The sequence below is a fragment of the Bradyrhizobium diversitatis genome (assembly GCF_016031635.1).
GTDB lineage: Bacteria > Pseudomonadota > Alphaproteobacteria > Rhizobiales > Xanthobacteraceae > Bradyrhizobium > Bradyrhizobium diversitatis.
Genome location: NZ_JACEGD010000015.1, coordinates 115343 through 173013 on the forward strand (window position 1 = coordinate 115343; position 57671 = coordinate 173013).

Here is a 57671-nt window from a genome sequence, read left to right on the forward strand (position 1 = left end):
GCGCAAGACGCTGGCCGTGATCGCCGCGCGCGGCGGCTCCAAGGGCATCCCGCACAAGAACCTGCTCGATCTCTGCGGCAAGCCGCTGATCGCCTGGACGGTCGAGCAGGCGCGCGCCGCACGCGGCGTCGACGTGGTGGCGGTCTCGTCGGACAGTGACGCGATCCTCGCCGCGGCCGAGGCCGCCGGCGCCGTCGGGGTGCGGCGTCCGGACGACATTTCGGGCGACCTCGCCTCCTCCGAATCCGCCTGGCTGCATGCCCTCGATGCGACCGAGGCGAGCATGGGCCGGTTCGAGCGCGTGGTCGCGCTTCAGGCCACATCGCCCATCCGCGAGCCCGGCGACATCGAGAACGCGCTTGCGACCTTCGATCGCGATCATCTCGATAGCCTGCTTTCGGTCTGCGAGGTCGAGGACTACTTCAACTGGCGAATCGGCGCGAGCGGACCGGAGCCGATCAATTACGACTATCGCAACCGCCGCATGCGGCAGCAGATCGAGAAGCGCTACCTCGAGAACGGCTCGTTCTACGTCCTGATCCCATCCCTCCTGCGCGAGCAGAACAATCGTCTCGGCGGCAAGATCGGCTTCCACGTGATGGAGCGTCACAAGATGTTCCAGATCGATCGTCCCGAGGACGTCAAGCTTTGCGCCGCCATCATGCGCAGTTACGGCTATGCCTGAGCTCAGCGCCTTCTCTCTCGCAGGCAAGATCGCGGTGGTCACCGGCGCCTCACGCGGTATTGGCGCAGCGATTGCCAGCGGCCTGCAGGGTGCGGGTGCCACGGTGTTCGGCCTCAGCCGGTCCGGGACCGCGCCGCAGGGCGTCACTGCCATTGCCTGCGACCTCTCCGACGACGAAGCGATCGACAACGCGTTCCGCGCCATTGCGGCAAAAGCCGAGCGCATCGACGCGCTCGTGAATGCCGCCGGCATCAGTCTTCCGGCCCAGAGCGCCGAAAGCGAGCTCGCGCGCTTCCGCGCCACGGTCGCAACCGATCTTACCGGCGTCTACGCCACCATCCTCGCCGCCTATCCGCTCCTGAAGAACGCCGGCTCGGCCGCAATCGTCAACGTCACCAGCATCAACTCGATCCGGGGCTTTCCCGGAAATCCCGGCTACGTGGCGGCGAAGGCGGGCCTTGCCGGGCTGACGCGGGCACTCGCCGCCGACTACGCGTCCGACGGCATCCGCGTCAACGCGCTTGCGCCGGGTTATGTCGCGACCGAGATGACAGCGAAGAGCTTTGCCGATCCGGTCATGCACGAGGCGAGACGCCGCCACACCATGCTCGGCCGCTGGGGACAGCCCGCCGACATGATCGGTGCCGCCATCTTCCTGGCCTCCGAAGCCTCCGCCTACGTGACCGGCCAGGAAATCTTCGTCGATGGGGGCTGGACCACCAAGGGTCTTGCCATCAGCTCGGATAGCACATCGTGACCGCAACATTGCAACGCATCGGCTTCATGCAGGGACGCCTGTCGGCACTGGTCGACGGCAAGATCCAGGCGTTCCCGTGGAATGAATGGCGCGAGGAATTTCCCCGTGCCAAGGCGCTCGGCCTGACGCGAATGGAATGGACCATCGATCAGGAGCGGCTGCGCGAGAACCCGCTCATGACTGAGCCGGGACAACAGGAGATTCTGACACTGTCGCACGAGAACGGCGTGCGCATCCCGAGCCTGACCGGTGATTGCTTCATGCAGGCACCGTTCTGGAAGGTCGACGCCGTGGTACGCGACGCGCTCGTCGCCGACCTCGACCTCCTGATCGCCGCCTGCAGCCGGATCGGCATCGAATTCGTCGTGATCCCGCTGGTCGACAACGGCAAGATCGAGCGCCAGAGCGAGAGCGATACGTTGAAGCGCGTTCTGCTCGCGCGTTCGGAGACACTTGCAAGGCGCAATGTCAGGATCGTCTTCGAGTCCGATCTGCCCCCGCGCAAGCTCGCCCGGTTCATGGAGGCATTTCCGGCGGAGGTCTTCGGCATCAACTACGACAGCGGCAATAGCGCTTCGCTCGGCTACGACAGCGCCGAGGAGATCGGCGCTTACGCGCCACGCATTCTCAATGTGCATGTGAAGGACCGTGTCAGGGGCGGCACCACCGTGCCGCTCGGCACCGGCAATGCCGACCTTCCCAAGACCATCCGCCTGATCGAGCGTTCCGGCTACAAGGGTCAGTACATCCTGCAAACCGCGCGCGCCGCCGACGGCGATCACGCCGGAGCGCTCGCCAGGTATCGCGACATGACGATCGGCTGGATCGAGGACGCAGCGCGATGAAGCTCGAGCTGAACGATCGCGTCGCTCTCGTCACCGGCGCCAGCCGCGGGATCGGACTTGCGATCGCGGTGACGCTCGCTGCGGAAGGAGCCAAGGTCGCGCTCGCCGCGCGGGGGGCCGATGCGCTTGATGCGGCCCGAGCTGCGATCGGCGGCAGCACATCGGCGCACGCGGCCGACGTCACCGACCCGGCCGCTGCCGCGACGCTGGTACACGAGGTTGAGCGGCGCTGGGGGCGCCTCGACATCCTCGTCTGCAACGTCGGCAGCGGCGCCTCCGTACCGCCGGGAAAGGAAACCGCGGCGGAGTGGTCGCGGATAATGGACCTCAATCTCTTCGCCACGACCAATATGATCGAGGCCGCCCGGCCGTTGATGGCGCGCGGCAGCGGCGACCGGGCCATCGTCTGCATCTCTTCGATCGCAGGCATGGCGGCGCTTGGGGCGCCCGTCACCTACTACGCCGCAAAGGCGGCGCTGAATGCGACCGTGCGTGGCCTGGCCCGGCCGCTGGCGCTCGAAGGCATCCGCATCAATGCGGTGGCACCGGGCAACATCCTGGCCGCAGACGGCACCTGGGCACGCAAGCTCGCCGAGGACAGCGCTGCGGTGGACGAGATGCTCGTCCGCGACGTGGCGCTGCGCCGGCTGGGTAAGCCGGAAGAGATCGCCGACCTCGTCGCCTTTCTCGCCTCGCCCCGCGCTTCGTTCATCACCGGCAGCGTGATGGTCGCCGACGGCGGCCAGTTGCGTAGCTGAACAGGAGCCTTCCCGATGGCAAGCCCGTCCTCACGCTATGACCTGACCAGCCGCACCGCTCTCGTGACCGGCGCAGGCGGCCTGCTCGGGCGGCAGCATGTCGCCGCGCTTTCGGAAGCGGGCGCGCGCGTCGTCGTCACCGACGTCGGGCTTGCGCAGGCCGAAGCAGCCATTGCCGCGCTCAAGCAGAACGCGCCGTCCGCCGACCTGATCGCGCTTGCGATCGACGTCACCTCCTTTGACTCGGTACGGGCTGCAAACGAGCAACTTTCCGGCCGCGGCGTCTCCGTCGACATCCTCGTCAACAACGCGGCGATCGACCCCAAGGTGACCTCCGCACCCGGCGTGACGCATTCTTCCCGCTTCGAGGCGTTTCCGGTGCCGCAATGGCAGACCGAGATCGCCGTGGGCCTGACCGGTGCGATGCTGTGCGCGCAGGTGTTCGGCGGCGCGATGGCGGCGCGTGGCCGCGGCGTGATCCTGAACATCGCCTCCGATCTCGGCGTGATCGCGCCGGACCAGCGAATCTACCGCCAGCCACAGGTGACACGCGAGGAGGAGCAGCCGGTGAAACCGGTGACTTACTCGGTGATCAAGCACGGCCTGATCGGGCTGACGAAATATCTGGCGACCTATTGGGCCGGCCACGGCGTCCGCGTCAACGCGATCTCGCCCGGCGGCGTCTTCAACAACCAGGATCCCGCCTTCGTCGAGCGACTGACGCGCCTGATTCCCATGGCTCGCATGGCCGATGTCGACGAGTACCGCGCTGCGGTGCAGTTCCTCTGCTCCGATGCCTCGAGCTACATGACCGGGCAGAACCTGGTGATCGACGGCGGGAGAAGCGTGTGGTAGCGGCGGCACCCTCGCTCGTAACGGAGGCGAGACAACACTGCCCTGTGCTCCGATGATCGATTTCCCTAATGCTGCAAAATACCGGCGAGGTTCATATGCGCTGGCCGCGAATGCTCGATGCCCAGCAGTGTTCGCCGGTTATCGTTCGTGCGCTGTAGATGCAGACTGGCGAGCGTGACGCCTACGCAGGTCGTGACGGTGGATCCGCGGCCGCCGAACGGCTTTAGGAAGTCGAACACCCGATTGCCGAACATGTCGACGACCGACATCTCGCGCGCCCCGAGCGGCGGAATCTCGCCGAAATCGGCCTCGATCTGCTCGCCATCCTCGCGGATCAGCTTCGATGTCGGCCGCGCCGCATGAGCATATTCGGGATCGGAGGAGTGATTGATCAGCATCAGGCTGCTGACGATGTCGCTGGTCGCAATGATCTTCGGATTGATCCCGGTGAACCCGACATGCGCCTTGAGCCTGCCTTCGTTCAGGGGCCGGGCAAAGGCTCCGGTGCGATAGATCGCGACGTTATCCTGATCGACATAGGTCATCGAATAGCTGGCAGGCGAGGATCGGAAGCCGTCCATACGCCCGCGCGACATCACGGCGATGACCAGATAATCCTCCTGTGGCAACTTGAGCGAGGCGAAAAGACGCGACAGCTCGATCTCGACGGAGGAGCCCGGCGCATAATTGTCCGGAAACTCGTAGGTTGCCCGGTACTCGCCGTCGCGGGACAGGATGTGCAGCTTGAACCTGAGCTTCTTGCTAAAGCCCGAGGCAACCAGGCTGGCGAGTTCGGGAACGAGATCCTTGACTGTTTCGCGGAAATTCTTGCGCAGGCTGCCGGCGACGAGGCTGCGGAGATACCTGATGTCGACGGGGCGATACCAGGCGGGGATCGAAAAACCCATGCGCGACTCGACACCCGCAAAGGTCGGGAACATGAATCTGGGCTCGTAGGGCTTCCAGGGACTCGACGAGAAACGTGTCACGGAGGCGCCCCTAAAAATGATGCAAGCTGAATTTGCCGTTGGCAAACTCATAATAGCTGAACGGGCTGGCGATGTTGGTGCCCTTGAACTCCAGAGCGAAACCTTCGGCCGCGCCGATCAACCTTTCAGCCTCGGGGAAAAGATCGAGCGTGCTGATGCGGACGGCCCCCATCGGAGCGATCTCCGGCAGCGCGCGCTGGCCCAATGCGGTGCCATCCAGGGCCATGAGCCGGGCGGTCCCAACCGAGACGCCCTCGGGCGCCATGCAGGAGTTCACGAGCACCACGCCGGACTCCTTCAGGAATCGCGTGAGATAGGATTGCATCCAGGCTGAGGTCGGGAACGGCGCCGCCGCCACGGGTTCCCGCTCGTGTGACAATGTCACCGCACCGTGCTGCGAGAAATATTGTGCATAGTAGCCGGTGGTCACCTTCCGTCCGGGGCGAAGCTTGGTCTCGTGTTTCGGGACCAGCGCCATCGCCACCGTTCCCGAAACCTGCGGACACAGCTCCGAAGTCTGCAACTGCAGCTGTCCGTTGACGCCGAGCTCCCTGTGGAAATACCCGGCCTGCGTGCCCGCTCCGTCGAACAGCCAGACATGCGCATCCACTTCCGGATGATCATTCATAAAGACCGAGAAGTAGTTGAATGCGCAGACTTGCGTCGTGACGGTCTCGTCGTTGCGCAGGTAGAGCACGGCGGGCGGATAACCTCTCGCGACGGCCTCTCCGATCTGCAGTTCACCGGACATTCGATAAGACTCGGCGGGAGAGCAATGGACCGGCATAGGCCGAACCGGCCGGCGGCTTTCGACAAACCATACGCGATCTTCCGGCCCGCATGCTGAAACGTCGACGTAATTTGAGCGTCTGTTTACGCTCAGCCGACCGTGGAATTAACCGGGAATGGCGCCACGCCGAGCTGTTCCGAAGACACGGCTCGCCACGAGCACGTCAGCAGCTTGGAGGGCAACCTGTCTCTGCGGCCGCGACGTAGCCGGAAGAGGCACTTCGACCTCGGTCGGACTCGCTCCCAAGCCCACCCCGCAACCTTGCGTTGCGCCTGCGGCTCCCATATAAGCAAAGCTGGCCATGCGATTTGGCACCCGCCTGAACAGCCGGATCAGGGCCCATCCTGGACGTCCACCATGCTTCGCCGACCGTTCGTCAGTACCACGCCAACCACGACGTCCATTCAACTGAGGAATCACTGAGGTGCGCTGGCAGACAAAGGCGCGAGCGTTCTCGGTGCTGTCGAACATCCCCTTTGGCGAAGACATCCACTACGCCCTGCAGCGCTACGTCACACGACGGCTGCCGCGGCCCGAGAAGCAGGTTAAATCCGTCTACACGCTCGCGCAGCGGCTGCTGGGCGTTCACCAAGCTTACAGTCTAAGGCCGCTACGGGATTCGACCTGCTTCGAGTTTGGCACCGGGCGCGATCTGATCATTCCGCTCGCCTTCAGCGCGCATGGAGCGCAGCGCTTCATCACGGTCGACATCGCGCGCTTGGCCAAGCTGGAGCTGATCCGCTCCAATGCCGCCATCATTTCCAGACTCAGCGGCAACAGCCACCCCGATATCAATTCCCTTGACGACCTCGAACGTTCCTGGAGGATCGAGTATCGTGCGCCAGCCGATGCCCGGACGACAGGCCTGCCGGCCGGTTCGATCGACTGCGCGGTCTCCGTCGAAACGCTCGAACACATTCCCAAGGATGACATCGCGGCGATCTTGAAGGAGCTGCGACGCATCATGCGTCCTGATGGACTGGTCCTCATGCAGATCGACTATGGCGACCACTTCAAAGGCTTCGATCCGTCCATCAGCTCGTTCAACTTTCTGACCTATTCCGAGGAGGATTGGGCGCCCTTCCAGTCGCGCTTCCAGTACGTCAATCGTTTGCGCCACAGCGAATATCTGAAACTATTTAGAGAGGCCGGGTTCGAGCTACTCAGCGATCAGCCCGACCGCCGGCCGCCGGAGCGGCATATTCTGGAACGATTGGCACCATGCTTCAGAGGCTTCTCCGAAGAGGATCTGTTCACGCTTGGCTCCCTGATCATCGGCCGTCCGGCCGATCCATCGAACCGAAACTGAAGATCGCCGTTTGCTCGTTGCTTGGCAGAATTGCGGGCTGTGTCAGGGCAGTTGCGGACGTCGCACCACAAAGCGGCGAAACAATCGAGGCCTGTCGGCCAGCACCCACGGAAGAATGGGCGCCCGCTCCTCGATAATGATTGCCGCAAACAGCGCAGCAATCTTCACCCAATATGTCGGCGTCGCGACAAAGTTCAGCATGCCGCCGATGTACATCACGTAGATGCCGTACAGCACGTAGAAAGATAGAGCCGCCGTCAGATATCGTTCGACGATGATTGACCGGATCATAACAGCTGAGAGGAGCGCAGTGAGCCAACCGGCCCCCAGCAGGAAGATCCAGCCGAAATAGGGACCAAGCAGTTCGAAGAAAATTTCGGGGAACCCGCCCGCGAACTGAAAACCGCCTGTGATGTGTTCCGTCGTCCGCGGCTCACCAATGGTTTCGGACATCAGAAGCTGCGGGGTCGTATTCCGTCCCGCAACGATGGGGCGGTCGAACAGGAAATCGAAGACGTGGCGCGCGTCCCAATCTCCGTTGACCAGAACGCGTTGATAGGACGCCCATCCTATCTCCGAGGGCTGCACCAGAACGCGCTCGACAAAAGCATCCAGCGCCGCCTGACCTTCGAACCCTCGGACTCTGGTCAGATTCCAATAGAGTGCGAATGCAATCATCGTGGCCGTCAGCACAATGACGCCGGTGCCGGCCAGCACGATGCGGCGGTCGCTAATCCGGGGCAGCAAGTTGAACAAACTTGCGCTCCCGAGATCTCGCGCCTGAACGATCAGCACCGCGGAAAACGGTATGACAAAGAACGCACAATATCGGTAGAACGGCGAGAAGCGCCCGCCTGCGAGAAACATGTAGAAGGTGAGGACGGCCAGCAAACCCACGAAGCGGTAATCGTATCGCTGGCGTCGCAATCGCTCGGCCACAAACATGGTCCCCCACCAGAAGCAGAGCATGTCCCCTCGCTCGACCACCAGGCGATGGAGGAAGCTGGCCTGTTCGTTGAAGGTCCAACGCTCGATCTTGGCAAACAACGGAATGACACCTCCCTGAATCAGGGCACCGAAAAGCAAGATCAAGAAGAGGACGGACGCGTAGAACGTGACGTCCGAAAGGGTCAGTTGAGATTGGGACGCAGGCAGTCCGGGAGTTGGAGCCTCCCGTGCCCATTCATCGAGCGCCCTCGAATTGAAGACCCAGAGGAAGGGAAGAAGCGTCAGAAAATAAGCAATCGACTGGAACACCGTCATGACGCCGGGTCCAATGAACATCTGAAGCTGGGACGAGAATACGGGCCCCGTGAGGTCGACATAGAGCGACGAGATCGTCCGCCATGCGAAGGTAAACAAAAGGAAGGCAAGACAAATGAGGACCGCCGACCTGAATAGCCCCAGCCAGACGAAGAAGAGGAGTATGGAGGCTCCAGCCAGAAGGGTCATTGCCGAAGTCCTAGCCCAGACGCGCCGGCCGCCTCAGAAAGAAGGTCAAAAGACCGATGAAAAGCAGAATGCCCAAGCCCGCCAGGATGGCTCTTTGCACGAGATTGACTTCCCTCGGCCCTTCCGTCGCGGGAGACAAGCCATCCTGCGGCCCCGTCATCCTCACGGTGCGTTCGATATAAGCCAGGAGAGCAATGCGCGTATCAATGTTGAGCATCCTGTCGACCGAAGCCCCTGGACTCTCCACGAAGGCAGCCCCGATGGAACCCCCGTCCGGCCGAACCGGCGCGAAGTCCATACTGTTCTTCCTCAATGCATCGTTGAGCAGCGCTCTCGCATCTTGCAGGCGCGCGCGCACCGAATGCAACAACTCCATCCTCGGCTCGAATAATCTCTGGTGTGCGGCCTGGATCGCAAGAACAGCCTGTTGAAGCAGGGTCGCCGCCTCCTCCTTCGAGGCGGCGCTCGCCTCCAGGCGGATCGACGAATCGCCAATAACGATCCCGCGCAGTGAGGCTCCACCGAACGCCCCACGCGAGTCGGGAAGCGCCTTGCGAGCATCGGCCAGAACAGTGCTCTGAAATTGGACCGCTCCGATTCGCATCACCAGATCACGGGCACTCTCCATGGGTTCAACTCCTGCCCCAGCCAGCCCGAGAATACTTTGAAGGGCGGGCACGGTACCAATCGCGATCGTCGAGGTCGCGGTCCAGGATTCCACCTTCCGGCCGACGGCAAGAGAGCCAAGAGCAGCCAACAAGATCGCCCCGATCATGAGCGAAAGGACCCAATGCTTCCGCGCTGCTCGGACAGCAACACGGAACCATCTCGCGAGCTGCAGAAACGCTGGAGCTCGCGGTGTACGCTCGGCCATCGGCATGTGACTCTTGTCCCCCGGCAACCCCCACAATACGGATGGGGAACCCGGTCACTATCATACTGAGCTATCTCTGGTTGATCAATCGGCCCATGGCCAGGAGGCTCTCGATGATCGACCCTCGTATGATCGCCCGCCTGCGCTTCGCCCGGCCGGTTCGTTCGACAAGAGAATCCTCGCCTACTCCCTTGCTCGTTGCCTCCGGGCGCCGCCAAGCGTAAACAGAGCCCGCAACAGTTCCTGTCGCAGCGGGCAGCTTGCCATTGACGGGCGTTGGTGCGGGGTCTTTGTCACTCAGTGTCGCGTTCGCCAAGCGTTTATCGAGGATCGACCGACGTTGGGAGACGATCCGGCCACCACAGCTCGATCCAACGAGAGCCAGAACCTTGAGACAGACATTAGCTGCTCGCCTTCGACTAAGGTGCCGATGGGAAGAGCCGTCATGCTGAGACAGGCTGTCGTCCTCGTCGGGGGACTCGGCACCCGCCTCGGCGAACGCACCAAAACCGTGCCGAAGCCGATGCTCGATGTTGGCGGCCGGCCGTTTCTCGACACGCTGCTCGACGAACTCGTACGCTACGGCGTGTTCGATGAAATACTTCTGCTTGCGGGCCACAAGGCGGAGATCGTCGAGAGGCACTACGCCGCGGCCGCCAGGGGATCGACGCGAATCATCGTGTCGCGCGAGCCCGAGCCGCTCGGCACCGGCGGTGCGCTCGTGCATGCGCGCGACCTTCTGCATGACCGGTTCCTGTTGCTCAACGGCGATTCCCTGTTCGATTTCAACCTGCTCGACCTGATCATGCGCGCCCAAGGGGGGCGCGTTCACATGGCACTGCGCGACGGCGTCGTCGGGGACCGCTATGGACGCGTCGTCCTCGACGGTGACGTAGTGCGTGACTTCATCGCCCCGGGTGTGGGTGCTACTGGACCGGTCAATGCCGGCATCTACGTCATCGACAAGTCCGTTCTTGCCGACATCACAATGCTTCCCGCCTCGCTCGAGCAGGACGTATTTCCTGGCCTGACCAAGTTCAGCGCACTGCGCGGCACGGCCTATCGCGGTTACTTCATCGACATCGGCATTCCCGACGACTTTGCACGCGCGGACCGCGAATTGCGGGACAAGCTGCGACGGCCGGCGGTGTTTTTCGATCGCGACGGCGTGCTCAACCATGATTCGGGATACACTTTCGAGACGCACAGGCTCGAATGGATCGAGGGCGCACGCGAGGCCGTGAAGGCCGTCAACGACGCCGGCTATTTTGCCTTCGTCATCACCAATCAGTCCGGAGTCGCACGCGGCTACTACGAGGAGCATCACGTGGTCGCGCTGCACCGCTGGATGGCGGACCAGATGGCGCTGATTGGCGCGCATGTCGATGCATTCGAATATTGCCCCGATCACCCCGAAGGAACCGTCGCGCGCTATTGCCGCCCGAGCGACCGGCGCAAGCCGGCGCCGGGCATGATCATCGATCTCGCACAGCGCTTTCCGGTCGACATGACGCGCAGCTTGGTGATCGGCGACAAGCCGAGCGACATCGAAGCCGCTCGTGCGGCCGGCCTCGCGGGCCACTTGTTCGAGGGCGGCAACCTGGAGACCTTCGTGAGACAGCGCCTCATCCCGGCTGGCCAGGCCTAGGCGCGCGTCACGAAAACCGCTGCATCCCCGGGCATTTGGCAGCTTTCTGGCGCTGCTCTGTTGCGCGCGACCGCCAGTGTGCTATAGCGCCATCTTGTTGCGAACACAGGCTTAATCGCCTTCTGGGGTCCGGCATGGCAGATCTAAGGGACGCCCGCGTCCTCGTTACCGGCAGCGACGGCTTCATCGGTTCGCATGTCGTCGAGGAGCTGGTGAAGGCCGGGGCACGCGTCAAGGCGATCGTCTACTACAACTCCTTCAATTCCTGGGGCTGGTTGGACACGGTTCCCGCTGACATCATGAAGTCCGTGGAGGTGGTCGCCGGCGATATCCGCGATCCGCACTTCATGATCGCAACCGCCAGCGGCTGCACCGACGTGCTGCACCTGGCGGCGCTGATCGCGATTCCCTTCTCCTACGTCGCGCCCGACTCCTATGTCGACACCAATGTGAAGGGCACAGTGAACGTGCTCCAGGCAGCGCGCATGGCGGGCGTGCGTCGATTCGTGCAGACCTCGACCAGCGAGGTCTACGGCACGGCGCAGATCGTCCCGATCAAGGAGAACCATCCGCTGGTTGGCCAGTCACCCTACTCGGCCTCGAAGATCGCATCCGACCAGATGGCGCTGTCGTTCCATGCCTCGTTCGACATGCCGGTTGTCGTGATCCGCCCGTTCAACACCTTCGGCCCCCGGCAGTCGGCGCGCGCGGTGATCCCGACCATCATCAGCCAGATCGCGACTGGCAAGCGCAAGATCCGTCTCGGCGCCGTCAGTCCGACGCGGGACTTCTCCTTCGTCACCGATACCGCGCGCGGCCTCATCGCAGGACTTACCGCGCCGGCCGAGCAATGCGTCGGCCAGACCATCAATCTCGGCAGCGGCTTCGAGATCTCGGTCGGCGCCACCGTCGAGATGATCGCCGACGTCATGGCGACCACGATCGAAATCGAGACCGACGAGACGCGCCTCCGTCCGGCCAACAGCGAGGTCGAGCGGCTCTGGGCCGACAATTCCAAGGCACGCCAGCAGCTCGGTTGGAGCCCTGAATTCGGCGGTGTCGAGGGCATGCGTCGCGGCATGGTCAAGACCGTCAACTGGTTCACTAATCCCGCAAACCTCAACCGCTACAAGGCTGACGTCTACAATGTCTGAGGTGATGGTGGACAGTGTCGTGGCCAGCTCAGACTTCAAGCTGGAGACGATCGTCGACGCCGTGCGGCGCGCGGTGGGAACGCCGAACGGCGTGCTCGGCCTGCACGAACCGGTGTTCGCCGGAAACGAGATCGCCTACCTCGAAGAGTGCATCAAGAGCACCTTCGTTTCCTCGGTCGGTCCCTTTGTCGATCGGTTCGAGCGTATGCTGGAGCAGGTCACCGGCGCCAAACGCGCGGTCGCCGTCGTTAATGGTACGGCCGCGTTGCATGCCTGCTTCAGGCTTGCCGGCGTCGAGCCCGGCGACGAGGTCATCTCGCCAGCGCTGACCTTCATCGCGACGACGAACGCCATCGCTTATTGCGGCGCAACACCGCATTTCGTCGACAGCTCGCTCGAAACGCTCGGCATGGACGCGCGCGCACTCGCGGTGCGGCTCGATGCGATCGCGCAGAGGACCGCGACGGGCACCATCAACCGCGAGACCGGACGCCGCATCGCGGCGATCTCGCCGATGCACACGTTCGGGCACCCCGTCGCACTCGACGAGATCGCGGCGATAGCCCACGAGTGGGGCATCGCGCTGGTGGAGGATGCCGCGGAATCGCTCGGCTCGACCTACAAGGGTCACGCCGTCGGATCGCAGGCGCGGCTCGCGGCGCTGAGCTTCAACGGCAACAAGATCGTCACCACCGGCGGCGGCGGCGCCATCCTCACCAATGACGAGGAACTGGGACGACGCGCGAAGCATCTCACCACGACCGCGAAGCTGCCGCACAAATGGGCCTTCGTGCACGACGAGATCGGCTTCAACTATCGCCTGCCCAACCTGAACGCCGCGCTCGGCTGCGCGCAGCTCGAGCAGCTCGATGGCTTCCTGGCGAGCAAGCGCCAGCTGGCAGCCGCCTATGAGCGTGTCTTTGCCGGCGTGCCCGGCGTGCGGTTCTCGCGCGAGCCCGCGGGCACGACCAGCAATTACTGGCTGAACGCGGTCCTGCTCGACGAGGCGCATGCCGAGCGGCGCGACGACGTGCTCACGGCACTGAACGAGGCCGGCTTCGGCGCGCGCCCGGCCTGGACGTTGATGCACAGGCTGCCGATGTTCGCGCAAAGCCCCCGCGGCGATCTTTCCACCGCGGAATCCATAGAACGCCGGCTGATCAACCTGCCCAGCAGCGCCAGCATCAGGCCCCGCGATGAGTAGTCGCGCACGAAAAATTTGCTTCGTCACCGGAAGCCGGGCCGATTTCGGCCTGCTGGTCTGGCCGATGCGCGCAATCCGTCAGACGCCAGGCCTCACGCTTCAGCTCATCGCCACCGGCATGCATCTCGCGCCGGAATTCGGCTACACCTTCAACGCCATCCGCGAGGAGGGGTTTGAGGTCGACGAGCGCATCGAGACGCTGCTGAGCACCGACAGCGGCGCCGGCGTCGCCAAATCGGTCGGACTCGGCGTGATCGGCTTTGCCGACGCCTTCACGCGTTTGCAGCCAGATCTCGTGGTCGTGCTCGGCGACCGCTTTGAGATGTTCGCGGCCGCGCAGGCCGCGATGTTCATGCGACTGCCGATGGCGCATCTGTTCGGCGGAGACGTCACCGAAGGCGCGGTCGACGAATCCACGCGCCACGCGATCAGCAAGATGGCGCATCTGCATTTCACCAGCAATCATGGCTCGACGCGGCGATTGATGCAGCTTGGCGAGCACCCGTCCCGCATCCATACCATCGGCTCGGTCGGCATCGACGCCATCAAGCATCTCGATCTGATGAACCGCGACGACATAGGCGACGCGATCGGGATGCCGCTCGGCGAACGCAATGCACTCATCACGTTTCACCCCGTCACGGTCGAAGCCGGGCGGTCGGTGGCTGAGTTGGATGAGTTGTTTGCTGCCCTGTCGACACTCGATCCCGTCTTCCGTCTTGTCTTCACGCTTGCCAATGCCGATGCCGAAGGGCGCGCGCTGAACGATCGGACCAAGGCCTTCGCGGCGCGCCGGCCGAACACGATCGCGGTCGCCTCGCTCGGGCAGCTCCGCTACCTCAGCCTGATGAGCCAAGTCGACGTGGTGATCGGCAACTCCTCGAGCGGCGTGCTCGAAGCACCCTCCTTCGGCGTTCCCACGGTGGATATCGGCGACCGTCAGAAGGGGCGTGAGCGCGCAGCCTCGGTGTTTCATGCAGCGCCCGAACGTGGCGCAATTGCCGCCGCGATCTCGGCAGGACTCCAGCGTGGCCGCGAAGCCACCGTCAACCCCTACGGCGACGGTGAATCCAGCCGGCGATTTGCCGACATTGTCGCCGCCATCCCCGATTTCAGGCGGCTTCTGGCCAAGGGCTTTTACGAACTTCCCGCAAGCGGAGCGCGGCCATGACGACGCACACGCTGATCATCGCGGAAGCCGGGGTCAATCACGACGGCAGCCTGGAAAAGGCGCTGGCCCTGGTCGATGCGGCAGCCGATGCCGGAGCCGACATCGTCAAGTTCCAGACCTTCAATGCAAAGGCGTTGGCGGGCGGCGCGGCGAAGAAGGCCGACTATCAGCAGCGCACCACCGATGCCGGCGAGAGCCAGCTAGCCATGCTCGAACGTCTTGAGCTGCCGCAGGCTGCGCATGAGATCCTGATCGCGCGCGCCAAGGAGCGCGGGATCGAGTTTCTGTCGACGCCGTTCGATAATGCTTCGCTCGACTTCCTTTTGTCTCTGAAATTGTCGCGCCTCAAGATTGGTTCGGGCGACCTCACCAATGCGCCGCTGCTCCATGCAGCGGCGAGAGGCGGCGCCATGCTGATCCTGTCGACCGGCATGGCAACGCTCGGCGAGGTTGAGGAAGCGCTGGGTGTATTGGCCCATGGCTATGCGCATCGCGGGGATCCTGCAGGCGTCGCCTCGTTCCGCGCAGCATGGCGCGATCGGGCGGCACGCGCCGCGGTGGCGCGGCACGTCAGCCTGCTTCATTGTACGACCGAATATCCCTGCCCCATCGCCGATGTGAACCTCGCCGCGATGGCGACGATCCGATCGGCGTTCCAGCTTCCGGTGGGTTATTCCGATCACACCGATGGGTTCGAGATTTCGGTAGCCGCGGTCGCGCTCGGCGCGACCATCGTCGAAAAACACCTGACGCTGGATCGCAATGCGCCCGGCCCCGACCACGCAGCCTCACTCGAGCCGGACGATTTCAAGCGCATGGTCGGCGCTATCCGCAATGTCGAGACCGCGCTCGGCGACGGCGTGAAGACGCCGAAGGAATCCGAAATCAGGAACGTCCCGGTGGCGCGCAAGAGCATCGTGGCGGCGCGCGCGCTGAGGGCCGGCGAGATCATCGGACCGGCCGACATCACGGCCAAGCGGCCGGGCACCGGACGGCCACCGATCGATTATTGGTCATTGATCGGAACGGCGGCGCCGCAGGCGCTTGACCCGGACGACCCGGTTTAACGACGGGGCTTGGCAGGGACCCCGCGCAGCACGGACCCGGGCGGCCATGAAGCCGTAACGACGGAACCCATCGCCACCAGCGTATCATTGCCAATGGAAATGTGATCGCGGACCCGACTGCCGAGCCCCACAAAGGAGTTGTCGCCGATCTCTGCACCGCCGCCGACTACGGTTCCGGGAGACAGATGCGTGCAGTGCCCAACTCGCACATCGTGCTCGACGACCGCGCCCGAATTGATGATGCAGTGATGGCCGATCATGCTGCGTGCATTGACGATGGCACCCGGCATGATGACGCTGCCCGCGCCGATCGTTGCCGAAGGCGAGACGAACGCGTGCGGATGGATCACCGACGCCCAGCGCTTGAGCTGCAGCCGGCCGATCAATTGCCGGCGCGCGGGCCCCGCCTGCATCGTTCCGATCCCGACCACGAAGGCGGCATCCGGATAGTTGGGCGCAACGTCATCGGTTCCGAGGTAGCGCGCATTGCCCAGCGTACCCGGCTGGCGATCGAGGAAACCGACGACGTTGAACTGGCCCGACAAGAGAGCGGCCTCATAGACCATGAAGGCATGCTCGCCGCCACCGATGATGATGAGATCGTCCATCGCATTTCCCCTGCACAGACCAATCTTAGCGACGGGGCTGCGGTACTTCAAACCGACGGGGCCTGGCCGGAAAACACGGGTATTAACAAGGTCAACGCCCGGGCCCCTGGCGGGGTTGACGCCGCCTCTCGCAGCCGCGATATAGCAGGCTCAGCCGTGGGCCGCCCCCAATATCTGGCGTATACGAGGCAAATTGCCATGAAATCCTGGCGCAAAGCCGTCGTCGGTACCCAGGCGACTGTGGGCGAGGCCATCGCCGCGATCGAGAGCGGAAGCATCCAGGTTGCGCTGGTGCTCGACGACCACAATCGCCTGCTGGGCGTGGTCACCGACGGCGACGTGAGGCGCGGGCTGCTGCGCGGCATTCCTCTCACCGGACTTGCGACCGACATCATGAACCGGACGCCGGTGTCTGCCCCTGCGACCTTGCCGCGCGAGGATCGCCTGCAGCTGATGCGGCAGAGGTCGATCAAGCAGCTCCCGCTTGTCGACGAGGGCGGCCATCTGGTCGTGGTCGAGACGCTCGATGAGCTGCTCGAACCTCGTCACTATCCTAATCCTGTGCTGATCATGGCCGGCGGCCTCGGCGAGCGCCTGGGTGCGCTGACGCGCGACGTGCCGAAGCCGATGCTCAATGTCGGCGGCCGACCACTGCTGGAGACGATCGTCCGCAACGTGGTGCAGCAGGGGTTTGCCAACATCTTCATTTCGGTCAACTACAAGGCTCAGACGATCAAAGACTACTTTGCCGATGGCGCCGCCTTCGGTGCCAAGATCCAGTACGTGCACGAGACCGAACGCCTCGGTACCGCCGGCGCGCTCGGGCTCTTTTCGACACCGCCGGATCTGCCGATGATCGTCACCAACGGCGACATCCTCACCACGATCAACTATGGAGCGCTTCTCGACTTCCACAACGGAACGCCGGCGGAAGCGACGATGGCCGTTCGCGAGCACAAGGTGCACGTCCCCTATGGCGTGGTTTCCACGTCGGAGGGCTTTCTCCAGACCATTCGCGAGAAGCCGACCGAGAGCTGGTTCGTCAGTGCCGGCATTTACGTGATTGGAAGCTCGGTCTTCCGCCATGTCGCCCCCGGCGTCAGCATCGATATGCCGACCGTGCTGGAGCGGGTGATCGCCGATAAGGGACGCGTCGCCGTCTATCCCATTCGTGAATACTGGCTCGACATCGGCCGCCTGGAGGATTTCGAGCAGGCGCATGCAGAGTTTCACGAGGTCTTCCCGTGACCTCAACAACCGCCGTCGTGGTTGGCCTCGGCTCGATTGGCGCAAGGCATGCGCGGGTCCTGCGCGAGCTCGGACTTCGGGTCACGACTGTCAGCCGGCGCGAAGGCGGCGACTACGGGTCGATCGCGCAGGCCGTCGCGGCGGCGCATCCGGACTACGTCGTGATCGCTACCGAGACTGCGCGTCATGCGGACAATCTGCAAGAGCTCGCGCAGACCGGGTTCCTTGGCAGGGTCCTCGTCGAAAAGCCGCTATTCGCAACACCGGCTCCGGCCCCGAAATATCCCTTCGCCCGTGTCAGCGTTGGATACAATCTGCGCTTTCACCCCGTGATGACGGCGCTGGCGGAAAGACTGAGCGGGCACGACGTGATCACGGTCGACGCCTATGTCGGCCAGGACATCAGGGACTGGCGGCCGGGCCGCGATCACCGTGCGACCGCATCCGCCACGGCCGATGCCGGAGGCGGCGTGCTGCGGGATCTCAGCCACGAACTGGACTATCTTTTGTGGCTGTTCGGGCCATGGCATCGCGTCGCAGCGCTCGGCGGCTCCTCCGGCGCTCGCGACATCGACGTCGACGACCATCTCGACCTGCTGCTCGACATGCAGCTGGCGCCATCGGTGCACGTCCACATGGACTATCTCGATCGCCAGGGCATCCGCCGCATTCGCGTCAATGTCGACGACGATACCATCGAGGCCGATCTCGTCGGCAGCCGTCTCACGGTCAACGGCAAGGCAACGGAGATTCCCAGCGAACGCGACCAGAGCTATCGCGACATGCATGTCGCGGCGATGCGCGGCGCGAGCCCGGTCTGCTCGCTGCCCGAGGCCCTCGGCGTCGTGCACCTGATCGACGCCAGCGAGCGCGCGCTGCGCACCAAGTCCTGGATATCGCCATGAGTCTCGTCTGCACCATCTGCGCGCGAGGCGGCTCGAAAGGGGTGGTCGGCAAGAACGCGCGCGATCTCCTGGGCAGGCCGGTGCTCGCGTGGAGCATCGCGCAGGCGCGAGAGACCGGCCTGTTCGATGCGATCGCCTTCAGCAGCGATTCGGACGCCCTGCTCGGGGCGGCGCTGAAGGCTGGCGCCGACATCGCGGTCAGGCGCCCCGACGAGATGGCGACCGATACCGCGCCAAAGCTGCCGGCGATCCGCCATTGTCTCGAGCAGGCCATCGCGCAAATGGGCACGACGCCCGAGATCTTCGTCGATCTCGACGTAACCTCGCCGCTCAGGCTCGCCTCCGACATCACCGGTGCGGTGGCACTGCTGCGCGAGAGCGGCGCGCGCAATGTCATTACCGGGTCGCCGGCGCGACGGTCGCCCTATTTCAACCTTGTCGAGCAGCGTGCCGATGGCAGCGTCGGCCTGTCCAAATCTGCCGATCCTCCGATCACGCGCCGGCAGGATGCGCCGCGCTGCTTCGACATGAACGCGTCGATCTATGTTTGGCGCGTCGCGCCATTCCTGGAGCGGCCTGCGGTATTCTACCCGGACACACGTCTGCTCGAAATGCCGGAAGAGCGTTCGATCGACATCGATTCCGATCTCGATTTTACGTTGGTGGAACTGTTGCTCCGCCAACGACTGGCGGCCTGAGGAGGCACAAGCGATGACCACGAGCTTCAAGGCTCTGTTCGATCTGACCGGCCGCACTGCCGTCGTTACCGGTGGGTGCGGCATTCTCGGTCGTCGCTTTGCCGAGGGCCTTGCCGAGTTCGGCGCCAAGGTTGGGATTGTCGATCTGGATCAGGCCGCAACCGATGCCGCGGCAGCCGAAATCGCCTCCCGCCATGCCGTCCGCGCCAGAGGCTACGGTTGCGACATCACCAGCCCTGAAGCGGTGCGCAACACAGCCGATGCGATCGAGGCCGACCTCGGACCGGTCTCGATCCTGCTCAACAACGCGGCCAGCAAGACCCGCGACGTCGACGCCTTCTTCGCGCCCGTCGAGAAATTCTCGCAGGAGACCTGGCGCGAGATCATGGCTGTCAATCTCGACGGCATGTTCAACGTCGCGCAGGTGTTCGGCGGCCGGATGGCCGAACGCGGCTACGGCGCCATCGTACAGACCGCCTCGATCTACGGACTGATGGCCCCCGATCAGCGCATCTACGAAGGCTCCGAATATCTCGGCCGCGCCATCAACACGCCGGCGGTCTATACCGCCTCGAAGGCCGGTGTCATCGGCCTCACGAAACACTTGGCGACCTACTGGGCGAGCAAGGGCGTTCGCGTCAATACCCTCACCCCCGGCGGGGTGGAGAGCGGGCAAAACGAGACCTTCAAGGCGCGCTATGGTGCCCGTATTCCGCTTGGCCGCATGGCCCGTGCCGACGAGATGGTCGGGACCATGCTGTTCCTGGTCTCCGATGCTGCCTCCTACGTGACTGGGCAGAACATCGCCGTCGACGGCGGACTAAGCGCCTGGTAACAAAACACCAATGATCAAGCGCCTGATCCAGAACACGGTGATTTCGGCGCTTGCCTTCGGCGTGGCCGCCTTGCTGGGCCTCGCGGTCATTCCGCTGATCATCGGAACCTGGGGGGTGACCGAGTTCGGCCTCATCGTCATCTCGCGGCTGCTGCTTCCTAGCGGCATGATGGCGGTGCTGGACCTCGGTCTGTCCGAGGTCGCCACCCAGGTCGTCGCGCGCGCGCGCGAGCACCGCAATTGGACGCGGGCCAGCCGCCAGATCGCCTTTTTGGGAGCGGCCTCCATCGCTCTCGCCTTGATCCTGAGCGCCGCCATCTGGCTCGCGACGCCCCTCTTCGTCATGGTGATGAAGGTTGACGCCGCGCACCTCGAGACGTTCACCCAGATCATGCACTACACGGCCCTCGCGAATCTCATCTTCGTTCCGGCGCTGGTGTGGGAAGGTATTGTCAAAGGCTTCGAGCGGTACAACCTGCTCCGCGTCGCGGAGGTCTCGTCGACGACGGCCTATGTCGGTCTGACATTCGCGGCCTCGTGGGCGGCGGCAGGCTTTGAAGTGGTCGCCTACATCTATCTCGCCACGCTGGTCGCCCGCGCCGTCGTCATTGGAATTGCCGCCTTCGTCGCCCTGCGGCACAAGCACGTGCGATTGCTGCCATGGACCCCGGACATCCGACGGGATGTTCTGCATCGCTGCCTGCTGCTTCTGCAAGGCAAGCTGATGGGCGGCATTTCCGGGCCGCTTCAACCCTTCCTGATCGGAGTGCTGTTCGGGCCCAAAGCCGTCGGCACCTACGACGCGCTGATGCGATTGTCGCGGGTCTCCAAAGTTGTCGTCGGCCTCCTGACATCCGCTTTGCTTCCCGTTGCCAGCCGGCTCGACGAGCGCGGCAGCGCAGCGTCATTCCAGCGTCTCGGCGACCTCGGCCTCGTCATGATGCCGATGTTCGTGGTGCCGCCGCTTGCCGCCACCGCGATTCTCTCGCCTGAGATCATGGACATCTGGATCGGCCCCCTTCTTGCCCCCTACGCGTTCTGGATGGGCCTGAGCTTCCTGGTTCCGATCTGCACGCAATATGTGGCGATCGGCAGCCTGATCTTCCTGACGCGGCCCGAGGTGCAGGCCAAGCTCAACAGGCTGGTCGCCATTCAGCTTCTGATCTGGGCTGTGGTCTCTGCCGCGACATTGCATCTGTTCGCGGAACGCGCCCTGATCCTGGGCCAGGTCATCGGCAGTATCGCCATCCTGCCCTTGCAGCTGGTAGCGTTGCGCGATGCCCTCGAACTCGACCGCAAGAGCTTCGCAAGGGTGATCGGAACCCAGCTCGTAATCCTTGTCCTGGCCAGCGCTTTTCTAGCAACAATTGCAGGTTACATTCGGCTCGACAGCGTGCTAAAGCTCGCGCTCGGTTCCATGGTTTTCTGCCTGATTACCTGGACGCTCCAATACTTCCTCGTGCTTGAAAAACGGCACCGGACTGTATTTCCAGCCGTTGGGCTACTGATGGGACTGACATCCAAAAGCGGTTGAATGAACATCCACGCGACAGACACGAAAGCCGCCACTACGGGTTTCGCTCCGGCATCGCTGTCGGACAAGGCGACGACCTACGCGCTCGATGCGGCAAGGAGCCTCGGCCGTCTCGCGATGCGCCGCGTGAAACGCACGGCCGATGTCGTCGATTCCGAGTACAATCTGTTGCACTGGCAGCGAACGCTGTCGGAAAAGAACTGGACTAAGGCCGCAAGCATCGACGAGTTCCTGGTCCCGAAGAATCCCGCCCGCGGGCTTCGTAAGGTCGACAACGAGATCTGCCGGGTCGCGGCCGACGACTATTATCGCTACCGCGCCAAGGCCCTCGGCGAACTGCTCGCGCGACACGCGGGCGGTGCCACGGAGATCGTCGAGCTCGGCGCGGGCTGCGGCATCAATCTGCTGTCGCTTCACCTCAACCATCCCGACTGGCGGCTGCACGGGTTCGACATCGCCCCGAACGGCATCGCCGCAGGCCGCGAGATCGCAGCGCATTATGGCCTGTCGGACCGGATATCGCTCGACAGGATCGACTTGACCGACGGCAGCGACCCGAACTACGCAGCGATCAGGGATCAGGTCGTTTTCACCTATTTCTGCATCGAGCAGATTCCTTATGACGTGCACAAGGTGGTGGACAACATCATTGCCGCGAAGCCGAAACGCGTCATCAACATCGAGCCGACGACGGAGCTGCTGAACCTCGCAAGTCCGCGAGATATCGTCAGCTTCCTCTACATCCTTTCGGTCGACTACCAGACGCAGCTGTTCTCGACGCTCGATGATTACGAGCGACAGGGTCGCGTCCGCATCTTGGCGCGTGAACGCATGCCGTTCGCGCCGACGATCCACAATGATGGTTTTTTGTATTGCTGGGAGCCCACATGACGACCGTCGACACGACGGCTGATCGGCCTGCCCCGAAGAAGGCGAAGATCAGCCAGTTCCGCCGCCTGCTGTGGCACGTCAACCGCACCGACCTCGGATGGGCGATCAAGGCGGCTCTGACCTGCCTGCAATTGCCGGCCCGCGCCAAGCGTGTCGCGCTGCTCAGGCAGCTGCCGACGAAGCCCGAATGGACCGAGGCCAGCCGCAAGCTCGGCGAGGACGGTTATGTCGACGTGACCGCGCTGGTCGACCGCAGCCTCGCGGAAGCCGTCGCCTCGTTTGCCGACGGCAAGGTGCAGCGCCTCAACGAGCTCGTCGGCCGGCAGAAGGAAGGACACAAATCGTTCTGGGTCAGCCTGCTGGACGAGGATCTCGTCAACGGCGCCTTTGCGACCGACCATCCCTTCGTGCGCAACGCACTGCAGCCGGCCGCGCTGCGCATCATCGGCGACTTCATGCACGACCTGCCGCAATTGTCGGATGTGGTGCTGACACTGTCCCAGCCGACCCCGAACCGGGCGCTGAGCTATTCCCAGCTCTGGCATCTCGATCACGACGACAAGCGCGTCTGCAAGCTCTTCATCTACCTGACCGATGTGAGCGACACGGCCGACGGTCCGTTCACCTTCATTCCGGCCAGACCGTCGAAGGCCTTCCGCAACACGCTGAAGAGCCACATGAGCGACGCGCAGGTGTTCGCCAAGACCGGCCCCAACGCGGTCAAGGAGATGATCGCGCCCCGCCTGTCGTGCTTCATCGTCAACACAGCTCGCTGCCTGCACATGGGAAGCCGGATCCAGTCCGATCACAGCCGCCTGCTGTACACGGCGACCTACATCCAGCAGCCGCGCATCTATCCCGAACCGCCGGCGCGCTTCCGCGCTGTTGGCGCCCTGACGGATCTCGAGCGCACCGTGATGCGGCTCTGATACGGACCTGCCGGGAGCTCACATCTTGCGTATAGGCCTGGTGGTCGATCACCCCAAGCGTGACTTGCCGGGTGCGGTCATGCTCGGTTATCAGCTTGCGCGGCGCGGCGTCTCCGTCGTGCTGGTGCCGATGTACGAGCAGGCCGTCGACGTTCCTCGGCTCGGGCTCGACGCGCTGGTCGTCAACTACGCGCGTCCCGTCAACCTCGATCTCATGCGCAGCTTTGCGAGGGACGGGCTCGCGCTCTACGTGCTCGACACCGAAGGCGGCGTGCTCGCGGAAAAGGGCGGCAACTCGCCGCCGGCAATGGCCGCGCACGTCAAGGGCAGCGGCTACGCCGACATCCTGGCGGGTTATTTCTTCTGGGGCAGTCGGCTGCACGAGGCCTTCCTCGCGGCCGGAACCATGAAGCCGGAGCAGCTTCACCTCACCGGATGCCCGCGCTTCGACTTTGCTGCGCCGCGCTGGCGCGCGCTGCTCGATGGCGAACCGCGCGACTACCTGCTCGTCAACGCCAACTTCCCGCTGGTCAATTCACGCTTCACCGGCAAGCCGGGCGGCGAGCGCGAAGCGATGGTGCGGGCCGGTTGGGATGGCGGCTATGTCGATCGCTTCATCGCGGACCTGAAGCAGGTCTTCGCCAACTACCTCGCCGAGATCGACCGCCTTGCCGCAGCGCGGCCCGACCGCACCATTCTGGTGCGTCCGCATCCCTTCGAGAGCGAGGAGGTCTATCGCAACGCACTGGCGCGCCACGCCAACGTCCTGATCGACGGCACCGGCAGCGTACTCGACCGCATCCGCAATGCGGCCGCCGTCGTTCATCTCAACTGCGGCACGGCCGTCGAATCGGTCCTGCTCGGAAAGCTTCCGCTCCAACTCGAATATCTGAACACACCGACCACCGCCGGCCATGCGGCGCTGCCCGCGCGCGTGAGCCGACCGGTCGCCTCGTTCGAAGAGCTGCTTGGCGCGATCGACCATATCGAGCGCGAGACCGAGACCTTCGATTTCGCCCGCGTTCATGCCGCCGATATCGAGGCCTTCTTCCATCTCAACGACGGGCAAGCCGCCGAACGCGTCGCTGACGTCCTGACGCGCGCTGCGGGTGCGCGCCGGCCTTACGTGTCGTTGCTGGCGACCGTGAAGGGCACGCGCGACAAGCCGAGTGTCGGCCAGATCGTCAAGGGCGCTGCCAGCGCCGCGCTCGGATCGGCCGTGACGGAACGGCTGCGCAGCCGGTTCAACCCGGCCCGGCGCGACAAGCGCATCGAGCCGGTCGTCGTCAGGACCCTACTGCAGCGTATCGCAGCTCATGACCGCGCGAGCCCGGCGCAATTCGCCACAAGACGCGCACACTGCGCGACGACAGGCTTGCCGCTCGCGAGCATTGCCATCGACCCCACCCGATAGACTCATGGCCACACCCTCAAAGACCATTCTCATCACCACGCTTGCCGAATACCAGACCCGGTTCTGGATTCCGGTCGCGCAGCGGCTGCGTGCGGCAGGCAACGATGTCGAGCTGCTCGCCTTCGACGATCGCAGCGCCGAAATGTCGGCGGCCGAAGGCGTGCCGGTCACCAACATGTACCGCGACGGCCTCAGGACGGGTCCCTCCCCCGACGACCGCGACGCGTTCGACGCCCGCGTTGCCGCCTACGGGCTCGACGGGACCAATTTCCTGTTCAGCCATGAGCGGTTCACGTTCGGCATCCGCGACACCGCAGCGCTGCGCCGGCGGTTCATGATCTATGCCAACGCGATGGAGGCGCTGCTCGACCGCCTCGAGGCTGAGGGCAAACGCGTCGAGCTGGTTCAGGAGCTCGGCGGCTTCCTCTCCGTCATCGCGAGCTTCTACGCCGCCAGGCGTCGCAACATCCGCAACTGGTTCATCGAGCCCTCGTTCTTTCGTGGCCGGATGTATTTCACGCCCGACAGTCTCGCCGCACCCGACGTGATGCCGACACCGGCGGACGCCGTGTCGCCAGAGGTGCGCGCCTATCTCGACGACACGCTGACGCAGCGGGCGATCGTCATCCCCAAGAAGGACCAGCATCATTATTCGGCGGCCTTCAAGAAGGTCGTGAACCTGCGCAACGCCCGCCGCCTCACCGAAAAGCTGTGGGACCAGTTCGCGCTCGGAAAGCATCAAGAGTTCGGACACAATCTGCGTCACGCCCGCGTGCACGCGGCGATGGCGCTCAATGCGACGCGGCTGCGCAAGCTCTACAAGCCGATCCCCGGGGCGCCCTTCGTCTACTATCCATTCCACGTTCCCGCCGACATGGCACTGACGCTGCGCTCACCCGACTACCTCGACCAGGTCGCAACGGTCGACTTCCTGCTGCGGACGATCCCGGACTCGCATGTGCTGGTGGTGAAGGAACACCCCGCCCAGATCGGCGCGATCTCGGCCGATCGCCTGTTCGAGCTGGCGCGCCGCTTCGACAATTTCGTGCTGCTGCCGCCGCAGACCAACAATTACACAGTGCTCAACCGCGCCGATGCGGTCATCTCCGTCAACAGCAAGTCGGGCGCCGAGGCCTTGCTGCTCGGCAAGCCGGTCGTGGTGATGGGCGATGCGTTCTACCGCTCCTGCCCGCTGGTCTACGCGGTCGACCGGCTGGCTGACGTGCCCGCAAGGCTGCGCCAGGCGCTCTCCGCCGGGCCATTCGATCCAGCCAAGGGCGCTCCCTATTTCGAATCGGCCTGGCGCAGCTCTTATCCGGGCGAACTCTATATCGGCGATCCCAGGCTGCTCGACACGTTTGCGGCCTCGTTGTGCGCCGCGATCGCTGAGCCCGCTGCCCGCGCGAATTGAACGGACCCCGTCATGCCGCTCGTCTCGATCATCACCCCATCCTGGAACGTCGAAGGCCTGATCGAGGAGACCATCCGCTCGGTGCAGAGCCAGAGCTTTTCCGATTGGGAGCTGCTGATCGCCGACGACTGCTCGACCGATAGGACACCGCAGATCATCGCGGACATCGGCGAGCGCGATCCTCGCGTCAAGCTGATCCGGCAGGCGAAGAACGGCGGGCCGGCGCTGGCCCGCCAGGCCGCAATCGACCGGGCGCAGGGGCGCTATCTCGCGTTCCTCGACAGCGACGATCTGTGGCTGCCCGGGAAACTGGAGCGTCAGCTCGCCTTCGCGAAGGCGAAGCAGGCCGCGCTGAGCTACACCGCTTTCCGCCGCATCAACGAGACCAACACGGTCACCGGACGGTTGATCGAGGTGCCGGCCGCGCTCAGCTATGGGCAGCTCCTGAAGAACACCGCGATCGCGACGCTGACCGCGATGGTCGACCGCGAGATCGCCGGCCCCATCGCGATGAAGAACGAGGGTTATGACGATTTCTGCCTGTGGCTCTCGATCCTCAAGCGCGGCCATACCGCCTACGGCCTCAACGAGGATCTGGCGCGCTACCGCGTCAGGGGCTCCTCCGTCTCCAGCCGCCCGGTGCGCTCGGCCAAATGGGTCTGGCAGATCTACCGCAATGTCGAGCACCTCTCCCTGGCCCGATCGGCCTGGTGCTTCGGCCATTGGGGGGCACGGGCCTGGTTGAAGCGACGGGAGTTCTAGGCCCAGCCTAAAAAGTGCGAGAACAACCCATGCACAGTAGAGGTGTTTAGATACCTCGATCCAAGGCATTTGGCTATTGGCGAGTCCGGCCGTTGCCGATACCACTCAGCCGCTCCCTTTGCGAACAATCTGGAACCGATCATGCCGTTTGAAAACTACAAGAACAGCCGCATCCTCGTGACCGGGGGAGCCGGGTTCATCGGATCGCACCTCTGCGAACGACTGCTCGAGACCGGGGCCGAGGTGGTGTCCGCGGACAACTATTTCACCGGCAGCCGGCGCAACATTGCCCATCTGATCGCAAATCCGCTGTTCGAGGCGGTCAGGCACGACGTCACCTTCCCGCTCTACATCGAGGTCGACGCGATCTTCAACCTGGCCTGCCCGGCCTCGCCGATCCACTACCAGCGCGATCCGGTACAGACCACCAAGACCTCGGTGCACGGCGCCATCAATATGCTTGGGCTCGCCAAGCGGCTCAAGGCGCGCATCTTCCAGGCCTCCACCAGCGAGGTCTATGGCGATCCGCTGATCCATCCGCAGACCGAGGATTACTGGGGCAACGTCAACCCGATCGGCATCCGCTCCTGCTACGACGAGGGCAAACGCTGCGCCGAGACGCTGTTCTTCGACTATTGGCGCCAGCACGGCCTGCCGATCAAGGTCGCGCGCATCTTCAACACATACGGCCCGCGCATGCAGCCAAATGACGGTCGCGTGGTGTCGTCCTTCATCGTCCAGGCGCTCAAGGGCGAGCCGATCACCGTGTTCGGCGACGGTGGCCAGACCCGCTCGTTCTGCTATGTCGACGACCTCGTCGAGGCCATCACGCGGTTGATGGTAAGTGCGGAAGACGTCACCGGCCCGATCAACCTCGGCAACAATTCCGAGTTCACCATCCGCGAGCTCGCCGAGAAGGTCATCAAGCTCACCGGCTCGCGCTCCAAGCTGGAGTTCAAGCCGCTGCCGCAGGACGATCCGCGCCAGCGCCAGCCCGACCTCACCAAGGCGAAGGCTGTCCTGAACTGGGAGCCGAAGGTCGCGCTCGAGGACGGACTGAAGGAGACCATCGCCTATTTCAAGCACTCGCTTGAGCTCGCCTGATCCGGCTCGCAACGTCCCTCGTCGGCCAGCCCCATGGCGTCAGTTCAGCAGGAAACTGGAGCCGTGCAGATCGTGAGGCAGATCCATCACCATGCCGGTCACAGCCATGTCGTCACTCCCTGCCGGCTGGGTCCACTGCTCCGACGCGGTCTGCGTATCCGCCGGCGCGGGCATTGGGTCGGGGACCTCGAACGGGGTGGTCGATGAGGTCCCGCCCTGGGTGAGGTTGAACGCGAAGTTATCACCGAGCGGCGCTGCGCCGACGGCGCCGTCGCCATTGAGATCCTGCTGCAACGTCGGCTCGAGCGCTTTCAGGGATGGATCGGTCCCCAGCACTTGGGGAGCCGCGGCGAGCGTCGTGATGAAATTGCCGGTGCTGTCCGTGCTCCAGACGGAGTAGTGCCCGTTCGACGAATCCTTCCAGACCACGTCGTAGCCACCACCGGACACCTGCTCGGCGGCAATGACGGACCACGTGGTGTAGTTGGCCGTGTTCACAACATTGCCTTGGTATTTCAGTGTAGGCCCGGTGCCGGTCGAGATGTTGTCCAGATAGTAGTTGCCGCCGGACACCACCACGCTGGTTGATCCGAACGCCTCGATCGTGACGGGGCTGGCGGCCGGCACCCCGGTCGTACCGTCGCCATTGATATCCTGCTGAAGCGTCGGCTCCAGCGCTTGCAGGGACGGATCGGTCCCCAGCATTTCGGGAGCCGCGGCGAGCGTCGTGACGAAATTGCCGGTGCCGTCGGTGCTCCAGACGGAGTAATGTCCGTTCGACGAATCCTTCCAGACCACGTCATAGCCACCACCGGACACCTGCTCGGCGGCAATGACGGACCACGTGGTGTAATTCGCCGTGTTGACCACATTGCCTTGGTATTTCAGCGTCGGCCCGGTGCCGGTCGAGATGTTGTCCAGATAGTAGTTGCCGCCAGACAGCACCACACTGGTTGATCCGAACGCCTCAATCGTGACGGGGCTGGCAACCGGCACCCCGATCGTGCCGTCGCCGTTGAGATCCTGCTGAAGTGTCGGCTCCAGCGCCTGCAGGGATGGATCGGTCCCCAGCACTTCGGGAGCCGCGGCAAGCGTCTTTACGAAATTGCCGGTGCTGTCGGTGCTCCAGACGGAGTAATGCCCGTTCGACGAATCCTTCCAGACCACGTCATAGCCACCACCGGACACCTGCTCAGCGGCAATGACGGACCACGTGGTGTAATTCGCCGTGTTGACTGCAGAGCCTGCGTGTTTGAGCGTGGGTCCGGTGCCGGTCGAGATGTTGGTCAGATAGTAGTTGCCGCCGGACACCACCACGCTGGTCGATCCCAACGCCTCGATCGTGACGGGGCTGGCTACCGGCACCCCGATCGTGCCGTCGCCATTGAGATCCTGCTGCAGCGTCGGCTCCAGTGCCTTCAGGGTCGGATCGCTCCCCAGCACTTCCGGAGCCGCGGCGAGTGTCGTCACGAAATTGCCGCTGCTGTCGGTGCTCCAGACCGAGTAGTGCTCGTTTGCCGAGTTCTTCCAGACCACGTCGTAGCCGCCACCCGACACCTGCTCGGCGGCGATGACGGACCACGTCGTGTAATTGGCCGTGTTCACCACATTGCCCGTATATTTCAGCGTTGGGCCGGTGCCGGTCGAGATGTTGGTCAGATAGTAGTTGCCGCCGGACACCACCACACTGGCCGACCCGAACGCCTCGATCGTGACAAGGCTGCCCGCGGGTATACCAATCGCGCCATCGCCATTGAGATCCTGCTGGAGGGTCGGCTCCAATGCTTTCAGGGTCGGATCGCTCCCCAGGACTTCGGGAGCGGCGGCCAGCGTCATCACGAAATTGCCGCTGCTGTCGGTGCTCCAGACCGAGTAATGTCCGTTCGACGAATCCTTCCAGACCACGTCGTACCCGCCACCGGACACCTGCTCGGCCGCAATGACGGACCACGTCGTGTAGTTCGCCGTGTTCACCACATTGCCCGTATATTTCAGCGTTGGGCCGGCGCCGGTCGAGATGCTGTTCAGAAAATAGTTGCCGCCGGACCGGACCACGCTGGTCGATCCGAACGCCTCGATCACCGTCGGCACGAGGCTGGAGGCAGCGATGGTGACGCCGCCAAACCGGAAATACTCGACCGTCGTGACGGTATCGGTGCCGTCAGGTGAGCCACTGCGCAGGTCGGTCAGGTTGAAGGTCTGTGCCGCCTCATTGTAGGAGATCGTGTAGCTTGCCTGGCTGCCCGAATACACTGCCGTGTCGGTGCCCGAACCGCCATTGATGGTATCGTTGCCCGCGCCGCCGGTGATCGTGTCGTCGCCGCCGGCGCCGTTCAGCGCGTTGGAGATGGCGTTGCCAAGGATCGCGTCGTTGCCGGACCCGCCGATGGCGTTGTCGATGTAGGAGCGCGCATCGCCGTTGTAGAGATAGGCGTTGTAGACGTTGCCCGATGCATAATGGCCGTTGCCGAGATAGGCCAACTGCACGGAGGAGAACACCGACGAAGCGCCGGGATTGAGGTTGATGCTCAGGTTGGTCGTGTAGTTCGACAGGTCGTAGGTATCGACGCCGCCGCCGTCCCAGACGGTCTCGTAGATGCGGTTGGCCGAGCCGCCGACGCCGCCGCCCGGCGCGAGCTGACCGACGCCGTTGATGAACTGCTGCCCGGTGGTCGAATTCCAGGTGTAGACGGTGTTGCTGCTCTGCGTCGTGTAGTCCGCGCCGTACATCGTCTGGAGCGCGAGGATATCGTTGGCCATGTAGGTCTGCGAATATCCGTAGGCTTCGTTGGTGTAGCCGCCCGTGGTCGAAGCGCCGACATAGCTGCGATAGCTCATGACGGTGTATTCGCTACTGTCATGCGCGCTCGGCACCGCGACGTGGGCGGGCCCGCCGGCCTCCTGGCTGTGCTTGAGGCCGAGGGCATGGCCGAGTTCGTGCAGCGCGGTGGTGAAGTAGTAATTGCCGAGCTTGGCCAGCGAGAAATTGTATTGGGTGCCGAACCAGATGTCGCCGCCGGGCGCATAATTGCCGGGATAGTAGGCGTAAGCGGTCGGATTGGCCGCCGGCGACTGCGCGACCATGATGTCGGCGCCGTTCGTGCCTGCGTACTGGATGTCGGCGTTGGTGTAGCTGAGAATCAGCCCGATCGCGTAGTTGATCGCCGCCTGTATCTGCGTGGGCGCCGAAACAAAGCCCGAGGTGGTCGGCTCGCTGTAGCCGCCGCTATAGGGATTGGCGTAGTCGCTCGGCGCGTCGGCAAAACTGTAGGTAATGGTGCCTGACCATTTGGCGCCCGACAGCAGGCCGTCGATCTCGGCGTTGTTGGTGGCACTGACATTCACAGCGGTAGCCAATTGACTCTCCAGAGCAATGCCTCGCCAGATTCGCGGCGGAGGCGCATGATTCTAGCCTGAGAGTTGAACGTTTGGTTTAACTTGGGCTGCGGCGTCCGCTCCCTTCCGTAAGACCTTGTTAGGCGTCAAATCCCGTAGTCATACGGACACCGATGGGATACGGCTTCCGGCCCCTGTCATGTCCCAGAGACGATATGATGAAACGAGGCGCATTGTCAGCCGGTCTGATCGGTGTCCTCGCGACGTTCGCGGGATCGGATCATCTGTCCAACGGAGAACAACCTGCCATGGTCGGGAAAGCCAAGGCGGATGACGGCAGGAAGGAGAGCGGCGAGGCAGGGCGCGCGCCCTCCATGCCAATCGCCCGCGATCCTGCCGTCGCGGTGGCAGAGGAATACGAAGCCGCCCGCCGGAAGGGAACGCGGGAAGCGTTCGAGCTCTTCATTGCGCGCCACGGCGATGATCCCTTGGCCGAGCAGGCGCGCGCGGAATTGAAGCACCTGTCGCGCTGAGCTTTTGCGCACCGCAGCAAAGCCGCCACGCATCGCAGCAAAGCCATGTCAGGCATGGCATTTCGGCAGGCGGCATGCGCATCGCACGAGGGTTGCCGCAAGGTCTTTCGGCACTATGGTAGGCTCCGCAATCCGTCCCGGAGCCTCTCAAGATGTCTTTTCCGCATGCCTCGGAAGCCCTGTCGCGCTTCACCGTGCTCGATCTGACCCGCGTGCGCTCCGGGCCGACCTGCGTGCGGCAGCTCGCGGACTGGGGCGCCAACGTCGTCAAGATCGACGCGCTGACCGAGGACGCCGGCGGCGAGCAGCCGGGCGGCCCCCGGCGGGGTTCCGACTTCCAGAATTTGCACCGCAACAAGCGGGCGATGACGCTGAACCTGAAGGATGAGCGCGGGCTCGCCGTCTTCAAGCGCCTGGCCACCAAAGCCGACGTCGTGGTCGAGAATTTCCGGCCCGACGTGAAGAAGAAGCTCGGCATCGACTATGACAGCCTCGCCGCAATCAACCCGCGCATCGTCTATGGCAGCATCTCCGGCTTCGGTCAGGACGGCCCCTACCATAAGCGCCCCGGTTTCGATCAAATCGCGCAAGGCATGGGCGGGCTGATGTCGATCACCGGCGCGCCGGGCGGAGGTCCGATGCGGGTCGGCATTCCCGTCGCCGATCTCACCGCTGGCCTGTTCTGCGCCATGGGCATCCTCACCGCACTGCTCGAACGCGAGGTCTCCGGCAAGGGCCAGTGGGTGCAGACCTCGCTGCTCCAGGCCCAGATCTTCATGCTCGACTTCCAGGCCGCGCGCTGGCTGATGGAGAAGGAGGTCGCCAGGCAGGCCGGCAACAACCACCCGACCAGCATTCCGACTGGCGTGTTCAAGACTTCCGACGGCTACATCAATATCGCTACCACCGGCGGCCGGATCTGGGAGCGCTGTGCGCAGGCGATCGGCGCGCCGGAGCTCTTTGGCCATCCCGACTATGCGACGGCGCCTGCCCGCTCCAAGAACCGTGATGCGCTCAACGCCGAGATCGAGAAGCGCACCGTGACGAAGTCGACCGAGACCTGGGTCCGCGAGCTCAACGAGGCCGGCGTGCCCTGCGGTCCCATCTATGCCATCGACCAGATGTTCGAGGACGCGCAGGTGAAGCATCTCGGCATTGCGCAGGACGTGCCGAACGACGATGGCCGCCATATCCGCCTGGTCGGCCAGCCCGTGACGCTGTCGCGCACGCCGAGCAGGATGGTGGCGCGGCCGCCGGAATTCGGCGAGCAGACCGACGAGCTACTGAAGGAGTTCGGTTTCGGCGCCGACGAGATTGCGAGGCTGCGGGACGCCAAGGTGGTGTGAGTATCGCTGACCTTGGCACTATCAGCCCTTCGGCCGTTGAAGCACGAAGCCTCGCTGAAAGGCGGAACGAAACGAGGCTTGATGGCTGCAACGACGACGGTGCGCTCCCTCTCCCGCTTGCGGGAGAGGGCTGGGGAGAGGGTGCTTCCGCAATGGGACGATCCCCAAGAGGAGAAAGCCCTCACCCGGCGCGCGGGATGATGCTTCGCATCGCCCGGAACGCGCCGACCTCTCCCGCGAGCGGGAGAAGTGAACGACCCGCCGCAATCGATTCAACCTAAGGCAGTCCGGCTTATTGCGATGTCGCTCTCGCCCCCTGTGTCCATCCGACGCGACCAAGCAGGCCGTCGATGACCGGCCAGAACAGCAGCACAATCGCCAGGGTCGTGATCGAGCCAACCAGACCGTTCGACCAGAACACCTTCAAGGTCCCGCCGGAGCCGATCATCGACAGGCGGAAGGCATCCTCGGCGCGGTTGCCGAGCACGAGCGCGAGGGTGAACGGCGCCAAGGGAATGCCGATCTTCTTGAAGACGTAGCCGACTACGCCGAAGCCGAGCATCAGCCAGATGTCGAACATCGCGTTCTGGATCGCATAGGCGCCGATCGCGCAGGACACCACGATCATCGGCGCCACCGCCGCGAACGGCACGCGCAGGATCGAGGCGAAGATCGGCACCGTCGTCAGCACCAGCACGAGGCCGACGACGTTGCCGAGATACATCGAGGCGATCAGGCCCCAAACGAAGTCCTTGTGCTCGACGAACAGCAGCGGCCCCGGATTGAGCCCCCACACCATCAGGCCGCCGAGCAGGATCGCCGCAGTGCCCGAGCCGGGAATGCCGAGCGCCAGCATCGGCAGCAGCGCCGAGGTGCCGGAGGCATGCGCCGCCGTCTCCGGCGCGAACACGCCCTCGATGCGGCCCTTGCCAAAACTCTCGGGCTCTTTGGCGAAGCGCTTGGCGAGATTGTAGCCCATGAAGGAGGCAGCGATCGCACCGCCGGGGGTGATGCCGAGCCAGCAACCGATGAAGGACGAGCGCAGCAGCGTCACCCAGTATTTCGGCAGATCCTTCCAGACGCCGAGCACGACGCGCAGCGAGATGCCGGCCGCATGTCCGCGCAGCGCAAGGCGCTCCTCCATCGTCAGCAGGATCTCGCTGATGCCGAACAGGCCGATGACGGCGACCAGGAAGTTGATGCCGCGGAGCAATTCCGGCGAGCCGAAGGTCATGCGGAGATTGCCGGACACGGTATCCATGCCGATGCCGGCGAGCAGCAGCCCCAGGGACATCGAGATGACCGTCTTGTGCTTGGCCTCGCGGCCGAGACCGACGAAGGAGCAGAAGGTCAGGAGATAGACCGCGAAGAACTCGGGCGGGCCGAACTTCAGCGCGAAGGACGAGATCATCGGCGCGAGGAACGTGATCAGCAGCACGGCGACCAGCGAGCCGATGAACGAGGAGGTGAATGCCGCGGTCAGCGCCTCCGCCGCCCGACCCTGCTGCGCCATCGGATAGCCGTCGAAGGTGGTCGCGACCGACCAGGCTTCGCCCGGGATGTTGAACAGGATCGAGGTGATGGCACCACCGAACAGCGCGCCCCAATAGATGCAGGACAGCATCACGATCGCCGAGGTCGGGTCCATCGTGAAGGTGAGCGGCAACAGGATCGCGACGCCATTGGGGCCGCCGAGCCCCGGCAGCACGCCGACGAAGATGCCGAGCACCAGCCCGACCATCATCAGCACGAGCGTCTTCCACGTCAGCAGGACGGCAAAACCGTGGAGCAGGAGCCCGAAAGCTTCCATCGCGCGTGCCCGCCTAGCGGCCGAGGGCCGCTTCGAGCGGCCCTTTCGGCATGATGACGTCGAAGGCGACGTCGAAGGTGACGAACATGATCGCCGTGAACACGAAGGCGGTGAGCAGCGACTTCCACAGCGTGATCTTGCCGACGAGGCGCATGAAGCCCGCGATCAGGAAGAAGCTCGCGACATAAAGGCCGAGGAACTGTGTCGCCGCGCAGAACAGCAGTGTCGGCACGAACACTGCCATCACGCGGCGGGCCTGCGCCCGTGTGACGAAGGTCTCACGCGCCGCGCGCCGCGCGAGGAGCGCCGCGATCAGGCCGTAGAGGCTGCCGCCGCCGAGGATAATGGCGAGGTAGAACGGGAAATAGCCCGGCTCCGGCCCGGTCGCATCCCATGACGCGCCGGTACGCCAATTGTCGTAGCCGAGCGTGGCGGCGAGCGCGAGCAGCAGGAGACAGACGACGATCTCGATCGTCGCGGAAGAGACGACGGAGGGGGAGTCGTCTTCGGGCGCGGTCGGATCATCGACAACGATTTCAAGTTCGGTTTGGGACATGGTGACCAAATGCTGTGGCCAATCCCCTTTCCCCGCTTGCGGGGAGAGGGTCTGGGTAACGGGGAGTCTCCGCGGAAACGGCGAGAGTTGGACTCGCGGAGAGTCCCCCTCACCCGGATTGCATCTTCGATGCAATCCGACCTCTCCCCGCAGGCGGGGCGAGGTGAAACAGCTACTTCGCGACGAAACCGGCTTCCGTCATCAGCGACTTGTTCAGCGCATCGTCCTCCTCGAGGAACTGCACCATGTCCTTGCCGGTGAGGAAGATCGGCTTCAGCGCCTGCTTCTCCATGTACTCCTTGTATTCCGTGGTCTGCGTCACCTTGTGGAACAAATCGACATAGAACGCCTGCTGTTCCGGCGTCACCTTGCCGGGCAGGAACATCGCGCGCAGCATCAGATACTGCACGTCGACGCCCTCCTCCTTGCAGGTCGGGATGTCGGCCCAGGACTGCGTCTCCGTCACTTTCGTCGTGTAGGAGATGCGTTCCTTGTCGAACACGCAGAGCGGACGCACCTGGCCCGCGCGCCAGACTTCCAGATTTTCCGAGGGGTTGTTGACGTTGGCCTCGGTGTGGTTGCCGACCAGCTGGGTCGCGGCCTCGCCGCCGGACTTGTAGGGCAGATATGAGAATTTCGCGCCGGTCTTCTGCTCGAGGAACACGGTCAGCACGTGATCCTCACGCTTGGAGCCTGTGCCGCCCATCTTGAACGGCGAGCTTGCTGCCTTCGCCGCGGCGACGAACTCCTTCAACGTCTTGGGACCCGCGCTGTTGTCCCAGAGAACGAACTGATCGAGTGCGACCACGGAGACCGGGGTCAGCTCACGCCAGTTGAACGGGATCTTGGCCGACAGCGGCAGCATGTAGATCAGCGAATAGGCGATCAGCACCTTGTTCGGGTCGCCCTCGCTGGATTTCATGTACATCAGCGCTTCCGCGCCCGAGGCGCCGCCCTTGAGCGAGACGACCATCGGCTGCTTCATCAGATTGTTCTTCTGGATCGCGGCCTGCATCATCCGCGCCATCTGATCGGAGGCGCCGCCCGCGCCCGCGGCCACCACGATCTCGACCGGCTTCGCCGGTTCCCAGCCGGCGAAGGCCGGCGTGGTCAACAACAGCGCCGCCGCAGCGCCGACGGCTTTGACTGTAATTCGCACGAGTTTCGCCCCCTGATGTTTTTTTGAGTTGTAGTGCGGAAGAATTCTATCCCTGCATAGTGCGGACTAAAGCTGACGAGTGCAAGCAGCCCGGCAATTCGGCGCCTATGACTTTCGACTGACGACGCGCATGAGTTTACTTGCCCTTCCAGACGGGCGCCCGCTTGTTGAGGAAGGCATCCATGCCCTCGCGGAAATCTTCGCTCATATAGGCCTTCAGGATCAGGTCCTCGCCCTCCTCGCGCGACAGCGTGCGGCGGATGCGGCGCACCGCCTCCTTGGTCGCCTCCAGCGTGAGCGGCGCGTGGCTGGCAACGAGCTTTGCGGTCTCGTCGGCGCGGCGTTGCAGCGTCTCGACGTCGGGCACGACCTCGTTGAGCAGGCCGAGCGCCAGCGCTTCCTGTGCCTCGACGAGGCGCGCCTTGAAGATCATGTCCTTGGTGCGGGCGGGGCCGACCAGCGCGACGATGCGGCTGATGTTCGACATCGACAGGCAGTTGCCGAGCGTGCGCGCGATCGGAAAGCCCATCCGCGTCGTCTCGGTGCCGATGCGCAGATCGCAGCAGGCCGCGATGCCGGCGCCGCCGCCGGTGCAGGCGCCGGCAATGGCCGCGATCACGGGCACACGGCACTGCTCGAGCGTGCCGAGCACGCGGTCGATCCGCGCCTCGTAGTCGAGCGCATCCTGCGCGGACTTGAAGGCACGGAATTGCGAGATGTCGGTGCCGGAGGCGAACGCCTTGTCGCCGGCGCCGGTCAGGATCAGCGCCTTGATCGAACGATCGGCGTTGATCTCCTGGCAGATCTCGGCCATGCGGTCATACATGGCGAAGGTCATCGCGTTGCGCGCCTGCGGGCGGTTGAAGGTGATCCGCGCGATGCCGTCCTCGACGGAGTAGAGCAGGTCTTCGTTGGCAGTCGTCGGTGCGTTCATCGCGCAATCTCTTTCTTCAAGTTGGATGGATCAAGCCACCTGGGCCTTGGCCATCGGCACCACGTCACGTCCCTTCAGGACGTCCATGGCCGCGAGCACGCCGCCGCTCCGGTGCGGGATCTTTGCAAGATCCAGGCCCATCTCGACGCCGGCAAGCGTCCCCATCAGCATCAGGTCGTTGAAATGGCCGATATGGCCGATGCGGAACACCTTGCCCTTGACCTTGTTCAGGCCGGTGCCGAGCGACATGTCGAAATTTTCCAGCACGACCTTGCGGAAGGCGTCGGCGTCGTGTCCTTCCGGCACGCGCACACCGGTCAGCGCGGGCGAATGCGCGGCGGGATCGGCACATTGCGTTTCGAGGCCCCAGACCTTGACCGCGGCGCGCGTCGCAGCGCTGTGGCACTTGTGGCGGGTCCAGACGGTCTCCAGCCCCTCCTCTTCCAGCATCTTGACCGCTTCACGCAGGCCGTAGAGCAGATTGGTGGCGGGTGTGTAGGGGAAGGTGCCGAGCTTGTTGAAGTTGATCACCTCCTGCCAGTCCCAATAGGAACGCATGCCCGGGTTGGCCTTGGCCGCGGCAAGCGCCTTCTCCGAGACGGCGTTGAAGCCGAGGCCGGGCGGCAGCATCAGGCCCTTCTGCGAGCCCGCGACCGAGACGTCGATGCCCCAGGCGTCGTGCTCATATTCCATCGAGCCGAGGCCGGAGATGGTGTCGACCATCAGCAGCGCCGGATGCTTGGTGCGGTCGAGGATCTTGCGCACCTCCAGCGGCGGCGTCACGCAGCCGGTCGAGGTCTCGTTGTGGACGACGCAGACCGCCTTGATCGCGTGCTGCTTGTCGGCGGCGAGGCGCTGCTCGATCTCGGCGAGATCGGCGCCGTGGCGCCAGTCGCCCGGGATGAAGTCGACGTCGAGCTTGAACTTGTCGGCGATGCCGCGCCAGAGCACGGCGAACTGGCCGGTCTCGCACATCAGGACCTTGTCGCCGGGCGCGAACACATTGACCATCGCCGCTTCCCAGGCGCCGGTGCCGGACGAGGGAAAGATGATCACGGGCTGCTTGGTGCGGAACACGCGCTGCATTGCGGCAAGCACGGCAAAACCGAGCTCAGCGAACTCCGGGCCACGATGGTCCAGCGTCGGCATGTCCATCGCCCGCAGCACCCGGTCGGGCACGTTGGTCGGTCCTGGAATCTGTAAGAAATGCCTTCCAGTATGCACGGTCATCGGCGTCCTTCCCGGTCTCGTCTTGGTTTGGTGGCCGCCGAATAGCACCATTTGACCGGCTTGTCCTCTCTCGAAAGGCTCCGTCCGTGCATGACGGACCGGCTTGCCCTCGCCTGCCTTCCCGTCCATCGCACTCCCCTTACGTGCCGACGATCTTCAGATGCGGCGAGGCATTGCCCTGCGGGCGCTGCTCCAGGAGCTTCATCGCGACGTCGACACCGCCGGAGCGATGCGGCACGCCAGCGACCGACAGGCCCATCTCGACGCCGGTGAGCGCGCCGAGCAGCGTCAGCGCGTTGCATTCGCCGAGGTGACCGATGCGAAAGACCTTGCCGGCGACCTTCGACAGGCCCGAGCCGAGCGACATGTTGTAGTTGTCGAGCACCACTTTCCGGAACTGATCGGCGTCATGCCCCGGCGGCATCAGCACCGCGGTGAGCACCGGCGAGAACTCCGAAGGCTCCTGGCAGAGCACTTCGAGACCCCAATGGTTGACGGCGGCCCGCGTCGCGGCCGCCAAGCGCTGATGCCGCGCAAAAACATTGTCGAGCCCCTCTTCGAGCAGCATCGCGATCGCCTCGCGCAGGCCGTAGAGGAGGTTGGTCGCGGGCGTATAGGGGAAGAAGCCCTTGGCATTGGGCTTGAGCATCTCCTCCCAGTCGAAATAGGAGCGCGGCATCTTGTTGGTCTTGGACGCGGTGAGGGCCTTCTCCGAGATCGCGTTGAAGCCGAGGCCGGGCGGCAGCATGAAACCCTTCTGCGAGCAGCTGACGCTAACGTCGACTTTCCACTCGTCGTGGCGATAGTCGACCGAGCCGAGCGAGGAGATGGTATCGACCATCAGCAGCGCGGGATGGCCTGTGCGGTCGATCGCGGCGCGGATCTCGGCGATGCGGCTGGTCGCGCCGGTCGAGGTCTCGTTGTGCACGACCATCACCGCCTTGATGGTCCGCGCGGTATCCTCGGAGAGCTTGGCCTCGATCACCGCGGGATCGCCGCCGCGGCGCCAGTCGCCCGGGACGAAATCGACCTCGACGCCGAAGCGCCCCGCCATCTGCCGCCACATGGTGGCGAAATGGCCGGTCTCGACCATCAGCACCTTGTCGCCCGGCGACAGCGTGTTGACGATCGCAGCTTCCCAGGCGCCGGTCCCCGATGAAGGGAAGATCACCACCGGCCCCGTGGTCTGGAATATCTTCTGGCTGCCTTCGAGGACGGTCCGACCGAGCTCGCCGAATTCAGCGCTGCGGTGATCAATGACAGGCATATCCATCGCGCGCAGGACGCGCTCGGGGACCGGGCTCGGGCCCGGAATCTGCAGGAAATGGCGTCCCTGATGCATGAAAACCTCCCTGTCGGCGGGTTACGGCCGGCTTCGCCGGCTATTTTGCATTCATTTTTTGTCCATTCAATCGAAATCTGGTATTCGATTGTGGGCGTCGACGCGACCAAACGGGCAAACTACTGTACTCCAAATGAAATCCACGATTCCCGACACCGGGGTCCCGATCACCCCGCCAACCGGCAACGGCGGCGACCGCCAGGAAAACCGTCACGAGGCCTCGCTACATGGCGAGACCCTGCTGCGGCTGCGCGACTACGTGGTTGAGGGCAACATTCCCGAGGGCGGGCGCGTTCCCGAGCGGCAGCTCTGCGAGATGCTCGGCATCTCCCGCACACCTTTGCGCGAGGCGTTGAAGGTGCTCGCCGCCGAGGGGCTGATCGAGCTGTTGCCCAACCGCGGCGCGCGGGTGCGCCAGCTCAGCCAACGCGACCTGGAAGAGCTGTTCGACGTCATGGCCGGACTGGAAAGCCTGGCCGGGCGCCTCGCCTGCGAGGCCATCACGGACGCGGAGATCACCGCGATCGAGCAGCTGCATTACGAGATGTACGGCCATTATCTGCATCGCGACATGCACGGCTATTTCCAGACCAATCAGCGCATCCACGAGAGCATCGTCGCGGCCGCGCGCAACGAGACACTGAAGAGCGCCTACGCCAACTTTGCGGGCCGCATTCGCCGCGTCCGCTACTCCGCCAATTTCGCCCGCAAACGGCAGCGCTGGGCGGAAGCCATGCGCGAGCATGAGGCCATCCTCGATGCACTGCGCCGCCGCGCCGCAAGCGAGCTCAGCGACATCCTGTTCCAGCACCTGCGCAACAAGCGGACGGCGGCGATCGAGCACCTGACCGAGCCCCGAGAGGACGCGCCGGCCTCGCCCTGAGGGCGTCCGGCTTGCTCATTTTGCATTCACAATATAATCGGTCAGGAAGCATAATGAATAACTCGGCAAGGCTGAGCCTTACTGGGTCAGTCCGGGATCAGGGATGACAAACGCCTCCTCGCTCGAACGGCGCCTGCGGTCGGAATTGACCGGCGACGTCCTGTTCGACCCATTCAGCCGTGGCCGCTACGCTACCGACGCCTCGTTCTACCAGATCATGCCGGCCGGCGTGGTGGTGCCGAAGACCATGGACGAGGCCTTGCTGTCGCTGGCGATTGCCCGCGACGAAGGGGTGAAGGTCATCCCGCGCGGCGGCGGCACCTCGCAATGCGGCCAGACCGTCAATGACGGCCTCGTGGTCGATCTCTCCAAGCACCTCAACCGAATCCTGTCGCTCGACGTCGAAGGCCGCACCTGCGTGGTCGAGACCGGCATCGTGCTCGACGACCTCAACCGGCAGCTGAAGAAGCACGGCCTGTGGTTTCCGGTCGACGTCTCCACGGCCTCCCGCGCCACCATCGGCGGCATGGCCGGCAACAATTCCTGCGGCGGCCGCAGCCTGCGCTACGGCACCATGCGCGACAACACGCTATCGATGGAGGCATCGCTCGCCGACGGCACGCTGAGCCGTTTTGGCGAGGTCTCGCGCGATCTCTCCGACCTCGAAGCCAGCGACAGCACCCGCGCGCTGTTCCGCGACATGCTCGATCTCGGCACCCGCGAGGCCGACGAGATCGCGGCGCGCTTTCCAAAAGTGCAGCGCCGCGTCGGCGGCTACAATCTCGACGCGCTGGTGCCGCGCAATGCGCCGAACAACATGGCGCATCTCCTGGTCGGCTCCGAAGGGACGCTAGCCTTCACCACCAAGGTCGAGCTGAAGCTCTGGCCCGTGATCCGCAACAAGGCGCTCGGCGTCTGTCATTTCGGCAGCTTCTACGAGGCGATGGATGCGGCCCAGCATCTGGTGAAACTCAAGCCGATCGCGGTCGAGCTGGTCGACCGCACCATGATCGCGCTCGGCCGCGACATCGCGATGTTCCGCCCCATCATCTCGGCCGCGATCAAGGGCGATCCGGATGCCGTGCTGGTGGTCGAATTCGCGGAGGAGGACCAGGCGGACAATCTGGCGCGGCTCAAGCAGCTCGGCGAACTGATGGGGGACCTCGGCTTCGGCTGGAATAACGAGCCGCGCAAATGGGGCGGCGTGGTGGAGATCATCGAGCCCGCGCTGCAGAGCGGCATCGCCGATTTCCGCGCCGCCGGCCTCAACGTCATGATGTCGATGAAGCAGGAGGGCAAGCCGGTCTCATTCGTCGAGGACTGCGCCGTGCCGCTGCCGCATCTCGCCGACTACACAGCGCGGCTGAACGAGGTGTTTGCCAGGCACGGCACAAGCGGCACGATGTACGCGCACGCCTCGGAGGGCTGCCTGCACGTGCGCCCGGTGCTGAATCTGAAGCTGGAGAAGGACGTCAAGGCGATGCGTGCCATCGCCGAAGAGGCCTTTGCGCTGGTGCGCGAATACAAGGGCTCGCATTCCGGCGAGCATGGCGATGGGCTGGTGCGCTCGGAATTCCACGAGACCATGTTCGGCGAGCGTCTCGTCGCCGATTTCAAGGAAGTAAAGCAGCGCTTCGATCCCGAAGGCGTGTTCAATCCCGGCAAGATCGTCGATGCGCCCAGAATGGACGACCGCTCGCTGTTTCGCTTCAAGCCGGACTATCGCGTCGCTGAGCTGAAGACCAGGCTCGACTGGTCGGCTTATCCCGGCGCCGGCAGCGGTTTCCAGGGCGCGGTCGAGATGTGCAACAACAATGGCGCCTGCCGCAAGCTCGAGGGCGGCGTGATGTGCCCCTCCTACCGCGCGACGCGCAACGAGAAGGATGTCACGCGAGGGCGTGCGAACACGCTGCGCCTTGCGATCTCGGGCCAGCTCGGCCCCGACGCGTTGGCGTCAGACGAGATGATGGAGACGCTGAAGCTCTGCGTCTCCTGCAAGGCCTGCCGCCATGAGTGCCCCACCGGGGTCGACATGGCCAAGATGAAGATCGAGGTGCTGGCCGCGCGCGCTGCCACGCACGGCCTGACGTTGCGAGATCGGCTTGTGGGCTACCTCCCGCGCTATGCCGGACTAGCGTCGCGCTTCGCGCCGCTGGCGAATTTGCGCAATCGCAGCCCGCTGTTGCGAAAGCTGTTCGAGCGCTTTGCCGGTATCAGCGCCCGCAGGGTCCTGCCCGCCTTCCGCAGCGACGTGTTCGTGCCGCCGGCCGACAGCGTCGGCCCGGACGCCGGCCGCGAAGTCGTTCTCTTTGCCGACACCTTCAACCGCATCTATGAGCGGGAGAATCTTGATGCCGCGCTACGCGTTCTGGTGGCCGGCGGCTATCGCGTGCATCTGCCGAAGCCTGCGCGTGGCGGCCGGCCGCTCTGTTGCGGCCGCACGTTTCTCTCTGCCGGCCTCGTCGACGAAGCGAAATCTGAGCTCGATCGCCTCGTGGCCGCCTTCGCGCCCTTCGCCGCGCGCGGCGTGCCGATCGTCGGGCTCGAGCCGAGCTGCCTCTTGACGCTGCGCGACGAGCTCGCTTCGCTGCGCAAGGACAACGATGCCAAGGCCATCAGTGCCCATGCCCTTACCTTCGAGGAATTCCTGGCGCGCGAGGCCGCGGCCGGCGGCCGAGCTGTCGCTGCTGCCGGCCGTGCGGCGCGCGGACCCAGATACGCTGGTGGTCGCCGACGGCACCTCGTGCCGGCACCAGATCCATGACGGTGCACAACGCGAGGCGCTTCACGTCGCGCGCGTGCTGGCGATGAGCCTCGATCGCGCCGAAACCCATTCCACCTCTCAAGCTGCAAAGGAACCCAGCCATGGCTGACCTCACGCTCGACACCGCCCGCAAGATCCTCGACGCCGCCTTCGCAAAGGCCGGCGAGCTCAAGCTGAAGCCGCTGGTCGTGAGCATCCTGGACGCCCGCGGCGTGCTCAAGCTCGCGGCCGCGCAAGACGGCACCAGCCTGATGCGCGCCGAAATCGCGCACGGCAAGGCCTATGGCGCGCTCGCCATGGGCATGGGCTCGCGGGTCCTGTTCCAGCGTGCGCAGGAGCAGGCCTATTTCATCGACGCCGTGAACACGATTGCAAAAGGCGCGCTGGTGCCGGTCCCCGGCGGCGTGCTGATCATGGACGGCACGACGCTGCTCGGCGCCATCGGCGTCTCCGGCGACACGTCCGACAATGACGAGGCCTGCGCGGTGGCGGGCATCCAGGCGGCGGGACTGAAGGCGAATGCGGGGTGAGATTGTCATTCCGGGGCGCGCCCACTTGGCGCGAGCCCGGAATCCATTTCTCCATATCGCGTGCTGCACGATGGATTCCGGGTTCGCGCTGCGCGCGCCCCGGAATGACGGCGGAGGATGAGGCTACATTCACGTTGAAAATCGGACTGAGCTGGTAAACCCCGCTCTCGTGCCCCGGACGCAGCGCAGCGCCTTAGCGGTGCGCTGCAGAGCCGGGGCCCATGTCGCTACATGTGCCCGTGCCGCCCTGGGTCCCGGCTCTGCGCAGCAACGCTGACGCGTTGCGGCGCGTCCGGGATACGAGAGCGGTGCACTCCTCTACCTCCCCGTCCAGACCGGCTTCCGCTTCTCGCTGAACGCCTTCAGCCCCTCCTTGGCGTCCTCGGTCATCGCGAGCAGCGCGATCTGGCTTTCGGTATAGGCGATGCTCTCGTCGAACGACATCGAGGCGATCGCGCGCATGGCGTACTTGCCGCGGCGGATCGCGGTCGGCGATTTGTCGACGATGCGGCCGATCAGCCAGTCGACCTTGGCATCTAACTCGGCGGCGGGCACGACGTAGTTGAGGAGGCCCGCGGCCTGTGCGGCCTTGGCGTCGAACGGCTCGCCCGTGAGCGCCCATTCGTTGACGAGGCGCGGCGGCGCGATGCTCTGGAGCAGGCTCAACACCTGCATCGGGAAGACGCCGACCTTCACCTCCGGCAGGCCGAAGACGACGTGATCGGCCGCGACCGCCATATCGGTCATGCACAAGAGGCCCATGCCGCCGGCCATGCAGACACCACCGACCCGCGCAATCGCCGGCTTGGTGGCGTTCTGTGACAAACGCAGCAGATCGGCATAGTCGACATTTGGTTTGGAATGATCCATCGCGAAGGCCGCGCCGGAATTCTGCAAATCGGCGCCGGCACAGAACGCCTTGTCACCGGCGCCTGTCAGCACGATGACGCGGACGTCCTTGTCCTCATGCGCGTCGCGATATCCTTTGCTGATGCCGGCGATCACGTCGCCGTTCAGCGCGTTGCGCTTCTCCGGCCGGTTGATGATGATCCAGAACGCCTGCCCGCGCTTTTCGGTGATAACGGCTGTGGTGTCGGTCATGGCACGCTCGCTTCCTTGGCTCCGCTTGCAGCCATTTGCGGCAGCTCGGGCGGGAGGTGCAAGCGCAAACTGCGGCGCGCCGCTGCTTTAGCGCCTCGACACAAATTGCAGGCCGATAGCGGTGCGCGCCGCTCAGGCGACCGCTTTCCTGATCCAGACCTTGTTGTCGTGGAACGCGGCCCCGCCGATCGGCGCGATCGTGTCCGCACCCGTCAGCGTGTTGATGCCGCGGCCGCCGATGTGGTTCTTGTTGGGATGAACGGACTCTGCGATCAACACGCCGCGCCGCACGCCCTCGAACAGCATCGCGATCAGCGTGGTCTCGCCGCGGCTGTTGCCGAGCGTCACGGCATCGCCATCGGCGATGTCGAGCGCGGCCGCGTCCAGGGGATGGATCATCACGCTCGCTTTACCCTCGCGCGCCTGCGAGGACGGCGTTTCATTGAACGTGGTGTTGAGGAAGCTGCGCGAGGGGCTGGTCGCGAGCCGGAACGGATGGGCCTGGTCGGTGTGCTCGATCACCGCCCAATGGTCCGGCAGATCAGGCATCTTGTCGAAATCGCCCATCGTCTGACCGAATGGCGGATGCGCCCAATCAGCTCTGAAATGGAATTTGCCGTCGGCATGGGCAAAGCCGTCGAGATAATGCGAGGTGCGGAAATCGGGCTGCAGGTCGCGCCAGAGATCGGCTTCGAGGCCGGCGATGTCGCCGTGATTGCTCAACCTCAAGGTCGCGTCGATCAATTCGCGCGGCGTCATCTCGAAGCCCGGATGCCTGGCGCCGAGCCGCGGCGCCAGCACCTGCAACACTTCGTGGTTGGAGCGGCATTCGCCGGGCGGATCGATCAGCTTCGCCCCGACGGAGATGTGCTGGTGGCCGCCGCCGTAGTAGAGATCGTCATGCTCCATGAACATGGTGGCCGGCAGCACGATGTCGGCCATCTGGGCCGTCTCGGTCATGAACTGCTCATGCACGGCGACGAACAGGTCCTCGCGCGCAAAGCCCTGCCGGACCAGCGCCTGCTCCGGCGCCACCGTCATGGGGTTGGTGTTCTGGATCAGCATCGCCTTGACCGGCCCCTTGCCCTGGAGGGCTTCGGCATCGCCGGTGAGAATGCGGCCGATCTGCGACTGGTCCAGCGCGCGCGTGGTCTTGTCGATCGCATCGTGGCCTTCGATGATGGATTCGTTGAAGTGCCACAGCGCGAAATTGTTGAAGAAGGCGCCGCCGCCTTCGTACTGCCAGGCACCGGTTACCGCGGGAATGCAATTTGCCGCGTGCATCTGCGTCGCACCATTGCGGCTGCGCGTAAAGCCGTAGCCAAAGCGGAAGAAGGTCCGCTTGGTCTCGCCAACCGCTTTGGCGAACGCCTCGATCTCCGCCACCGGCACGCCGCAAATCTTCGACGCCCATTCCGGCGTGCGCGTTGTCAGATGCGCCTCGAGCTCGGCAGGACAGTCCGTGTACTTGTCCATATAGGCGCGGTCGGCATAGCCGTCGCGGAACAGCACATGCATCGCGCCGCAGGCAAAGGCGCCGTCGGTGCCGGGGCGCAGGATGATCTTGATGTCAGCCTGCTTCATGGTCTCGTTGTCGTAGATGTCGACCGCGGCGATCTTCGCGCCGCGCTCCTTGCGCGCGCGGGCGGCGTGCGTCATCACATTGACCTGGGTGTTGACGGGATTGGTGCCCCAGATCACGACGAGGTCGGACAGCGCCATTTCGCGCGGATCGACGCCGGCGATCTTGCCGGTGCCGATCGCAAAGCCGATGCGCGCGACATTGGCGCAGATGGTCTGATAGAAGCGCGAATATTTCTTCACATGGGTGAGGCGGTTGAGGCCGTCGCGCATCACAAGGCCCATCGTGCCGGCGTAGTAGTAGGGCCAGATCGATTCCGCGCCGAACTCGCGCTCGGCCTCGTTGAAGCGGTGCGCGATCTCGTCCAGCGCCTCGTCCCAGGAGATCCGCGCGAATTGCCCTGAGCCCTTCGCACCCGTTCGGCGCATCGGATATATCAGCCGTTCGGGGTGATGGATCCGCTCGGCGTAACGGGCAACCTTGGCGCAGACCACGCCGGCCGTGTAGGTCTGCTTTTTCGAACCGCGGACGCGGCCGATGCTGCGGCCTTCGATCACCTCGACATCGAGGGCGCAGGCCGACGGGCAATCATGCGGACAGGTCGAATGGCGGATTTCGATCTTGGCGTGCTGGTTCATGTCCCAGTTCGTAACACCAAAATACCGGCCAGCCGAGCGCGTTTATCCGGCAAGACCCATGCGATTTGCACAAAGCGCACGCGCCATGGGTTCCTGCTGCAACCGCGAAGACGGCTTGGCCGGGGGACAAGAGCGGCGGTTGCGCGCCGGTCAATTCCCGAGAGGCGCGTGCCGCCAGCTCTACGGCGAGAAGCGAATGCCTTCCTTCCCTATTTGTGCAGTTGGGTGAGACCAGTCGGTGGGCCGTCGACCGCCGTCCAGCCGCCGTCGACGAACAGTGTGCTGCCGCTGACATAGCTCGCGGCATCCGAGGCAAGATAGGCCACCGCGGTGGCGACCTCGTCGGCGCTGCTCCAGCGGTTGAACACGGTGTGGCGGGCGTAGAGATCGTAGATGTCGGGACGCTGCTTGAACGGGCCGGTCAGCGCGGTCTCGGCGATGCTCGGCGCAATCGCGTTGACGCGCACGCCGGCGTGGCCGACCTCGGAGGCAAAGCCCTTCACCAGCAGGCCGATCGCTGCCTTGGTCGAACCGTAGACGCCGAGGCCCGGCTCGATGGTGACCGCGCGCACCGAGGAGCAGGCGATGATGCTGCCGCCCTTCTGCTCGACCATGATGCGGCCGAAGGCCTGGAAGAACCAGACCGTGCCCTTGACGTTGAGGTTGAGGACGCGGTCGAGATCCTCCTCGGTATAGTCGAGGATGGTCTTGCGGATGTTGAGCCCGGGCGTCGTCACGGCGATGTCGAGCCGCGGAAACTTCTGCATCACGGTTCTGGCGAGCGCGTTGACCTCCGCAGCACTCGCGGCGTCGCAGCCAGCCGCCTCCGCCCAGCCGCCCTTGTCGCGAATGCCGGCGGCGGTCGCCTCCGCAGCGTCAAGCGCGCGATCGGCGCAGACGACGCGGGCGCCGAGCCCGGCCAGCGCCTCGGCCGACGATTTGCCGATGCCCGAGGCGGCGCCGAGCACCACGGCCGTCTTGCCGGTGAGATCGAAGAGCTTGCGATAGTCGGTCACTGATGGCTTCTCCCTGGTACTGCTAGCCCTTGTAGCCCATCAAGAGGCGCGGCAGCCACAGCGAGAATGCAGGGACATAGGTCACGAACATCAGTGCTGCGATCAGCGCGGCATAGAACGGCAGGATGGTGCGCATCACGGCACCGACCGAGATGCCGCCGATGGCACAGCCGACGAACTGCGTGGTCCCAACCGGAGGCGTGTTGAGTCCGAGGGCGCAGTTTATCAGCATCAGCATGCCGAACTGCACGGGATCCATGCCCGCCTTCATCGCGATCGGCAGGAAGATCGGTGTGCAGATCAGGATGGTCGCCGCCATGTCCATGAACGTGCCGAGCACGAACAGGATGACGTTGATGAGCAGGAAGATCACCCAGGGCTGCGTGGAGACCTTGCTCATCATTTCGCCGGCGAGGTCGGCAACCTCGTAGAGTCCCATCAGGTACTGGAACATCGTGGAGACGCCGATCAGCAGCAGCACCACGCCTGTCGTTTTCACTGCCTTGGCCGCGGCCCGCAGGAAGTTCTGCAAGGTCATGGTGCGGTAGATGAAGAAGGTCAGCAGGATCGTGTAGGTGACTGCGATGGCCGCCGACTCAGTTGCCGTGAAGACGCCGGACAGGATGCCCGCAAGGATGATGCCGACGATCAGAAGGCCCGGCAGCGCGGCCGCGAGCGAGCGGAAAACCTCGCGCCAGCCCGGAAACTTGCCGGCGGGATAGCCGCGCTTCACCGCGACTGCGTAGGCGGCGACCAGCATGCACACCATCAGCACCAGCGCCGGCAGCAGACCGGCGGCGATCAGCGCGCCGATCGAGACCTTGCCGCCGGCAGCCAGCGCATAGATGATCATGTTGTGGCTGGTCGGCATCAGCGCACCCACGAGCGAGGCGTGGGTGGTGACGTTGACGGCGTAGTCGGTGTCGAAACCTTCCTTCTTCATCATCGGGATCATCACCGCGCCCATCGCCGACACGTCGGCCACGGGCGAGCCGGAGACGCCGCCGAACAGCGTACAGGCGACCACGTTCGACATGCCGAGCCCGCCGCGGATGTGTCCGACAAGGTTCTTGGCGAGTTGCACGATCTTGTCGGCGACACCGCCATGCAGCATCAGCTCACCGCTGAAGACGAAGAACGGAATGGCGAGGAAGGAGAAGATGTTCATCCCCGACATCATCTGCTGGAAGATGACGGCGACCGGCAGGCCCTCGTAGAGGATGGTGCAGATCGCCGACAGGCCGATCGCAAAGGCGACAGGGACGCCGAGGATCAGAAAGCCGAAGAAGGTGGCGCCGAGGATGATCAGTTCCATGAGGGCACGACCTCTTCGCCGCGCAGGAGAGCGATGATGTGCTCGATGGAAAAGGAGAGGATCAGGACGCCGGAAGCGATCAGCGGCACGTAGCGGATGACTTCAGGCAGACCGAGATTGGGAATCTTCACGGTGCCGACCGACGCGCCGAGGATCCAGCCGTTATAGGCCATCGCAATGCCGAATACGGCGACCAGAACGTGGATCACGATCTCGATCTTCTCCCGCACGTGATCCGGAAGCATGACCAGCAGACTGTCCATGCCGATGTGCCCGGCATCGCGCACGCCCACGGCGGCGCCGATCAGCGTGACGTAGAGGATCAGGACCAGCGCCAGGTTCTCCGTCCAGGTCGGGCTGGAGTTGAGCACGTAACGACCGAACACCTGGTAGAAGACGATCGTGACGATGACGAGCAGCCCGGTCACCGACAGATACATCCCCACGCGCGCAACGGGGGCGTTGATCCGCGACAGCAGGCCGGTGGACGGGCGTGCGGCCACGGCGCCCTGCTCGTGGCTTGCGACGTGTGGGTCTGTCATCCCGCGCCTCCATGCGGAGTCCAGTGCCGCCGCGCGGCGACGCCGGACCCGGTCGCCGCCGTGTCTTACTTCGTGTCCTGGATACGCTTGACGAGGCTCTGGAGCTTCTCGTCGCCGGCGAACTTCTGGTACACCGGCTTCATCGCATCGACGAATTCCGCCTTGTTGGCGATCGTGACGACCTGAACGCCGGCGGCCTCGACGGTCTTGCGGGAGGCCTGCTCACGCTCGTCCCAGAGCTTGCGCATGACGGGGACCGATTCCTTGGCCGCCTTGCGGATCATGGCCTGATCGTCCTTGCTCAGCGTGTCCCAGACCTTCTTCGAGATCACGAGGACTTCCGGAGCGAGGGAGTGCTCGGTGATGTTGTAGAACTTGGCAGCCTCGAAGTGACGCGAGGATTCGTAGGACGGCCAGTTGTTCTCGGCAGCGTCCACGAGGCCTGTCTTGAGCGCGGTGTAGACCTCGCCATACGGCATCGGCGTCGGGTTGGCGCCGAGGCTCTGGATCATGCCGACCCACAGATCGGACTGCTGGACGCGAATCTTCAAACCCTTCAGATCAGCAAGCGACTTGACCGGCGCCTTCACGGTGTAAATGGATCGGGCGCCGCTGTCGTAATAGGCAAGCCCCACCAATCCCGCGGGCTCCATCGCCGCCAGGATCGCGTCGCCGATCGGCCCGTCGAGGACGGTGCGCATGTGCTGCGTATCCCGGAAGACGAAGGGCAGGCACAACGCGATGGTCTCAGGCACGAAGTTGTTGAGCGGCGACGCGTTGATCCGCATCATGTCGAGCGCGCCGATCTTGAGCTGCTCGATCGTGTCCTTTTCGGAACCCAGGGCGCCGTTCGGAAACACCTTCACGCCGAGCTTGCCTCCGCTCGCCGCCGCGAGCTGCTTGCCCATGAACTTGACGGCCTCGACGGTCGGATAGTCGGCGGGGTGAATGTCGGCGGAACGGAGGTCGCGTGCGGTCGCCAGGGGCGCTGAAACCGCCAGTGCAACGGCTGTGATGATGCCGGCGAGTGTCTTCATCTGGGCTTTCCTCCTGGATTGATTATGTCGTTGTCGGGGCAGACGCTCGGCCGCCTTGGGTCGCTCCCCTTCCGGTGTGAAGTCAAGCGCCAATGTCGTCCCTAGGGCGGGCGGCATTCTCTGTCCAAGCCAAATCCGGCATCGATCAATGCAAGAGTTGCATCGATCTGCGCAATCCATGGAGGCGATGGACCGCGTTGACGTCGCCGGCACGTGACTTGACCCAACCAATGGAGGCCCCTCAAGATGCCGGGGTTTTCGGACCGTCTCGAGGAATGCCCATGCCGCGGAAGCTGATCGATATCTCGGTGCCGCTCGCAAATGACGTGACCGCCGATCCGCCGGGCAATCACCCGGCGATCCAGTATATCGATCACCAGCAGGGGCTGCCGCGCATGCTGCAGTTCTTCGACGGCCTCAAGGCGCAGGATCTGCCCGATGGTCAGGGCTGGGCCGTCGAGCAGGTCTCGCTGTCGACCCACAACGGGACGCATCTCGATGCGCCCTGGCACTTCCATCCGACCATGAACCGCGGCGGGCGGTCATGGACGATCGACGAGGTACCGCTCGAATGGTGCCTGCAGCCCGGCGTGAAGCTCGACTTCCGGCATCTGCCCGACGGCTACGTGGCAAGTGCGGCCGACGTCGAGACGGAGCTGAAGCGCATCGGGCATACGCTGTCGCCGCTGGAGATCGTCGTCGTCAACACCAGCGCCGGCGCGAAGTTCGGAAGGGCCGACTACGTCAATTCCGGCTGCGGCATGGGCTATGAAGCCACCATGTACCTGCTCGAACGCGGCGTGCGGCTGACGGGCACCGACGGCTGGAGCTGGGACGCGCCGTTCGTCCACACCGCGCGGAGGTATGCCGAAACGAAAGATGCCAGCCTGATCTGGGAAGGCCACAAGGCGGGACGGCACATCGGCTATTGCCATCTCGAGAAGCTGCACAATCTCGACCAGCTGCCATCGACCGGATTCACGATCTCGTGCTTTCCGGTGAAGATCGAGCGCGCGTCCGCGGGCTGGACCCGCGCGGTCGCCATCATCGACGACTAGGTCAGCGGCGTCAGTCGTCGTCGAGGCCGCTCTCGGCGAGCTCGCGCAGCGCGTCCGTATCCAGCACCACGATGGCGCCGTGCTCGAGGCGAACCCAGTTACGTCCGGCCCAGACGCGCAATTGCTTGTTGATGCTCTCGCGCGTCATTCCCACCATCTCGCTGATTTCCTGCTGCGTGATGGCGAGCGTGCCGCTGCCGGAATCGAGCTTGCGCTCCTCGGTGAGGCCGAGCAGCGCACTCGCGAGCCGGCCCGGCAGATTCTGGAGGATCACCTGCTCGACCTGCTGGCTGGTCCAGCGCAGACGAGCGCACAGCAGCTCGATGAATTTCATCGCCAGCGCCGGCTGGCTCTTGACGAAGGGCAGGAAGTCCCGGCGATCGATGACGTAGAGCTCGCAGTTGGTGTTGGCGGTCGCGTCCGCCGACCTGGGAGCGCCGTCGAGCACCGCGATCTCGCCAAAGATTTCTCCCGGGCCGATCAGATTGAGAATGGCGTTCCGCCCATCGGGCGATGAGGAGGAAATCTTGACTGTCCCCGCGACCACCGCGAACAGGCTGTTGCCGGGATCGCCCTTGGCGGCGATCGTCGCGCCGCGCTTGACGGTGGTGTGCTTGGCGTAGCGGCAGAGCTGATCGAGCGCTTCCGGCTCCAGATCCGCGAAGATCGGGTGCTTGCGCAGGACCGATAATTTGCTGCCCGCCGACTGTCGGGGATCGCCGATCTTGTCCTGAGGCACGCCGCGGGGCTCCTAAGACTACGAGGCACTAGGTTCCTGCGTAGTCAACGTTATCAGGCTTTTCAACCGGAAAGCACGCGCGGGATTCGAGGTAAATGCCACCAAAAGGACGTGGTACGGCCAGAATTCACATCCGAAGGATGCATGGATGCGTCTCGGCTGACGCAGAGTTGCAGGCAGCACAGGCTGTGGTTGCGTCGAGCTGCCGCCGAGGCTCACCGCCGGCCTGGCAAGGGTCGGCGGTCGACACGCCGGAAGCGGACGAAGACCGAGGCGCTTCAGCTTCAGCGCTTGGTATCCGGATCGAGCCGGCCCGCGCTGGTTTGACGGTCTGCCCAAGCCAGAACCGCGGCGAATGCGACGAAGATCGCGACGACGGCGATGGTCACCAGCAATGCGTCAGCAGGCATCATGCTCCTCCCGGATTGTTTGCAACATTGTTTTGCTGCGCACGGCCGGCGTCATTGATCGGGATCAAATGCCCTGGGGCGTTGTGGACAGGAGGTCAGGCCGCAGCCATGGCCTCGACGCGAGCCGGATCGAGCAGGCTGATGCCGCCGTGGATGATCTCGATCACGCCCTGACGCTCCAGCTTGGTGAAGGTGCGACTGACTGTTTCGATGGTCAGGCCGAGATAATCCGCGATGTCCTGACGGCTCATCGGAAGCGATACCGTGTCGGAGAGGCCCTTGAGCGTGACCAGCCGCTCGCGCCAGCCGAGCAGAAAGGTCGCGACCTTCTCGTCGGCCGAGCGTCGGCCGAGCAGGACCATATGGTCGCGAGCCTGGCTCAACTCGCGAATGGCCAGCTCGTTGATTCGCCTGAGCAGCTGCGGCCGATCCTCGATGAAACGGCTGAAGGACGCCTTTGCGAATTGGCACACGGTCACCGCACCGATCGCATCGGCCGAGAAGTTGTGCCGGCCGGACAGATTCATCCCCAGGAAGTCACCGGGCAAGGCAAAGCCGACGATCTGCCGCCGGCCGTCGGGCAGCAGCTTGTACAGCCGCATGACGCCTTCGAGAACGTTGTAGAATGAGGTCGTGATCTCCTCCTCGGAGAACACGGTCTCGCCCGAGCCAAAATGGACACGGCGGCCGAGATGCTCGAATTCCCTGAGCTCGGCCGCATCCAGCGACGAACAAACCGCAGCCCCGCGCACGGCGCAATCGTCGCAGAAATGTCCGTTCGGCTCAATCGTGACCACGGAAGGCTTCATCCACCGCTCCTCGCGCCGGCTGTCCCCGACACCAGACCGAGTCCACCGCGCGGCTGCATTTTACTGCATCGCGCCACAGCCGATTGACTCAGATCAAATTTGAGTGGCATCCCCGTCTTATTCTGCGCCCACGGTTCGACGGGATCACCTTCCATGCTGCAAAGCGCGCTGCGTCACGGCCTGATTGGGCTGCTTCTGGTTACGCCTGCGCTGGCGGCCCCGACCGCCGAACAGCGCGGCAAGGCCTTTGCTCGGGCCAATTGCGCCCGCTGTCACGCCATCGACCGCGTCTCCAAGAGCCCGGTCGAGATCGCGCCTCCGTTGCGCACCCTGCATCGCCGTTATCCGATCGACAGCCTTGGCGAGGCGCTGGCCGAGGGCATCTACACTGGTCATGCCGACATGCCGGTCTTCGAGCTCAATCCGGACCAGATCCACGATCTCCTATCCTACCTGAAGACGCTGGAATAGTCGGCCTCACACCGCCTGCACGGTCCAACCGATCAGCTCCTTTACGATGCGCGCGAAGGCCGCATCGAAGGCGGCGACGGCCGCGGCCGGCTCGACCTTGTCGAGCTTCTCGCTGGTCTCAATGAGGCGCGAGGCGATCACCTTGCCGTTCTTGTCGACGATCCGCGCCGACAGTCCGATCTCGGCCCGTGCCTCACCCTCCGTGGCGATCCGGAAGCGCCGGATATCGATCAGGAGCTGGTAATCCGCCTGCCCGAGGTCCGACGTGCGCAGCGGGGCGTGGGCGATGTCGTAGTTCTCGAAGCTGTCGATCAGGCGCGCCTGCACCAGTTTCGGAATGCTGTCGGCCCAGAGGAAATCCCCAAAGCCCGGCCTGTCCCCGGCGGGCGCGAAAAGCATCCGCTGGGTCTGCAGCATTGCGACCGCCGTCGGCTCGGGAATCGCCAGTGAAGCGGCCAGCGTCTTGCCGGCCGGGCCGAGGTTCTGCGGCGTGCGCAGGTCGTAGGTGACCTTCTGCGCGGGCGTGCCGCCGCCGGTCATCTTCTCGAGGCCCGCCAGAATCCCGTCGATCTTGCCGGTGTTGCGGGCGAGCCCGTCGGAGAAGGTCTTGAAATTCGCAATGGTGTCCTTCAGCGGGCCGGAATTGTCCTGCAGCACCGTGTCGACCCGCCGCAGCGCGTCGCGCGCCGCCTGCGTCATGCTCTGGCCGGCGCCGGCCTCCGCGATCAGGGTCAAGGGTTCGCCGGATTTGGCGACGATGACGCCGCCCTCCAGCGTCACCACCGGCACACCGGTGAGGCCCTGGAATTCGAGACCAACCCTGGTGTCGGAGCGGACCGGCGTCGCGGTGGCAACCGAGATCGTCGCATTGACAAAGCGCGGGTTGTCCGGCGCGAGCCCGAGCTGGGTCACCTCTCCGACGCGAATGCCGTTGAACAGCACGCCGGCGCCGACCAGAAGGCCGGGCACCGGTCCCTGGAATTGCACGTGGTAGTTCGTGCGCGGCCCGATGCCGCCGGTGTTGTTCAGCCAATAGACGAAGCCGAACACCGCGAGGATCGCGGCCAGCACGAAACTGCCGATCAGCACGTAGGGAGCGCGGGTTTCCATCTCTCATCTCATCTCGTGTTGCAGCATCTGCGAGCGCTTGCCGTGGAAATAGGCGCGCACCCAGGGATGCTCGGATTGCAGCAATTCGCGCATCGGGCCGATCGCCACGATCTTGCCGTCGGCGAGCGCGGCGACGCGGTCACAGACCGTGGTCAGGCTCGCGAGGTCATGGGTCACCATGAACACAGTGAGCTCCAGCGTCCTTTGCAGCGTCTTGATCAGCACGTCGAAATCGCCGGCGGCGATCGGATCGAGACCCGAGGTCGGCTCGTCCAGGAACAGGATCGGCGGATCGAGTGCGAGCGCGCGCGCCAGCGCCACGCGCTTGGTCATGCCGCCGGACAGCTCCGCCGGATATTTGTCGGCATCCTCGGCGCGCAGGCCGACCATTTCGAGCTTGGCGATCGCGATCTCGTCCATCAGCTCCTGCGACAGGACGAGATTCTCACGGAGCGGAAACTGGACGTTCTGGCGCACCGTCAGCGAGGAGAACAGTGCACCCTGCTGGAATAGGATGCCCCACGCCATCGCTGCGCCTCGACCGTCGCCGCCGGCGGACTGCCCCATGACCTCGATGGTCCCGCCGCGACGCGGGATGAGGCCGATGATGGTGCGCATCAGCACCGACTTGCCGCCGCCGGACGCCCCCACGAGCCCAAGGATCTCGCCCCGGCGAACGTCGAGCGACAGATGGTCGAGCACGGTCTGACGACCGAAGCCGACCACGAGGTCACGGACACGAATCGCGAACTCGTCTTGCGGTCCGTCCATCGTCACATTCCGATCGAGGCAAAGAAGACAGCGAACAGGCCGTCGAGCACGATGACGAGGAAGATCGACTTCACGACCGACGTCGTGGTCTGCCGCCCCAGCGACTCGGCGCTGCCCTTGACGCGTAATCCCTCGCTACAGGCCACGATCCCGATCACCAGCGCCATGAATGGCGCCTTCAGGATGCCCACCTCGAAGTGGGTGACCGAGATGGCCTCATGCAACCGAGCGATGTAGATCGCCGGTCCCATGTCGCCATAGAACTGGGCAACAAGGCCGCCGCCATAGAGCGCGGCAATGGATCCGATGAAGGTGAGGATCGGCAGGGCAATGACCAGGGCCGCGACGCGCGGCAGGATCAGGACGTCGACGGGATCGAGCCCCATGGTTGAGAGCGCGTCGATCTCCTCGCGCATCTTCATCGAGCCGAGCTCGGCGGTGTAGGCGCTTCCCGACCGGCCCGCGACCATGATGGCGACGATCAGCACGCCAAGCTCACGCAGCACCAGGATGCCGACCATGTCGACCGTATACGACTCCGCGCCGAATCTGCGGAAGTGGAAAAAGCCCTGCTGCGCGATAATGGCGCCGATCAGGAAGGTGATCAGCGCGACGATGGGGATTGCCTGCCACCCGATTCGGTAGAGCTGATAGACCAGCGACGTCAGCCGCAGCGAACGCGGCCGGCGCAGCACGCCGATCACGGCCATGAACAATGCGCCGAGCATCTGGAGGAAGATCGTGATGTCTTC

General features: G+C 64.3%; 52 protein-coding genes and 1 pseudogene (2 of these 53 running past the window's edge). 29 read left to right on the top strand and 24 right to left on the bottom strand.

What is annotated here, in order from left to right; translation table 11 throughout:
• The 5 genes in view from H1B27_RS17775 to H1B27_RS17795 are tightly spaced (at most 15 nt apart) and all read left to right on the top strand, a layout consistent with a single transcriptional unit that may run on beyond the window.
• On the top strand, positions 1-685 hold the 3' portion of the coding sequence (locus H1B27_RS17775) for an acylneuraminate cytidylyltransferase family protein (protein ID WP_061880722.1). Its footprint begins 5 nt before the window's first position; the window shows 685 of its 690 coding nt (coding positions 6-690); the start codon falls outside the window, past its left edge; the stop codon is at positions 683-685.
• Positions 678-1442, top strand: coding sequence for an SDR family oxidoreductase (locus tag H1B27_RS17780; protein WP_061880721.1), 765 nt, complete (start codon positions 678-680; stop codon positions 1440-1442). Before H1B27_RS17775 ends, H1B27_RS17780 begins: the two co-directional genes overlap by 8 nt.
• Positions 1439-2287 (top strand): sugar phosphate isomerase/epimerase family protein, encoded by an 849-nt coding sequence (locus H1B27_RS17785; protein ID WP_311976955.1) that lies wholly within the window; start codon positions 1439-1441, stop codon positions 2285-2287. The genes H1B27_RS17780 and H1B27_RS17785 overlap by 4 nt, the downstream gene beginning before the upstream one ends.
• Positions 2284-3045 carry an SDR family NAD(P)-dependent oxidoreductase gene (locus tag H1B27_RS17790; RefSeq protein WP_197966924.1) on the top strand — a complete coding sequence of 254 codons (762 nt, stop codon included), beginning with the start codon at positions 2284-2286 and terminating at the stop codon, positions 3043-3045. The genes H1B27_RS17785 and H1B27_RS17790 overlap by 4 nt, the downstream gene beginning before the upstream one ends.
• A 15-nt stretch (positions 3046-3060) precedes the next feature.
• Positions 3061-3900 carry an SDR family oxidoreductase gene (locus H1B27_RS17795; protein ID WP_197966925.1) on the top strand — a complete coding sequence of 280 codons (840 nt, stop codon included), beginning with the start codon at positions 3061-3063 and terminating at the stop codon, positions 3898-3900.
• Between the two features lie 65 nt (positions 3901-3965).
• Here H1B27_RS17795 and H1B27_RS17800 read toward each other — a convergent pair whose 3' ends face one another.
• Entirely contained in the window at positions 3966-4808 is an 843-nt protein-coding gene (locus H1B27_RS17800; protein WP_246515494.1) for a hypothetical protein, read from the bottom strand.
• A gap of 91 nt (positions 4809-4899) precedes the next feature.
• Positions 4900-5640, bottom strand: a complete 741-nt coding sequence (locus H1B27_RS17805) for a hypothetical protein (protein ID WP_165936297.1) — start codon at positions 5638-5640, stop codon at positions 4900-4902.
• Between the two features lie 496 nt (positions 5641-6136).
• Here H1B27_RS17805 and H1B27_RS17810 point away from each other — a divergent pair, with 496 nt between their 5' ends.
• Positions 6137-6988 (top strand): class I SAM-dependent methyltransferase, encoded by an 852-nt coding sequence (locus H1B27_RS17810; RefSeq protein ID WP_197966927.1) that lies wholly within the window; start codon positions 6137-6139, stop codon positions 6986-6988.
• A 42-nt stretch (positions 6989-7030) separates the two neighbouring features.
• Here H1B27_RS17810 and H1B27_RS17815 read toward each other — a convergent pair whose 3' ends face one another.
• Together H1B27_RS17815 and H1B27_RS17820 are read right to left on the bottom strand one after the other, a co-directional pair.
• On the bottom strand, positions 7031-8440 hold the full coding sequence (locus tag H1B27_RS17815) for a DUF6418 domain-containing protein (RefSeq protein ID WP_197966928.1): 1410 nt from the start codon (positions 8438-8440) through the stop codon (positions 7031-7033).
• A 10-nt stretch (positions 8441-8450) separates the two neighbouring features.
• On the bottom strand, positions 8451-9215 hold the full coding sequence (locus H1B27_RS17820) for a hypothetical protein (protein ID WP_197966929.1): 765 nt from the start codon (positions 9213-9215) through the stop codon (positions 8451-8453).
• A gap of 544 nt (positions 9216-9759) precedes the next feature.
• On the opposite strand from H1B27_RS17820, the gene H1B27_RS17825 reads away from it, so the two are divergent.
• The 5 genes from H1B27_RS17825 to neuB all read left to right on the top strand — a co-directional run bounded on the left by H1B27_RS17825 (position 9760) and on the right by neuB (position 15558).
• Positions 9760-10962 (top strand): HAD-IIIA family hydrolase, encoded by a 1203-nt coding sequence (locus H1B27_RS17825; RefSeq protein WP_197966930.1) that lies wholly within the window; start codon positions 9760-9762, stop codon positions 10960-10962.
• 134 nt (positions 10963-11096) lie between these two features.
• Positions 11097-12116: an NAD-dependent 4,6-dehydratase LegB gene (locus H1B27_RS17830; protein WP_197966931.1), complete on the top strand. Its 1020-nt coding sequence runs from the start codon at positions 11097-11099 to the stop codon at positions 12114-12116.
• A gap of 19 nt (positions 12117-12135) precedes the next feature.
• A complete protein-coding gene (locus H1B27_RS17835; protein ID WP_311976956.1) occupies positions 12136-13320 on the top strand; it encodes a LegC family aminotransferase in 1185 nt (394 codons plus the stop codon).
• The gene (neuC, locus tag H1B27_RS17840) at positions 13313-14491 is read left to right on the top strand and encodes a UDP-N-acetylglucosamine 2-epimerase (protein WP_197966933.1); all 1179 of its coding nucleotides are present in this window, start codon (positions 13313-13315) and stop codon (positions 14489-14491) included. Before H1B27_RS17835 ends, neuC begins: the two co-directional genes overlap by 8 nt.
• A complete protein-coding gene (neuB, locus tag H1B27_RS17845) occupies positions 14488-15558 on the top strand; it encodes an N-acetylneuraminate synthase (protein WP_197966934.1) in 1071 nt (356 codons plus the stop codon). Before neuC ends, neuB begins: the two co-directional genes overlap by 4 nt.
• Here neuB and H1B27_RS17850 read toward each other — a convergent pair.
• Complete coding sequence (locus tag H1B27_RS17850; RefSeq protein WP_197966935.1) at positions 15555-16166, bottom strand: acetyltransferase; 612 nt, start codon at positions 16164-16166, stop codon at positions 15555-15557. The genes neuB and H1B27_RS17850 overlap by 4 nt on opposite strands.
• A 198-nt stretch (positions 16167-16364) precedes the next feature.
• On the opposite strand from H1B27_RS17850, the gene H1B27_RS17855 reads away from it, so the two are divergent.
• The 11 genes from H1B27_RS17855 (at position 16365) to H1B27_RS17905 (ending at position 27897) form a co-directional block, all read left to right on the top strand.
• Positions 16365-17414, top strand: coding sequence for a nucleotidyltransferase family protein (locus H1B27_RS17855; protein ID WP_197966936.1), 1050 nt, complete (start codon positions 16365-16367; stop codon positions 17412-17414).
• On the top strand, positions 17411-18319 hold the full coding sequence (locus tag H1B27_RS17860) for a Gfo/Idh/MocA family protein (RefSeq protein ID WP_197966937.1): 909 nt from the start codon (positions 17411-17413) through the stop codon (positions 18317-18319). The genes H1B27_RS17855 and H1B27_RS17860 overlap by 4 nt, the downstream gene beginning before the upstream one ends.
• On the top strand, positions 18316-19017 hold the full coding sequence (locus H1B27_RS17865; protein WP_197966938.1) for an acylneuraminate cytidylyltransferase family protein: 702 nt from the start codon (positions 18316-18318) through the stop codon (positions 19015-19017). Before H1B27_RS17860 ends, H1B27_RS17865 begins: the two co-directional genes overlap by 4 nt.
• A gap of 13 nt (positions 19018-19030) precedes the next feature.
• A complete protein-coding gene (locus H1B27_RS17870; RefSeq protein ID WP_197966939.1) occupies positions 19031-19852 on the top strand; it encodes an SDR family oxidoreductase in 822 nt (273 codons plus the stop codon).
• 10 nt (positions 19853-19862) lie between these two features.
• Entirely contained in the window at positions 19863-21386 is a 1524-nt protein-coding gene (locus H1B27_RS17875) for an MATE family efflux transporter (RefSeq protein ID WP_197966940.1), read from the top strand.
• Positions 21387-22277: a class I SAM-dependent methyltransferase gene (locus tag H1B27_RS17880; RefSeq protein ID WP_197966941.1), complete on the top strand. Its 891-nt coding sequence runs from the start codon at positions 21387-21389 to the stop codon at positions 22275-22277. It abuts the gene before it with no gap.
• Positions 22274-23206 carry a hypothetical protein gene (locus tag H1B27_RS17885; protein ID WP_197966942.1) on the top strand — a complete coding sequence of 311 codons (933 nt, stop codon included), beginning with the start codon at positions 22274-22276 and terminating at the stop codon, positions 23204-23206. Before H1B27_RS17880 ends, H1B27_RS17885 begins: the two co-directional genes overlap by 4 nt.
• 25 nt (positions 23207-23231) lie before the next feature.
• Positions 23232-24620 (top strand): surface carbohydrate biosynthesis protein, encoded by a 1389-nt coding sequence (locus tag H1B27_RS17890; protein WP_197966943.1) that lies wholly within the window; start codon positions 23232-23234, stop codon positions 24618-24620.
• A 4-nt stretch (positions 24621-24624) separates the two neighbouring features.
• Positions 24625-26031 (top strand): capsular polysaccharide export protein, LipB/KpsS family, encoded by a 1407-nt coding sequence (locus H1B27_RS17895; RefSeq protein ID WP_197966944.1) that lies wholly within the window; start codon positions 24625-24627, stop codon positions 26029-26031.
• 12 nt (positions 26032-26043) lie between these two features.
• Positions 26044-26793, top strand: a complete 750-nt coding sequence (locus H1B27_RS17900) for a glycosyltransferase family 2 protein (RefSeq protein ID WP_197966945.1) — start codon at positions 26044-26046, stop codon at positions 26791-26793.
• Between the two features lie 141 nt (positions 26794-26934).
• Complete coding sequence (locus tag H1B27_RS17905; RefSeq protein WP_197966946.1) at positions 26935-27897, top strand: UDP-glucuronic acid decarboxylase family protein; 963 nt, start codon at positions 26935-26937, stop codon at positions 27895-27897.
• Between the two features lie 39 nt (positions 27898-27936).
• Here the strand turns inward: H1B27_RS17905 and H1B27_RS17910 are convergent, their stop codons facing one another.
• A complete protein-coding gene (locus H1B27_RS17910; RefSeq protein ID WP_197966947.1) occupies positions 27937-31254 on the bottom strand; it encodes a M10 family metallopeptidase C-terminal domain-containing protein in 3318 nt (1105 codons plus the stop codon).
• Positions 31255-31541: 287 nt separating this feature from the next.
• On the opposite strand from H1B27_RS17910, the gene H1B27_RS17915 reads away from it, so the two are divergent.
• Both H1B27_RS17915 and H1B27_RS17920 read left to right on the top strand, forming a co-directional pair.
• The gene (locus H1B27_RS17915) at positions 31542-31766 is read left to right on the top strand and encodes a hypothetical protein (protein WP_311976957.1); all 225 of its coding nucleotides are present in this window, start codon (positions 31542-31544) and stop codon (positions 31764-31766) included.
• 152 nt (positions 31767-31918) lie between these two features.
• On the top strand, positions 31919-33112 hold the full coding sequence (locus tag H1B27_RS17920) for a CaiB/BaiF CoA transferase family protein (RefSeq protein ID WP_197966948.1): 1194 nt from the start codon (positions 31919-31921) through the stop codon (positions 33110-33112).
• Between the two features lie 292 nt (positions 33113-33404).
• Here the strand turns inward: H1B27_RS17920 and H1B27_RS17925 are convergent, their stop codons facing one another.
• The 6 genes from H1B27_RS17925 to H1B27_RS17950 all read right to left on the bottom strand — a co-directional run bounded on the left by H1B27_RS17925 (position 33405) and on the right by H1B27_RS17950 (position 40143).
• Positions 33405-34922, bottom strand: a complete 1518-nt coding sequence (locus tag H1B27_RS17925) for a tripartite tricarboxylate transporter permease (RefSeq protein ID WP_197966949.1) — start codon at positions 34920-34922, stop codon at positions 33405-33407.
• 13 nt (positions 34923-34935) lie between these two features.
• Positions 34936-35478 carry a tripartite tricarboxylate transporter TctB family protein gene (locus tag H1B27_RS17930; protein ID WP_197966950.1) on the bottom strand — a complete coding sequence of 181 codons (543 nt, stop codon included), beginning with the start codon at positions 35476-35478 and terminating at the stop codon, positions 34936-34938.
• A gap of 172 nt (positions 35479-35650) precedes the next feature.
• Positions 35651-36637 (bottom strand): Bug family tripartite tricarboxylate transporter substrate binding protein, encoded by a 987-nt coding sequence (locus tag H1B27_RS17935; RefSeq protein ID WP_197966951.1) that lies wholly within the window; start codon positions 36635-36637, stop codon positions 35651-35653.
• A 136-nt stretch (positions 36638-36773) separates the two neighbouring features.
• Complete coding sequence (locus H1B27_RS17940; protein WP_197966952.1) at positions 36774-37571, bottom strand: enoyl-CoA hydratase/isomerase family protein; 798 nt, start codon at positions 37569-37571, stop codon at positions 36774-36776.
• Between the two features lie 30 nt (positions 37572-37601).
• Positions 37602-38801, bottom strand: coding sequence for a pyridoxal-phosphate-dependent aminotransferase family protein (locus tag H1B27_RS17945; RefSeq protein WP_197966953.1), 1200 nt, complete (start codon positions 38799-38801; stop codon positions 37602-37604).
• 139 nt (positions 38802-38940) lie between these two features.
• A complete protein-coding gene (locus H1B27_RS17950; RefSeq protein WP_197966954.1) occupies positions 38941-40143 on the bottom strand; it encodes a pyridoxal-phosphate-dependent aminotransferase family protein in 1203 nt (400 codons plus the stop codon).
• Positions 40144-40276: 133 nt separating this feature from the next.
• Here H1B27_RS17950 and H1B27_RS17955 point away from each other — a divergent pair, with 133 nt between their 5' ends.
• From H1B27_RS17955 to H1B27_RS17965, 3 genes and pseudogenes are all read left to right on the top strand, one after another.
• Complete coding sequence (locus H1B27_RS17955) at positions 40277-41026, top strand: GntR family transcriptional regulator (protein ID WP_061877950.1); 750 nt, start codon at positions 40277-40279, stop codon at positions 41024-41026.
• A 103-nt stretch (positions 41027-41129) separates the two neighbouring features.
• Positions 41130-43899, top strand: a pseudogene (locus tag H1B27_RS17960) (FAD-binding and (Fe-S)-binding domain-containing protein).
• Complete coding sequence (locus H1B27_RS17965) at positions 43892-44320, top strand: GlcG/HbpS family heme-binding protein (RefSeq protein WP_197966955.1); 429 nt, start codon at positions 43892-43894, stop codon at positions 44318-44320. The pseudogene H1B27_RS17960 and the gene H1B27_RS17965 overlap by 8 nt, the downstream one beginning before the upstream one ends.
• Before the next feature lie 318 nt (positions 44321-44638).
• Here H1B27_RS17965 and H1B27_RS17970 read toward each other — a convergent pair whose 3' ends face one another.
• The 6 genes from H1B27_RS17970 to H1B27_RS17995 form a co-directional block, all read right to left on the bottom strand.
• Positions 44639-45421 carry an enoyl-CoA hydratase/isomerase family protein gene (locus H1B27_RS17970; RefSeq protein WP_197966956.1) on the bottom strand — a complete coding sequence of 261 codons (783 nt, stop codon included), beginning with the start codon at positions 45419-45421 and terminating at the stop codon, positions 44639-44641.
• A gap of 132 nt (positions 45422-45553) precedes the next feature.
• A complete protein-coding gene (locus H1B27_RS17975) occupies positions 45554-47641 on the bottom strand; it encodes a molybdopterin oxidoreductase family protein (RefSeq protein ID WP_197966957.1) in 2088 nt (695 codons plus the stop codon).
• Between the two features lie 209 nt (positions 47642-47850).
• The gene (locus tag H1B27_RS17980) at positions 47851-48657 is read right to left on the bottom strand and encodes an SDR family NAD(P)-dependent oxidoreductase (protein ID WP_061877946.1); all 807 of its coding nucleotides are present in this window, start codon (positions 48655-48657) and stop codon (positions 47851-47853) included.
• Between the two features lie 22 nt (positions 48658-48679).
• A complete protein-coding gene (locus tag H1B27_RS17985) occupies positions 48680-49972 on the bottom strand; it encodes a TRAP transporter large permease (protein WP_197966958.1) in 1293 nt (430 codons plus the stop codon).
• Entirely contained in the window at positions 49963-50514 is a 552-nt protein-coding gene (locus tag H1B27_RS17990; RefSeq protein ID WP_197966959.1) for a TRAP transporter small permease, read from the bottom strand. Before H1B27_RS17990 ends, H1B27_RS17985 begins: the two co-directional genes overlap by 10 nt.
• A 65-nt stretch (positions 50515-50579) precedes the next feature.
• On the bottom strand, positions 50580-51551 hold the full coding sequence (locus tag H1B27_RS17995) for a TRAP transporter substrate-binding protein (RefSeq protein WP_197966960.1): 972 nt from the start codon (positions 51549-51551) through the stop codon (positions 50580-50582).
• Between the two features lie 281 nt (positions 51552-51832).
• Between H1B27_RS17995 and H1B27_RS18000 the strand changes: the two genes are divergently transcribed.
• On the top strand, positions 51833-52609 hold the full coding sequence (locus tag H1B27_RS18000; protein ID WP_197966961.1) for a cyclase family protein: 777 nt from the start codon (positions 51833-51835) through the stop codon (positions 52607-52609).
• Between the two features lie 10 nt (positions 52610-52619).
• Here the strand turns inward: H1B27_RS18000 and H1B27_RS18005 are convergent, their stop codons facing one another.
• The 3 genes from H1B27_RS18005 to H1B27_RS18010 all read right to left on the bottom strand — a co-directional run bounded on the left by H1B27_RS18005 (position 52620) and on the right by H1B27_RS18010 (position 54567).
• The gene (locus tag H1B27_RS18005; RefSeq protein ID WP_061877941.1) at positions 52620-53348 is read right to left on the bottom strand and encodes a Crp/Fnr family transcriptional regulator; all 729 of its coding nucleotides are present in this window, start codon (positions 53346-53348) and stop codon (positions 52620-52622) included.
• A gap of 284 nt (positions 53349-53632) precedes the next feature.
• Complete coding sequence (locus H1B27_RS40820; RefSeq protein ID WP_283817006.1) at positions 53633-53761, bottom strand: hypothetical protein; 129 nt, start codon at positions 53759-53761, stop codon at positions 53633-53635.
• 92 nt (positions 53762-53853) lie between these two features.
• The gene (locus H1B27_RS18010) at positions 53854-54567 is read right to left on the bottom strand and encodes a helix-turn-helix domain-containing protein (RefSeq protein WP_061877940.1); all 714 of its coding nucleotides are present in this window, start codon (positions 54565-54567) and stop codon (positions 53854-53856) included.
• Between the two features lie 153 nt (positions 54568-54720).
• On the opposite strand from H1B27_RS18010, the gene H1B27_RS18015 reads away from it, so the two are divergent.
• On the top strand, positions 54721-55038 hold the full coding sequence (locus tag H1B27_RS18015; protein WP_061877939.1) for a c-type cytochrome: 318 nt from the start codon (positions 54721-54723) through the stop codon (positions 55036-55038).
• Positions 55039-55044: 6 nt separating this feature from the next.
• On the opposite strand, the gene H1B27_RS18020 is transcribed toward H1B27_RS18015, so the two are convergent.
• The 3 genes in view from H1B27_RS18020 to H1B27_RS18030 are tightly spaced (at most 3 nt apart) and all read right to left on the bottom strand, a layout consistent with a single transcriptional unit that may run on beyond the window.
• Positions 55045-56148, bottom strand: coding sequence for an ABC-type transport auxiliary lipoprotein family protein (locus H1B27_RS18020; protein WP_197966962.1), 1104 nt, complete (start codon positions 56146-56148; stop codon positions 55045-55047).
• 3 nt (positions 56149-56151) lie between these two features.
• Positions 56152-56919, bottom strand: coding sequence for an ABC transporter ATP-binding protein (locus H1B27_RS18025; RefSeq protein WP_061877937.1), 768 nt, complete (start codon positions 56917-56919; stop codon positions 56152-56154).
• 2 nt (positions 56920-56921) lie between these two features.
• Positions 56922-57671, bottom strand: the 3' portion of a protein-coding gene (locus H1B27_RS18030) for an ABC transporter permease (protein ID WP_061877936.1). It continues 387 nt past the right edge of the window; only the last 750 of its 1137 coding nucleotides appear in the window; its start codon lies off the right edge, out of view — the gene reads right to left on this strand; it ends in the stop codon at positions 56922-56924.

Excerpts from the sequence above, each read along its gene's own strand:
- H1B27_RS17880 (WP_197966941.1), top strand. The coding sequence starts at position 21,387 with ATGAACATCCACGCGACAGACACGAAAGCCGCCACTACGGGTTTCGCT.
- H1B27_RS17815 (WP_197966928.1), bottom strand. The coding sequence starts at position 8,440 with ATGACCCTTCTGGCTGGAGCCTCCATACTCCTCTTCTTCGTCTGGCTG.
- H1B27_RS17990 (WP_197966959.1), bottom strand. The coding sequence starts at position 50,514 with ATGACAGACCCACACGTCGCAAGCCACGAGCAGGGCGCCGTGGCCGCA.
- H1B27_RS17805 (WP_165936297.1), bottom strand. The coding sequence starts at position 5,640 with ATGTCCGGTGAACTGCAGATCGGAGAGGCCGTCGCGAGAGGTTATCCG.
- H1B27_RS17780 (WP_061880721.1), top strand. The coding sequence starts at position 678 with ATGCCTGAGCTCAGCGCCTTCTCTCTCGCAGGCAAGATCGCGGTGGTC.
- H1B27_RS17915 (WP_311976957.1), top strand. The coding sequence starts at position 31,542 with ATGGTCGGGAAAGCCAAGGCGGATGACGGCAGGAAGGAGAGCGGCGAG.
- H1B27_RS17790 (WP_197966924.1), top strand. The coding sequence starts at position 2,284 with ATGAAGCTCGAGCTGAACGATCGCGTCGCTCTCGTCACCGGCGCCAGC.
- H1B27_RS17930 (WP_197966950.1), bottom strand. The coding sequence starts at position 35,478 with ATGTCCCAAACCGAACTTGAAATCGTTGTCGATGATCCGACCGCGCCC.
- H1B27_RS17900 (WP_197966945.1), top strand. The coding sequence starts at position 26,044 with ATGCCGCTCGTCTCGATCATCACCCCATCCTGGAACGTCGAAGGCCTG.
- H1B27_RS17800 (WP_246515494.1), bottom strand. The coding sequence starts at position 4,808 with ATGGGTTTTTCGATCCCCGCCTGGTATCGCCCCGTCGACATCAGGTAT.
- H1B27_RS17855 (WP_197966936.1), top strand. The coding sequence starts at position 16,365 with ATGAAATCCTGGCGCAAAGCCGTCGTCGGTACCCAGGCGACTGTGGGC.
- H1B27_RS17945 (WP_197966953.1), bottom strand. The coding sequence starts at position 38,801 with ATGACCGTGCATACTGGAAGGCATTTCTTACAGATTCCAGGACCGACC.
- H1B27_RS17905 (WP_197966946.1), top strand. The coding sequence starts at position 26,935 with ATGCCGTTTGAAAACTACAAGAACAGCCGCATCCTCGTGACCGGGGGA.
- H1B27_RS17820 (WP_197966929.1), bottom strand. The coding sequence starts at position 9,215 with ATGATCGGGGCGATCTTGTTGGCTGCTCTTGGCTCTCTTGCCGTCGGC.
- H1B27_RS18025 (WP_061877937.1), bottom strand. The coding sequence starts at position 56,919 with ATGGACGGACCGCAAGACGAGTTCGCGATTCGTGTCCGTGACCTCGTG.
- H1B27_RS17895 (WP_197966944.1), top strand. The coding sequence starts at position 24,625 with ATGGCCACACCCTCAAAGACCATTCTCATCACCACGCTTGCCGAATAC.
- H1B27_RS17995 (WP_197966960.1), bottom strand. The coding sequence starts at position 51,551 with ATGAAGACACTCGCCGGCATCATCACAGCCGTTGCACTGGCGGTTTCA.
- H1B27_RS40820 (WP_283817006.1), bottom strand. The coding sequence starts at position 53,761 with ATGATGCCTGCTGACGCATTGCTGGTGACCATCGCCGTCGTCGCGATC.
- H1B27_RS18000 (WP_197966961.1), top strand. The coding sequence starts at position 51,833 with ATGCCGCGGAAGCTGATCGATATCTCGGTGCCGCTCGCAAATGACGTG.
- H1B27_RS17965 (WP_197966955.1), top strand. The coding sequence starts at position 43,892 with ATGGCTGACCTCACGCTCGACACCGCCCGCAAGATCCTCGACGCCGCC.
- H1B27_RS17955 (WP_061877950.1), top strand. The coding sequence starts at position 40,277 with ATGAAATCCACGATTCCCGACACCGGGGTCCCGATCACCCCGCCAACC.
- H1B27_RS18020 (WP_197966962.1), bottom strand. The coding sequence starts at position 56,148 with ATGGAAACCCGCGCTCCCTACGTGCTGATCGGCAGTTTCGTGCTGGCC.
- H1B27_RS17920 (WP_197966948.1), top strand. The coding sequence starts at position 31,919 with ATGTCTTTTCCGCATGCCTCGGAAGCCCTGTCGCGCTTCACCGTGCTC.
- neuC (WP_197966933.1), top strand. The coding sequence starts at position 13,313 with ATGAGTAGTCGCGCACGAAAAATTTGCTTCGTCACCGGAAGCCGGGCC.
- H1B27_RS17985 (WP_197966958.1), bottom strand. The coding sequence starts at position 49,972 with ATGGAACTGATCATCCTCGGCGCCACCTTCTTCGGCTTTCTGATCCTC.
- H1B27_RS17975 (WP_197966957.1), bottom strand. The coding sequence starts at position 47,641 with ATGAACCAGCACGCCAAGATCGAAATCCGCCATTCGACCTGTCCGCAT.
- H1B27_RS17870 (WP_197966939.1), top strand. The coding sequence starts at position 19,031 with ATGACCACGAGCTTCAAGGCTCTGTTCGATCTGACCGGCCGCACTGCC.
- H1B27_RS17970 (WP_197966956.1), bottom strand. The coding sequence starts at position 45,421 with ATGACCGACACCACAGCCGTTATCACCGAAAAGCGCGGGCAGGCGTTC.
- H1B27_RS17875 (WP_197966940.1), top strand. The coding sequence starts at position 19,863 with ATGATCAAGCGCCTGATCCAGAACACGGTGATTTCGGCGCTTGCCTTC.
- H1B27_RS17925 (WP_197966949.1), bottom strand. The coding sequence starts at position 34,922 with ATGGAAGCTTTCGGGCTCCTGCTCCACGGTTTTGCCGTCCTGCTGACG.
- neuB (WP_197966934.1), top strand. The coding sequence starts at position 14,488 with ATGACGACGCACACGCTGATCATCGCGGAAGCCGGGGTCAATCACGAC.
- H1B27_RS17795 (WP_197966925.1), top strand. The coding sequence starts at position 3,061 with ATGGCAAGCCCGTCCTCACGCTATGACCTGACCAGCCGCACCGCTCTC.
- H1B27_RS17830 (WP_197966931.1), top strand. The coding sequence starts at position 11,097 with ATGGCAGATCTAAGGGACGCCCGCGTCCTCGTTACCGGCAGCGACGGC.
- H1B27_RS17885 (WP_197966942.1), top strand. The coding sequence starts at position 22,274 with ATGACGACCGTCGACACGACGGCTGATCGGCCTGCCCCGAAGAAGGCG.
- H1B27_RS17940 (WP_197966952.1), bottom strand. The coding sequence starts at position 37,571 with ATGAACGCACCGACGACTGCCAACGAAGACCTGCTCTACTCCGTCGAG.
- H1B27_RS18015 (WP_061877939.1), top strand. The coding sequence starts at position 54,721 with ATGCTGCAAAGCGCGCTGCGTCACGGCCTGATTGGGCTGCTTCTGGTT.
- H1B27_RS17825 (WP_197966930.1), top strand. The coding sequence starts at position 9,760 with ATGCTGAGACAGGCTGTCGTCCTCGTCGGGGGACTCGGCACCCGCCTC.
- H1B27_RS17950 (WP_197966954.1), bottom strand. The coding sequence starts at position 40,143 with ATGCATCAGGGACGCCATTTCCTGCAGATTCCGGGCCCGAGCCCGGTC.
- H1B27_RS17850 (WP_197966935.1), bottom strand. The coding sequence starts at position 16,166 with ATGGACGATCTCATCATCATCGGTGGCGGCGAGCATGCCTTCATGGTC.
- H1B27_RS17865 (WP_197966938.1), top strand. The coding sequence starts at position 18,316 with ATGAGTCTCGTCTGCACCATCTGCGCGCGAGGCGGCTCGAAAGGGGTG.
- H1B27_RS18010 (WP_061877940.1), bottom strand. The coding sequence starts at position 54,567 with ATGAAGCCTTCCGTGGTCACGATTGAGCCGAACGGACATTTCTGCGAC.